Raw genomic sequence first — 44,377 nt, 5'->3', positions numbered from 1 at the left:
AAATAAACCGTGCAAGGGCTAAATAGAATTAATTTAATAAAACAGGGTTAACAGCTGAGATTTTGAACGAAACGCATAAAAAAGGGGCTAAACAGCCCCTTTTACCCATAATACCTAGGTTTAATCACCGAAGAATCTTGACTCTTGTTTGATAGAAACAGGCTTTCCATCGATATTTGCAACCACAATTAGATTAATTTTTGTCACTGTTCGCTCTAAAGCACCTGGATCAACCGCAATACTGACAGGAAGCGTTAATACTTCTCCAGCTTGTATAGAAACGTCTGTCGGACCGGTCCACTGATAGTTATCTAAACCTGTCATCGAAAGTTGATACTCTTGGGCTTGTTCAGTTTTGTTGAGCAGCTTCAATGTATACGTATTTTCTACAAGCCCGTCATTAGTAATACGATATAAAGCATTTCTATCTCTAATGACATCCATACGCACTGGCGCAATAGTCGCGCTGGCATATACAAAGACGAGTATCATGACTGTTAACGCTACGCCATAGCCAACAAGTTTTGGCCTAACAATTGTCTCTTTAATATTCTCAAGTTTATTTTCGGTGGTGTAACTTATTAGGCCTTTGTCATAGCCCATTCTTTCCATGGTCGTATCACAGGCATCAATACAAGCACCGCAATTAATGCACTCATATTGCAAGCCATTACGAATATCGATTCCGGTTGGGCACACTTGCACACATAAATCACAGTCTATGCAGTCGCCCAATCCCATTTCTACAGGGTTTGCTTTACGAGATCTTGGCCCTCGAGTTTCACCACGCTTTGCATCATAACCAACTATATAGGTATTCTTATCAAACATAGCAGCCTGAAAGCGAGCATAAGGACACATATGAATACACATAATCTCGCGCATCCAACCAGCATTACCATAAGTTGCTAAAGTAAAGAATACGACCCAGAAGTAGATACTTAGATCCGCGTTTAGGGTGAAAACATCAATGTAGACTTCACGACTCGGTACAAAGTAAGACACAAAGGTCATTGCTGTTAATAGTGAAACAAGTACCCAAGAAGTATGCTTCGCCGTTTTTCGCCAAAGTTTATTAAAGCTCCATGGCATTTGATCCAACTTGATACGCTTATTTCTGGCGCCTTCGAATTTTTCTTCAAACCAAATGAAGATGAACGTCCAAACCGTTTGTGGGCAAGTATAGCCACACCATACTCTGCCTAGATAAGTGGTCACAAAAAAGAGGCCGAATGCAGCGATAGTAAATAGTGCAGCTAGCAAAGTCAGATCTTGAGGCCAAATAGTCAAACTAAAGATATGGAATTTCTGTTCACCTAGATTAAACCAAACGGCTTGACGGTCTCCCCATGGTAACCATGGCAATATCAGAAAGAATGACATGGTTGCCCAACCAATACGTCTTCTTACTGTTGTCCAAAGTCCGGTTACAGCACGCACATAAATACTGTTACTTGGATTGAAACGATCTGCTTTATTAGCATCTGGCTGATGGATTTTAATCCGCTTTTGTTTGGAAAAATCTTTAGATGTCGATTCTTTTGTCATCTCGATGCCTTACTACTTAAAAAGGGGCAAACTCTATTGTGATTGCAGAAAAAGTTAATATTTTAAATAATAATCAACTGAAACTGCTACACACTCGTTTACAGAGTGTTAATTGAGTATATTATACTCGTATTATTCATGGTTATTCACTTTAATTGGACTAAATGATGAGAGGTTGGATCCTAATCGCACTGATTGCCGGTGTAATTTACTACTTTGCTACCGAAACCGATAAACTCGATGAGCCGATAGCTGAAATACAATCAGTTATGGACAATGCAGATGATAAAATATCTTCAATGACAGGCACAAAAATCATTAGAAAAAGTGACAAGGTCATTAAAATACCTTCAGGTGTAATAGAAAGATTGTCAGGTAAAGAGGTTAACGCGTTTAAAGACATTTTCACTGACAATGAATCGGTTGCCAATTTTAAGTCAGAATATTGTGGTTTTGGATCAAAACATCCTATTTTTGGTAAAGATAACCTTCAATTAATCTGTGACAAGATTTAATTCGAGCTTTACGACATCTGTAATTGACCTGAGATTTAAATCAGCCTAGCCTTTGGATAATCGTTTGAAAAAGGCTAGTAAACATGACTCAACAGGTTTCAGATATTTTTGACCCTTCTCTTTGGGACACAGTTAGTGGTTTCGACTTTGAAGATATCACTTATCACCGAGCAAAAGATCAAGGCACTGTTCGTATTGCGATAAACCGCCCTGATTGCCTCAATTCTTTCCGACCTAAAACAGTTGATGAGCTTTATACTGCGTTAGATCATGCTCGCCAATGGTCAGACGTTGGCTGTGTGCTCATTACCGGTAATGGTCCATCAGCAAAAGGCCAACACTCTTTCTGTGCCGGAGGAGATCAACGCATCCGCGGTAAAGACGGCTATAAGTATGAAGGGGCTGAAGAAGGTAAACCTGATGTCGCCCGTATGGGTCGCCTTCATATATTAGAAGTGCAACGCTTGATTCGTTTTATGCCGAAAGTGGTTATTGCAGTAGTTCCTGGCTGGGCTGTTGGCGGAGGTCATAGCTTACACGTTGTTTGCGATTTAACCCTTGCTTCAAAAGAACACGCCGTTTTCAAACAAACCGATCCTGATGTCGGCAGTTTCGACTCTGGATATGGAAGTGCTTACTTAGCCAAAATGATTGGTCAAAAACGTGCTCGTGAAATTTTCTTCCTTGGGTTTAATTACTCAGCCGATGAAGCATTCGATATGGGCATGGTTAACCGCTCAATTCCTCACGCAGAGTTAGAAAAAGAAGCTTTAGCTTGGGCAAAAGAAATTAACAGTAAGTCGCCAACTGCCATGCGTATGCTTAAATATGGCTTTAACCTGCCAGATGACGGTTTAGTGGGTCAGCAACTATTTGCAGGAGAAGCGACTCGCCTTGCTTATGGGACTGATGAAGCACAAGAAGGCCGTGATGCCTTTTTAGAAAAACGCGATCAAGATTTTTCTAAATTCCCTTGGCACTACTAAAACAAGCTTAATTAACTTTAAGTTATTTGTTTCGCCAATAATTGAAAAAGGCGTGGCTTACTTTATTGTTAGCCACGCCTTTTGAGTATAAATGCTTACCCTCAATCGAACCTGACTTAGTTTATGATGTCTTTTACAAACGGTTTTAATTGCAGCTCACGATCAAATAGCAATGGGTAATCTGTTCGGCCTGTCATTGGCCAATCGTTTCTCCAAGTTTGACCATCATCGACACCCCAAAATGTCACACGATCGATTTTTTGTTGGTGCTTTATAAATAAATCAATGATTTGCTTATAACGCTGCGCAAGTTGTTGCTCAACATCTGAAGGAAGTCCGTCAGCATAAGGATTAAACTGTTGCTGCAATGCCATATCTAAGCTGATATCTGCGCCTTGATTGTCTTCATCTGGAAAGGGCAATACTGATACATCAACCTCTGTAAACATAACGGTGACGCCTGTATCAGCAAATGCATTAATTGAATTTTCAACTTCATTCAAATCAGGATAATCCAATGCATAATGCCCTTGAATCCCAACACCATCAATGCGAATACCTTTTGATTGAAGCTGCTTAACTAACTTAACTACCGCTTTACGTTTTGCAGGCTTAAATAAATTGTAGTCATTGTAATAAAGCGCAATATCAGCATCAGCTTGATGTGCATATTCAAACGCTTTTTCAATATAGTCAGGGCCGATGATAGCTAACCACTTTGAATCGCGAAGTGTACCGTCCTCATTAAATACCTCATTAACAACATCCCATGCTTGCACCTTGCCTTTATATTGCCCTAACACGGTATTGATATGTGACTGTAGTCTTTCAAGTAAAGAGTCACGCTCAAGTAAATTCCCCTTCCCGTCTTCAAATACCCAATCTGGCGTCTGCTGATGCCATAACAATGTATGTCCTACCATATACATGCCATGTTTCTGACCAAAACTCACCAATTTATCAGGCGTACTAAAGTTATATTGCTGAGGGCTTGGGTGAATTTCTTCCCATTTCATAACATTTTCAGCAGTTAAACTATTAAACTGCTGAGCAACCAAATCTAATACACCTGGTTTCTTATCTAAGACTTGCGCTTCACTTAATGCTGCACCGATTTTAAATTGTTCAGCAAAATGATCTTTTAATTGTAACTCTGTCTTAGCGTCAGCGGCTTGCAGAGTTACAGGCAAAAGTAGGCAAGCAAGTAATGGTACAAACCTCTTCAAACCAGCGCAGCTTATTAGCGAATTATCAGGTACAAACATATCAATCCCTTTATGTTAATAGTAATAATGAAGTCGCATTTCGATAATCTAAGAAGTGAGGACACTATTCGCTTCATAGGGTAAAACGGACAAAATCTAACAAAACACAACTTATTGTTAAAATGACTATTACATATAATATTCCTAAAACCAAGATTCATTTCAAGTGATTTTTTGTAAACAACAGAATTCGTTGCGCCCAAAGTGCGCTTAATTTACTCTTATTGACTAAAATTTATTTTTCTTTTTATCGTGATTTCATTAGATTAAGCTAAATAACCTTTATATCTGACCGATATAGCCAACGTTTTACATATGCTAGGTACTATGATGACAGTAAAGCCGATTTTAAATGCCAATGAGTTAGCCCAAGAAGAAGCTTTGCCAGATAACACCATCACGAATGTGTCGGTGGATAATCTTATTTTCTCTATGCATGAAGGTAAGCTGAAAATTCTATTAGTGAAATACAATAGAGGATTAGCGGCAAACAAGTGGGGTCTTATTGGTCATTGGGTAATGATGGATGAAAACCTTGAAGATGCCGCATCGAGGGTTGTGAAACAAACGACAGGTGTCGATAACTTATATTTGGATCAGCTAGGCGCATTTGGTCAAGTCGATCGATACCCTACCCGTCGTATCATTACGGTTGCCTTTTATTCTTTAGTCCGTTTTGATGAAACACGTTTAGCCATGGGCAATAACGCCTATGAAATTGAATGGTTTGATGTCTATAACTTACCGCAGCTCGTTTTCGATCACGCAGAAATTATTAAAAGCTCACTAAGTAATCTTAAATATAAAGTCCACCACGAACCAATTGGCTTTAATTTATTACCAGAGAAATTTACCCTGCTGCAGTTACAAGAGATTTACGAATCAATTCTTAACAGTAAGCTCGATAAACCTAACTTTCGACGCAAGATATTAAAAATGAATCTATTGATCAATTGCAACGAAAAACAAAAAAACGTAGCTCATCGCGCTGCCGCATTATTTTGTTTTGATAAAGTGGTTTACGAACAGCTTAAACAGTATGGATTTAACTTCGAGTTTTAATTCAATCCGCTAATGAAACGTTATTAAGTCGCCTAAGATACGCTTAAGCGACTTTTTTATTCCTCTCAATCAGATAGATATACACGACCCGACGAGATACTCCTGTTTAATCGAATAAACCTTTTGACTTAATTTGTAAAAAACGCTTTAAATGGTAATGATAACTGTTATCATCGGGTAATTAAAAACAAACTTACTCGAGGTTCACATGAAAAAAACCATGACTTTCGCCATTTTGCATTTCAGTGTTGCATTCACCATTACATATTTACTAACTGGAAGTATTGTCATTGGTGGTGCTGTGGCATTAATAGAACCTGCCGTAAATACCATTGTTTTTTATTTCCATGACAAAGTTTGGAATAAAATAGAGGCAAACAGCTTAGCTAACGCTATCAGCTAGTGCCTCATATTAAGAAAACTACTTTGCAGGTTTGTCTTTTTCAAGTCCTAGCTTATTTGCCAATGGCGCTATCGCTCCACCTTGAATAAAGATAGAAAATAAGACAAAGAAAAACACCATATGCACAATATCAATTGCGCCTGGAACACCAGCTGCAGCAGGTATTAACGCAAACACAATAGGTGTTGCCCCTTTTAGGCCTATCATAGAAATGAATAGTCGCTTTTTCCAACTGGCTTTTACAAAAGGTAAATAGCACAGTTGAACAGCAAGCGGCCTTGCAACAAATATGAGTAATAAAGCTGGAAGTATAGATATCCAGAATACGGTCATCAGCGTCTGTGGGAATATTTGTAGACCTAACACAATAAACATTAGTGCCTGAGCCAACCATGATAAACTGTTAAAAAAGTGCAAGTTAACTTGCTGCCCTCTTTTAATGCCGTTGCCAATAACGACACCCGCAATGTAAGAAGCCAATAATATATTGCCCCCCAATAAATCAGCACCGTAAGTCGCAATGATAAAGCTGGCTAATACAAACACTGGTATCAAGCCATACTCTGACAAACTAATCTTATTTAGCAGTGTTACAGCAAGCTTACCAATTAAAAATCCGACGATAATTGCAATAGCGATTTGAGTAAACAAGCTCAAACTTAAAGAAGATACAGTAACCGATTGTGTTGAAGACAGTGCCATCTCGGTTAATACAATAACCATTAGCATAGCTACTGGGTCATTGGTTGCTGACTCAAACTCCAAAACGGTGTCGGTTTCTTCTTTTAACTTTAACTTTTTCGACTCTAAAATCGAAAATACTGCCGCCGCATCCGTTGAAGACACAACAGCGGCAAATAGTAGGCAAATTACAAAATTGAAGTCGAGCAGCAAATATAAAATACAAGCGAAGATGAGAGTGGTAAATATCACCCCAAAGGATGCCAAAACGCCCCCTTCTTTATACGCTATCTTAATTTTATCCGTCGAGGTATTAAGGCCACCAACAAAAACAATCACATTTAGCGCTAAGCCACCAATCCATGCTGTTTTGTCCAAATTGTCATAAACAAAATTAAACTCACCATTACCAAGTGAAAGACCCACTCCCATAAAGATGAATAGTGACGGGATCCCTAAGGTACGGGAAGGATGATGCAATAAAATGCCAATAACGATCAGAATAGACATTCCAATCATAATCATTTCTGTGGTCATAACGTCCCTTTTTATTTTGATAAGAAAATGAACTGAGAAGGCCACCAAAATCAAACTTAAGTTATAAAGACATCGCAGCTTATAACTTAATTATTGGCAGTGCTTGAGTGTAATAAAACTTTAATAAAAATTTTTACGCTAAATAGTTTGGCGGCAATATAACATCAATCCTCAAATCCACCTTAACTTAAGCTTAATCCAAGATTAACACCAAAAGCATTTTGCGCTTACTCAGTCAAATTGAACACCTTTACACTTCAATAATACTTGGCTTTGAACCCTTTAATAGCAATTTAAGGTATTCAGCGTTTTTTTTGCTGAATTATAGTTAATAAACACATCCGTCACACATAAATATAACACAAAAAAAACATAAACTTAGGTAGCTTTAGATAATCCAATTTCAACAAAGAACACTGTAACTTAACTGTCATATTGATCTGTCTTAATGCACTCGCTTCAAATTACAGCGAGAAAGAAGCACCCTAACTTTCAATATCCAAGATGGGTATTAAGTACAAATTTAAGTACAAATAATAAGTGGAATTTGTGATGAAAAAAGTGATTGGTTTATTAACTGCTGTTGGCTTAATGACGGCACCTCTTGTTCAAGCTGGTACAGTAACAGTATCTGGTTCAACATCTGTTGCACACGTTATGGAAGTGCTAGCAGAGAACTATCAAAACACTGCTAAAAAGAATGTTGAAGTACAAAGCACTGGCTCTTCTGCTGGTATTCGTGCAGCGAAAGACGGCACCAGCATGATTGGTATGTCTTCTCGTAACATTAAAGAAAATGAGTTAAACGATACAACAAAAGAAATCGTTATTGCTCGTGACGGTATTGCTGCTGCAGTAAACAAAGCAAACCCAGTTCAAGACTTAACTCAAGAGCAAATTTCAAAAATCTACCGCGGCGAAATCAAAAACTGGAGCGAAGTAGGTGGCGAAGCTCGTCCAATCGTTGTAGTAACTCGTGAAAACGGTTCTGGTACTCGTGGCGCTTTCGAAGAAATCATGGACTTACAACGTACTGTTAATGGCCACAAGGTAACGGCTATTACACCTACAGCTCAAGTAGGTAATGGTAACGGTATGATCAAAACAATCGTTGCGAATAACCCATACGCCATCGGTTATATCTCTCTTGGTTCAGTTGATGATTCTTTAGTTGCTCTAAGTGTAGGTGGCGTTGAAGCTACTGACACAAACATTGCAGCTGGCGAATACCAAATTGCTCGTCCATTCATCGTTTTAGTGAATGACCAGCCACACCCGAATGCACAAAGCTTCATCGACTTTATCATGTCAAATGACGGTCAAAGCATTGTTGCTGAAGAAGGTTACATCCGCGTTCAGTAATAACTGACCACGGTATATTAAGAGGAGCTTATGCTCCTCTTTTGTAGTTTCTATCAAATATTAAAAATGATTAATCATCAGTACGACCTCGAGGCATATGATGAATACAGCAACTAAAGTCCAATCACAAGGACTGCAACTTGCACCAAAAAAAGCCATGGACATAAAAGAAATCTTCTTTCATGGCCTTTTCCTATGTTGCGCTATGGTTGGCGTACTATCGGTTTCCACCATCGGATGGTTTGTATTTAACGAAGGTTTACCTGCATTTAAAGAAGCAGGTGTTACTGAGTTTGTAACAGGTAAAGAATGGCTGCCACCAGCACTTTATGGCATTTTACCTATGATTGTTGCCTCAATGATATCAACAGCTGGTGCTGTAATCATTGGTGTCCCTATTGCTATTTTAACCGCTGTATTTTTGGCAGAAATTGCCCCTAAATGGTTAGCAGATTTAGTTAGACCAGCAGTTGAGTTACTGGCTGGCATTCCTTCTGTTGTATACGGATTTTTTGGATTGGTGATTATTGTCCCAGCCATTGAAACGATTTTTAATATTCCTGCTGGTAACACCATTTTGGCGGGAATCATTGTGTTGGCAATTATGATTTTGCCAACCGTCATTACTATTTCAGAAACATCTATTAGAGCCTTACCTTCTGTGTATAAAGAAGGTGCACTAGCCTTGGGCGCATCGCATATATACAGTATTTTTAAAGTACTGATCCCTGCCGCTAAAAGCGGCATCTTTACAGGCGTTGCACTGGGCGTTGCTCGTGCAATTGGTGAAACCATGGCCATCATTATGGTTATGGGTAACGCACCGGCTATGCCAGGTTCGTTATTAGAACCTGCACGTACACTTACCGCTAACATCGCAATGGAAATGTCTTACGCAACAGGCATCCATTCAAGTGCACTGTATGCAACAGGTATTGTCTTATTGGCATTTATCGTTTTGCTTAACGGTTCATTGTTATACCTAAATCGCAAGAGAGCGTATTAATCATGTCTAAGTTTACTCAATCAAACTCATTAGTATCGAGACAGAATCAAGATAAATTGCTTCATGGCGCTATTTGGGCTGCTGCCGGTATCACTATCTTATTTTTGTTATGGGTGGTTTGGCACATTCTCTCAAATGGATTAAGCCATGTTAGTTGGGAGTTTATTACTGGTGCCTATACCCGCATTGGCGAAGCTTCTGGTATTTGGGCGATGATTGTATCGACCGTATATATGGTACTACTGTCATTAGCTTTCGCAGCACCAATTGGCATTATGACGGCGATATATCTAACTGAGTACGCCAAGCCTGGCAGTAAAATTGTGCAAGTTATCCGTTTTTGTACTGAGTCACTCGCAGGTATTCCATCGATTGTTTACGGCTTATTCGGTATGACATTCTTTGTCACGACCTTAGGCTTAGGCTTTTCAATCTTGTCGGGTGCATTAACGCTAGCGATGTTGATTTTACCCGTCATCATTCGTACTACGGAAGAAGCCTTAATGGCTGTCCCAATGAGCTACCGTGAAGGTGGTTATGCATTAGGCAGTAGTAAAATTTACACTATTTGGCGCTTAATATTACCAAGCGCTTTACCAGGTATTGTTACATCGGTCATTTTAAGTACTGGCCGCGTTATTGGAGAGTCAGCACCAGTATTTTTAACCGCTGGTATGGTGACTCAAATTCCTGACTCTGTATTAGATTCAGGCCGAACATTGACTGTTCATTTATATAAGTTAACCCAAGAGTTATTTACTCAGCACGAATGGGATCAAGCTTATGCCACTGCAACCATCTTAATTGTATTGGTATTAGCACTAAATTTAGCAACCAAAGTCATTGCTACCCGATTAAATAAATCTTCTTAGCATTAAACAAACGAATAGTAATAACACGTAAAACATCGTGTTAATTAAAGGCCAGATCATGAACAAACTTGAAGTAAGCAACTTAGACCTATTTTACGGCGAAAACCATGCGTTAAAAGATATCTCAATTAACATCCCATCACGCCAAGTGACGGCTTTAATTGGGCCATCAGGTTGCGGAAAGTCAACACTGCTACGCACGCTAAACCGAATGAATGACTTGGTTGCAGGAGTCAAAATTACAGGCACTGTGGCATTCGAAGGTGAAGATATTTATGCCGATGTTGATGTAAAAAACCTAAGAATGCGAGTAGGTATGGTGTTTCAAAAGCCAAACCCTTTCCCGATGAGTATTTATGAAAACATCGCTTTTGGCCTTAAAGCCCAAGGCGTTAAAGATAAAGCTGTATTAGATAAAGTTGTTGAAGACTCATTACGTGGCGCAGCTTTATGGGAAGAAGTTAAAGACAGACTAAATACACCAGCTTTTGGTTTATCAGGTGGTCAACAGCAACGTTTGTGTATTGCCCGCGCGATTGCGATGGAGCCTGAAGTTATCTTAATGGATGAGCCAACCAGTGCACTTGATCCAATCGCAACCCATAAGATTGAAGAGCTAATGGATGAATTACGTAAAAAGTTCACCATTGTTATCGTGACTCACTCAATGAACCAAGCAAAGCGCATCTCGGATAGAACAGCTTTCTTCTGGATGGGTGAATTAGTAGAGCAAGGTGAAACGCACCAAGTATTTAATAACCCACAAGACTCACGCACTCAGGGTTATGTTAGTGGTGAGTTTGGTTAAACAATTTTCTATTTACTTGCTAATGACTAAGCCTTCAATAACATATTGAAGGCTTTTTTATTCGCTTTTAATCACTATCAACTCTACTGCGTTTGATTTACCATTTACTCTTCATTGATATCAGGAGCTATTTTGGCTAAACCAAACGCTAAAGGACCAACCCGCACCGTCGATATTTTTTGTGCTAAATGTAAAACCCAGCTATTTAAATACCGCAAGGGCGGAAAAGGTGCATTAGTTAAATGCTTCAAAGAACGTATTGTAGATGACTACACTAAAACCCCTTGTGTGTGTCCACAGTGTGAAACACCTTTTGCACGAGATACCTTGGTTCGCGGCACGCCTGCTTTTAAAATAATTGGCGGCAAAGTGACGATGAAATAATCGTTCATCTTTGGTTAAAGGGAAAAGTCTTATTATAAGGAGACTTTTTCATAACGAGTCCAAGTAATAATGTTCTTAAATAGCGGGATTATCCAAACCGCAGTGCCATTGTCATGATAAAGCCGATAAAAATAGAGCTCTTTATCTTTCACATGATGTTTGCGAATACCACGATAAAAGCTCATTGCAGACTCACTCACTTGTTCAGGTAAAATAATATTTTTTTGCTTTACCTTCACCTGAAAGACATCAACTTCAATATCACCAATAGATTGCCGATACTGCTCAAAGTCGCCACGCAATTTATACTTTATCGGCGTCGTTCGACAATCTTCATCTGTTAAGCAAATCGAATAATAAAATTGTCCACTTAGTGGTGCTTCGTAGATCATCGAAAGCCCCATATCGACTCTAATCAATAACTTATCGGCAACGGGAAAATAAACATCTGAAAAGTAGTGATGTTTATCTATTTCACCATCACTATAATCGACAGGCAGTATTTCTCTATTCACACGGATACGATTTTCCATACTGTCACGCAGTTGATAAAAAAGCTCCATATTCAACCCTGCTGGAGTCTCATCTGTAGCAGCAATATTCATCGTATTGGTTTTTATGCAACTCTCTTCAAAATCTAAACACACGGCAAATGAATGAATATTATCATCAGCAAGAGCAAAGCCTTTAAACTGCTCAAAATGAGCAGATTCATTGCTCTCTGGAGCTAAATGTTTTTGCCACAATGACGCATGGGGCTGGGATTTATTCTTAGGGTATAAAACGGGAACAGATTCTTTTACCCCACCAATATTTAACGAAATACTCGAGTGAGCATTCCAGCTAGAGACTCTTTTTAAAACCTGATGGTAGTCACTGTAATACCATTGATAGGCGATGATAATAATCGCGAAGACTACGCCCGCAACCTTAATTAGCAATGACACATCAAATAAAGCAGCTTTAATGGATTGCGGATCGTTAACGGCCAACATCGTTACATGAGACTTAGCAACAATACGTATTTGATAACCACGTCGAGCAATGGTCTTTAGTTGAACTTCAGAATAGGGTTCAAGCTTTTTACGTAACGTACTAATACATTGAGTTAATGAAGAATCGGATACAACGCGACCAGGCCATCCCTGTTTTACAAGTGAGTCTTTAGTAGAAATAGCACCTGGTTCAATCAATAAATGCGCTAATACCGCAGATTCAGAAAATGTTAAATCAATAACCTGATTATTAGTACGATCAATGAGTTGCTTCGCATCTGGCGCGAGCTTTAGATAAGAGGTTATGTTTATCACTGTTCGCCTATAGTCTTATGGTTAATATGACATAGGATCAGCATAATTCAGACGGTATACGATTACTGTGACAACTTACTCAAATAACTAAGTAAAAGCAGAATAAACACTGTAAAATCAATTAACTAACTAGATTTAAATGCAACACTTGTAACACAATGCTTCAGCGCAAATAACAGTAAAACAAGCCACAAACAAAGTAAGCCGAACAAGAATGGAACCGTTAACTGTATTTGGCTTAAGGCTCCTTTATCAGCAAAACTGGCATCTATTCCTAACATATTAATCGCTCGATATATGTCAGCAGGGTTAAGCAGCATCATAAAACTAACGAAGCGCTGTGCCTGCAGGCCAAAATCAGCAACAAGTAATGCAAGCAACAACAGATCAAATACCAAAACAAAAGCAAACCACACCATAAATAAAAAACCTAACACTTTCCCCTTTTGCTGAGCATGAACACTCACGAGATAGCTCAGTAAAATAAATACTAAAGCAAGTAAACAGCTACTGATAATCAATTGGCCGTAAAAGCGAATAACTAGTGCTGTATCCGCTTGTTCACTTAACAACCAAAATAATAGTCCACTACCACCATAGGTCAGTGTAATCGCGATTATCAGTAAACCTCCGTGAGCAACAAATTTTCCCAATAAAATATCAATCTGGCTTATCGGATAGGTGAGTAAAAGGGACAAGGTACCCGCCTCCCTTTCACCGACAAAAGCATCATAACTAATTAGTATTGCTACGAGCGGAATAATAAATACCGATAAACTGGTTAAACTACTAATTGTGGAAATAAGGGTCCCACCTGCCAGTTCACCACTCACAGCGCTCCCAGCTAAAGTTACCGTAAATGATAAGCCGCCAAACAACACAAATAGTACAACGCTCCAATGGTTACGTATGCATTCTTGACGTTCTTTTCTGGCAAGAATGTTGACCATTTCAACATGCAATGACATCTTTTACCTCCTGCTGCTGAAAAGGCTGATTGGCAAAACTCAACCCGCCTGTTGTAAGTCGCTGCACCTTCATTTTGTGATGATAAATATCAGTCAAACTAGGTAACTGAATATCAAATTCATATGTGGAACATATTTCAGTAAGCAATTGAATAACTATCGATTTATCTTCAGGAAAACAACGCAAAGTTCCTTGAAAATAATATGGGGACAATACCGGTTTTTTTAACACAAGAGTCTCTATATTTGGCACTATAAACGTCACCATGCAGCCACTTTGAGCCGCCAAGGCGTTAATAGATCCATAAGCTAATTGCTCACCACGCCCTAACATCAATGCGACATCTATGTGTTCTTCAATCAAGGCTAACTCATGAGTACAAATGACCACTGAGCATCCTTGCTCTCTTAACTGATTTATTTTTTGATATAAAAATTGAGATGCTTGTGGATCTAAACCAACAGTAGGTTCATCCAATAGGAGCAATTGAGGAGAGGCAATAATTGCTTGAGCAAAGCCCAGTCTTTGCTTCATACCTTTAGAGTAATATTTGACTTGTTTATGTTGGCTTTCCAAAAGGCCAAACTCTTCAAGCGTACGAGTAACAAGTTGAGTATTCACGCCTTTTAAGTCAGCAAAAAACTGCAACACTTGTTTACCTGTCATATTGTCATAAAACTGAATATTTTCAGGTAAATAACCAATTTCCACTCCGCCACATAATTGTTTTATTGGCAAGCCTAGAATATTAACCGTTCCTTGCTGTGGTTCGATCAAGCCTAATAGAATTTTAATGAGTGTCGATTTGCCTGCCCCATTATGACCAAGCAATGCCATCAACTGACCTCTAGCGAGCGAACACTGAATGTTTTTCAAAACAGGTTTACCAGAAAATGAATGTCCTACCTTATCTAGTTCAATTGCATAGGTCATGATTAATCCTTAATTGATAAATCTAATGAAGAGACTAAAGGGTAACTATCTATCACCCCGTTATAATCACTTTTTATCAATAACTTATCTAACCACTTGAGCAATATAACTACAGGACTTTCCATCAAAAAGTGGGCCTCAGGATAAAGCCAAAAAAGCTTATCGAGTCGATCATTAGGTAAATGAAACTGCTCGCCTATTCCATTACCCGTTATATCCCATCCTTGATAATCACTCCAATAGTTCCCTTGTTGATTTTCGCTCCACTCAACGCGTATGTCGCCAACATATCTCACTTGAGTTTGATTATTGATAAAGTGATTTAAAAAAACTCGATTTAACTCTCCGCCTAACGCCATAGCGACACCGATATCGCAAGCACTTATCAGATTAGACTGCAAAATATTTCCTTGAGAGCCATAAATAAATATCCCTTTACCTGACTCAAATAAATCTGTCGGATCCCCACCTTTCCAATGTATATGGCGTACATCATTATTTTTTATCAAGGAGTCTTGGGTCAGATTAAGTAACACACCAAATTCGCTTGCATGACTGGCTTGATTGTCAATTAGCTGAATATTATTCGCACTCATTAATGCGTACCCACCTAAAACTTGGGTGGCGATATTCTGGCTAGCCATATCTCCTTGGGTATACATATAATGAATAGCGTACTGTAACCCTTTGAAGTGGTTATAATTCACTACACTATGGCCACCCGACTCGAGATAAACACCGTCTCTGACATTAATAATTTGGTTATTGAGAATTTGGGCATTTTCGCTCTTTTTCAGGTGAATACCATCACCGCGATCAAGTATTGCTAACTGATGATTACCAATAAACTGATTGTGTTGAATTAAAATATGTTCTATTTCTTCGGCATAAATGCCAAATCCATCTCCTGATAGAACAATGTGTTCGATAACAATATTTTCTTGGCCTTTATCGATAAAAACCCCTGCATTGTGTTGATATAAATCCTCCCCCCAATTCTGCAAATGCAAATGGCTCAAATGAACATTAGAAGCATAAATGCTAATCGCATTTCCTTGACTATTGGCCTCTATAATTGCCCCTTCACCAGTTAAATAAATGCTATGGTTAATCAAAAAGTTGCCGCGATAAATACCAGAAGCCAGATTAATGGTGTCACCGTGTTCCACCCGCTTCAATGTATCGGTTAATTCTGTCGCAGTCGTCACTTTATATACTGTAGACTGGCCCTTTTGTGCCGCCATGCTTGTTTGCATCATTCCTAACAAACAAATAAAGACGAATACTTTACTTATTACCGCAGCATTACCAGAGCACATTCCATTAATCCTCAGCCAGTAATGCTAAATCAATCTGCTCAAAACGAATGACCTTACCACCATAATTAGCAGCAAACTGATTCGCCCCTTGTTCAGAAGCAAAACTTGCCACAGCAGTCCCCATAACTGCTTCTTTGCTAGACCCATACACATACCAAGCAGAGTTAGCAGATATGAAATGATGATTACTTGGCTTTGCCCAATCTGTTTGCTCAATATCATGTACAGACATCTGTACTATTCGCCGAGTATTTTCTGGCTGCAAAGCATAATTAAACATATCTCTGGTAGAACAAAATTTCGGATTAACAGAACTATTGGCTAACTCAAGCGCGCCTTTAGGGCCAGGGTACTTGGTGATCATCATGCCACACATATGACAGCGATCATGTTCGCCAATATGAGGGTGGTAAGCATGAGAATTGTCATCATTAGGACTTAAACAACCCATTAGAAATATGCTCAACATGACAACAGAAACTAACATTGGAGAAAACACGTTATACATAGAATCACCGAAAATGAGAGCAACCCCTCAACCCGATAACTTATCCGCCTAACATAGAAAGGATAAAGTATTTGGCTGAGGACTTGCTTTGCGTTAAATAGCGAAGTTTTGGCCAGCGTAAAGGATGAACATTCGTAAGCACATCATACCGCTGACAACACAGATGCCAGATAGGTAGAAGGCTTTAGCCGAATGACTAAACTTTGTGCCTGTTGCAAAATTAAGTAAAAGTGGACCACCAAAACCTATTCCTACAACACCAAACCAAAAAACAGCAGCCCATGATCCTGTTATAAAAGCATCAAAGGCATATTGAGCGCCTGCATTCCCTGTCGCTAATGACATAATAATCATGAATAGAAACAAGGCTTCAGCAAACATAATTGGCCATTCAGCACCGTGAAGCACTTTCATATCTTGGCTATGTAAGTCTTCTTTAAAAACACTCACAGCCACCATTTTTGCAGCTGCAGCACCAGCGGATAAGCCAGAAGCAACAAACAGTGCCGGTAAGACTGACGTGTTAATCATAGGGAATCGCACTAAAGCCGAAATTAAAAAACCTGTGTATGCACAAACGGCTAACGCCAACGCCAAAATCGCCATTTCACAAGGACGACGAATACCACGTAGTTTTTCAATTAATGGCATCAATGGCGCTAACATTGATGATTCAGCAATTTCTTCTTCTAAGGCAAACAACAGATTTAATGCCACCAGTGGAATATACGCCATCAACGCAATCACCCCGACCGACATCACTGAGTTCAAGTTGTAATAAACCAAAATTCGCCAGAAAAACAATGGATTGGTTAAGTCCAAGACTAAACACAACATGCCTAACGCAATGGTTACAAATGACACCAAAGAAGCAGCTTTTAAAAATGGCGTATTGATAGTTTGTTTTTTATAAAAGCGAATAAACAGTGCAACAGCTAATGCGCCACCTGAAATCCCTGCAAAAAACAAATAAACAGCAATTGGCCAAGGCCATGCAACCCCTTCAGATAACCCCATTGAGAACTCAATTGTTCCATCCATGACTACACTCCTAATTTAACAATTGGGATATAACGTAAGCTGGGTTCAGTTCCTAAGTGCGACTTTATTCGCACAGAGTCCTTAACCTTCAATAACCGGCTCACATATGAAGTGGGATCATTGGCATCACCAAAGATTAATGCATCATATCGACACTGCTGCACACACGCTGGTTGTTCACCTTTGCTTAATTGGCTGTTCAAGCAAAAATCACAATTGTCGGCAACATCAGTATCTTTATTAATAAAGCGAGCATTATATGGACAGGCAGCAATGCAGTATTTACAACCCGCACACTTACTATCATCCATGGTGACAATGTCAGTGTCAGGATCGCGATGAGCAGCCCCTGTCGGACATACTGCTACACACGGGGCATTTTTACATTGCTGGCAAGATACTCGCACATATTTACGCTGACACTCACAGTTATCTTGACCACACTGAGCACATTTTTGCCCATCGATTCCGCCGTTTTGCTGCTCCGTTTTCAGCTTTGCTTCACCTTCGGGTAAATGGTTAGCTTTATTACAAGCTAACTTACAGTCACCACAGCCGACACACTTGTTTTGGTCAAAAACCATGACATAGTGAGGTTTATTCTCGGCATCACTGTCTTTGGTTGAACTACACCCCATGGGGGCAAGTATCAATGAACCCACTCCTAAGCATTTTAGGAACCTTCTTCTTTCTATATTTTCACTCACAACATCCTCCATCTGTCAGCCATATTGCTGACTTATTGCAACCTTTATTGGGTGACTCTACTCAGATGCAGTCACGGCTTGGTTAGCTATTTCTTGCTCAGCTCTAGAAATCGCATTTTTTATAGATGTTCGGTTAACGCTTAGGTTGTTGCTATCCAATAACTGATGCCAATGCTCAATTGCCTTTTGAAAGTCCTTATTCAAAAATGCATCTGTCGCAATGAGTAACAGCGATTGAACTTCATTTGGGTCAATTGCAAGCGCTTGAGATAACACAATAGTGACCTCCAAGCTCATGTCTCGACCATCACGGTAATAAAGCGCATTTGCTTTCATGCCTAACACTTCAGCATCTGTCTTTATTTCCAGTAATTCATTTAATGTTTGTACCGACTTGTCATACATACCGCCTTCTGCATATGCATTCGCCAAGTTAATTAATGCCAGGCGATTATTGGGGTCGATATTAACTGCTCGGGCATTTTTATTAATATCCGCAGCAATAAGGTAATCAATGTGCTCTGCTACGTATCCTGTATTCCAATCATTAAAACGCCCCAATTGGCTATAAATGGCGATGGGTACCAGCAGAATTATGAGACAAACAACAAACAGCACCTTGTCATCTTGCTTGGCAAGGGGAACAGATGACTCGGATGAACCTTGCATTTTTGGAGTAACGTATTGGACAGAACGCCATACGATAGTGATGAAAAAGCACAAGGTTCCAATGATGGCTATCAATAAACTATTCATATTTATCTCGACTGCTGATACCACAAACAGATAGGTAAACTCATTGAAATTAATTGCTTGAAGAGCCCATCATTCCACCCATGCCCATACCGCTAAGTCCCATACCATGAGAAGACTCGCTAGGTGACTCAACTTTTAATAATTCAACATCGAAAATCAGAACTGAATTTGGCGGGATAATGCCGACAGTATCATTGCCGTAAGCAAGTTCTGTGGGAATAGTCAGTCGATATGTTGAGCCTTCCGGCATCAACCCAATGCCTTCTTTCCAACCGTCAATAACGGTAAGTAATGGGAAACGATTAGTTTCATTACGTTCATATGAGTTATCAAATTGAGTGCCATCAATGAGCTGGCCTTTGTAATGCACAGTGACCACATCTGATTCAAGTGGGACTTTTCCCTCACCTTGCGTAATGACTTCATACTGCAAACCTGATTCTGTGACCTTTATGTTGTCATTGGTTTTATTGCTCGCTAAAAATGCACGCCCTTCTGCTAAATTTTTACTTGAAAGGGCAGCTAAACGCGCTTCTTTTTCTTTATTAAGCATTTCAGCGCGGGAATTTAAATGAGTCAAAATATCTTCATCTGACATTGAGGTTTCATCTTTTAGTGCATCCACCACACCTTTAATGACGGTATCAACGGTAATATCTCCACCTAACTCCGTTTGATCGTAAATTCGACTCGAAATATATTTACCCACTGACGCTCCCAAGGCATAAGAGACGTTTTCAGTTTCTTGTTGACTACTAGCAGCTGTAGTCATAAAAGCCACGCTACATAACAAAGCAACGCTGGTGGTTTTACATGTTTTCTTCATCATTGTTTTCATCATATTTCTCTCTGAGTTACACTTAATTGATTTCAATTTTTTAACCAACGCACTATTTTATGGCTTACGGCATCTCTACGGCTCTACCTGATAGTCGCCAACCATAAATACCATCATGCATTTGCATGACATTGCTATAGCCCAACTTCATGACTTCATGTGCTGCGATTTCACTGGCATTACATAAGCGATTAGCACAATAAAAAACCATGTAGGTTTGTTTGTTTTCAGGTAAAAGTTCTTTCCAATTACTCACATTGAAATAGGTTGCCCCAGGGATATAACCCTCAGCCCAAAGCTCTAAGGTATTCACATCAAAAAACAGTACTTCAGGTTGCTCTAGCAAAGCTTCGCCTTGCGCTAAGCTAATGGTTTGCAATGTATGTTCATATTGGTGCGCAGGACCAAAATCGCCACCACTGCCTGCATTCGCATTAAAGCCTGTTACTCCCAGCATGACTGCGATAGCAACGCCAATATATTTGACCATCTCACTCTCCTTCTAAGCGACTTAAAGAGCCTCGGTGTTGCGGTGCGCTGCAACACCGAAGCTACTGGCTAAGCCATATTGATTAAACGGGTTTTAAATACTGTTTTTATCAATAATTTTCTGTGCCTGTGTTACGTAAGTCAGTGCTGCATCAAGGCGTTTTTGGCTATAACGGAAACCATGAACACCCCAAGAACCATCGGCTTTAATTAGATCAACCGTTTCTTGTGCTTTTTCAGTCAATAACAAGACCTGAGTTTTGTCTTCGATTGATAACTTAGTGACTTCTAGTAGCTTATCGATGCGAACCAGTGCTTGTTCAACTTCAGCAAACGTTTCTTTAATTGGCTTCTGCCATTTTTGAACTTCGCCGTAGATTTGAACTTGGTCCTTGTAGTGAAGACCCGTATCGAGTTCAGACTGGAATTGACTGTGACAACCTTTATTTTCGACCACGTCGTGATCAGAGATTGCGGTACGCGCACAAGACCACATTAAGTCTAAATAAGTGCGTCCTTCTTCATTCTTAGCCACTGTCCAGCCTTTCCCACCTTCAGGGCCTTGAATGCGTGGTTCACCTTCTGGTGGATTTAATGTTTTACGTTCTGGGTCAACATCAATTTTCCACATGTGGGATTTACGCACGGCGTCAAAGCCTGCTTGATCAGGGAATTGCATCGCTTTAAAGTTTTCACAACTACCCATGTTAGGCATGTGACAACTTTGACAGGTCTGCTGCGAGTGAGTGTCGGTATTGCTAGCAATTAATGTTTGCGCAGCATGACAGTCTGTACAGTCTTTTTTGAGCTTAGGTTTGGTTACACCTGACATCCAACTGCCATCAGTCACCTCATGTGGGTCATGACATGTTGTACAACGCATACCTTGTTCATAATGCTTAGAACCAAACATTTGTGAGCCTTCGGTACCACAAGATGGACAAAGGGATTTCATTTTCACCCCAAAAGCAAGCTCTGGTTTGCCTTGCTCTGCCGCATACTCTGTCATGGTTGGGTCATACTCAAAACGTTGATGACAACGTTCACAGTTAGACTGCATTCCACCAGTACCACCATCTAAGTGACCACCAGCGCCATGACACTCTTCACAAGCAATACCTCGTGAAATCGTATGTTCTTGTAATTTTTTAGGATCACCTAATGCATCAAAGAACTCATCTTTAGATTTAAAGTCAAACTTAAAGGTATGGCAGACTTCACAATAAGAACTTGCCGGCTGGAACAGCATTTCTGTACGGTATTTTGCACCATAAGAACTCATGCCTTGTTGGTGAGATCCTGAAGCACCGAAGTCCGCCACTGTGAGCGGAAACTCAGGAATAACATCATTAATTTTTTTAGACATTTCCGGTGTAAGCCACTCAGCCCACCCACGTGAGAATTGGTTTGCACCTGCCACCATTTTACCAGTGCCATCTCGAAGTAGCCCACCTTCAATATGATAAGTACCACGCACTAACCAGCTATCAATAAAGCCATATTTTGTTCGCGGTGTTCCCACCGTGGCATAGATTGCATCAGGGGTAATACCATCAGGCAATATTGAGGTATCTTTGGTGTCATACATGGTTTTGTTTAGGTCATTATCCACTTCAGGGTGTTCACCTGGAAAACGGATGGTTTTCGCATGACGTGAACGCGACCATTTCTCATATTGCAGCGCATGACATTCAGCACATTTTTCTGGGCCAACAAAATTATTTGGGTAATCAAGAATTGATTTGGCCCCTAAACGGTATTGAATAGCGCGAGGCTTACCATCTAACTTACTGTAGTCTTGACTGTAACCGGTATCTAGATACTCTTCACCGCGGTCACTAATATGGTAATCGCCAACTAAATTCCCAGCTTGCTGATATTTAAACATAGGATGATTTTCAAAAAGAAAATCAAACAACTCAGCTTCTTGAACAATATAGTCTTGAAGTGTTTTTACACCATTAATTTGTTCTGTACCTTCATACTTTGCTAATGATTTTTTTGCAGTTTTTCCCATTTCTGGAATGCTATTGTATTTACCTGCAGCATTTACATTGGCAATGGCACCAAAACAACATAGCGCACTTAACGCCACCTTGAATTTCCATTGTTTCATCATTCACTCCTAAATTTCTTTTGGTTTTTTTATTTGTAATACCTGTCACTAACAGTTCATCCATTTCGCTATTAGTCACTTGGATTAACTAAACCTAACCGTCCATCAAACGATTCTTTACAACTGAGCAAGGCTTATTCTTCATAAAAAAACCGCTAAAAATTTGACCTAGAGCACAACAAAAAATTGATCCAATATCAAAAGTTACCAAAAACAAATAATCAATATAAAACAGATAGATAAATAACCAAGCAGTGGATTTTTGAAACGTTTAAGCATGACTTTAAACTATCAAAACTTAACAATTAGCCACTTAAGAAATAAAAAGTTGCCACCTACAAAACACCATAAAGTTAACTTGTGGCCGCTCACAAAATGATTAAGGAAATTGAATTATCGTCAGGTAGCGTAAAGCAGAAGAGTATGAAGCAGTGCTTATGACACTGTTTTTTAATAATTAATCTATTAGGTGACTTTATGGCTGCAGAGATAGGCTTACTATTACTCATCATCAGTTTAGTAATATCATTCTTAGTGGCCACACTAGGATTTATCGCCCCTCAATTTGAAAAAAGCCATCATTTATGTGCATCAGCTAACCAACTCATCCCATCGTTAGTGCATCTCAATGCGTTTGCTCTAACCATGTCGATATTGATTCTGGGGCATGCTTTTTGGGTCAATGACTTTTCTCTTACTTATGTGGCGAACCATTCAAATACGCAATTAGCCAACATATTCAAAATTGCTGCAGTATGGGGAGGACATGAAGGCTCAATGCTATTTTGGATTGTCGTAACTGCACTTTGGGGGAGTTTTACTTGTTTCAGAACCCCAAAAATGAACCACTTTGCTTATTACTTTAACGCCGTCATAGCCAGCATCTTATTTGGTTTCTTATTATTTTTACTCTTTACTTCAAATCCATTTGAACGGTTATTGCCGGAAATACCGATAGAAGGAAGAGATTTAAACCCTATTTTGCAAGACATTGGACTGGTTTTTCATCCACCCCTTCTTTTCATTGGTTATGTTGGTTTATCAATTTGCTTTTCAGGGGCTATAGCCACATTACTTTGCCATAAATCGAATATTCAAGAGCACTGTAAACGCATACAACCATGGGCAATAATCACTTGGATAGCTTTAACTGGCGGTAATGCATTTGGTTCTTGGTGGGCATATAACGAATTAGGATGGGGTGGCTGGTGGTTCTGGGATCCTGTGGAAAATGCTTCATTTATTCCTTGGATAGTTTGCACCGCATTAATCCACTCATTAAGGTTAAATCAAAAAACGAATCAAGCGTATTTGAGCAGCTTGTTCCTGTGTATTTTTGGTTTCTTTGTCTGCTTACTTGGCACATTTTTAGTGCGCTCTGGTGTTGTTCAATCAGTGCATGCATTTGCCTCAGATCCTACTCGAGGAGCTTCAATATTATCGCTAATGTTAATCTACTCAACACTTGGTTTTACGTTATTAGTTGCCAAAATCCCTGTGATTGCCAGCATAAAACCTACCCAGGGAATGACCAAGAGTACATTAATGGTCATTGGTAATTGCTTACTATTAATCACTGCGCTAACGGTGTTGCTTGGCACCTGCTATCCACTTTTATTTGAGACCGTCACCGGGCGAGTTATTTCTGTTGGCGCACCTTATTTTAATAGTGTATTCGTACCATTATTAACATTAATGAGTATTGCCATGGGCGCAGCCCCCTTTCAACCTTGGTTAAAGGAAAACAAACGCAATTCAAAAGTACTGCTCGTACTTGGCGCTATCGTATTTTTGTTATCAATATCAGTTAATCTCCATCTACTAGAGCAAATCGAGTTTAATTTTATATGTGGTGTTTTTTGTATTATTTGGATGACCACCTGTACTGGCTTATTGCTACTTCAGCGATATTTACAAACTCAAAAACTAACCCTCAATGTTGTTGCCATGTTATTAGGGCATGCAAGTGTTCTAGTCGCCATTACTGCGGGAACTATTGTTTCTTATTTTGAGCAAGATGAACTGCTACGAATGGGGCCCGGCCAAGGAAAAGAGGTTGCTGGGTATAATTTTATTTATCAACAAACTCGACATGTCGATACTCGAGCATTTACTGCTGTTGAAGCCGTTATTGCAGTTGAAGATCTTGACGGCAAACTTATCAATTACATCACCCCTCAACGTAGAACCTTCAAAAGCAATGCTGTAGAGCTTTCTGCTGCAGGCATTTATCACAGCTTTTTAAGTGACATGTACATTTCTATGGGAACCCAACTCAGTGATGATGAATACCTGATCCGTATTAGTTATAAACCTTTCGTAAATGGCTTGTGGTTAAGTGCTTTTATGATGATGTTAGCTGGTGGAGTCGCATGCGTGGTGCACCATCGGCAACAAAGACTCGTTAAAACATATAACCCGCAAAACTCCCATCCATCACTACTGGTTAATAAGGTTAAGCCATGATTAAACTTCTCATGTTTACGCTAATGCTATTTAGTGCAGCAAGTATTGCGGCAGAGCAGATTACTCCCGAACACTTTCAATCAAATAGCCAAGCAGAAATTAAAACAACTGCATTTGATATTGCTAAATCTTTACGCTGCCCAGTTTCAGCCAATCAAAGTCTGTTTGAGTCCCAAACTAAAATAGCTCATGAGCTCAAAGGCGAAATATTTTTGCAATTACAGCAAGGCAAAACGAAGCAACAAATTATCGATTTCATGGTCAACAGATACGGCGAAAAAATTCATTACATGCCGATATTTTCATGGGCTACTGCGGGGTTATTTTTACTTCCACTTTTATTGGTTTTATTCATGATGGCCTGGTTTATTCGACTTAATAAAACCTCTCGACATTCCCTGCATTATCAAAATATGGAGTCTACTAATGAATAAGTTATTTGCAACGTTCGGTGTCGTTATTGCCTGTTACTTACCTTATTCTCAAGCGACAATGCCTGAGGAGAAAATATATTCTACGGGTGAGAATATTGAAAAGCCGATGATTATGTCTCGGTTTATTGAAATGACCCATGCTCGTAAAGTCGAACATGTGCCATTTACTGATCTTTCAGGTAATGAAGTTTCACTTCAAGCTCATCAAGGTAATCTCGTTATTATGAATTTATGGGCGACGTGGTGCGCTCCCTGTATCAAAGAAATCCCCATGATGGATAAAATAAGAGTCGATAATAAACATCGAAACTTAGTTGTCTTGCCTTTATCAATTGATGAAGAGCATGAAAAAGTCGCCGCTTTTTTAACGCGTCATCAACTTGAAGGTTACCCAACTCTGATAGATCCCCAGCAACATGCCAACAAAATGCTGCCCATCAATGTGGTACCAGCGACCTATATATTTGATGGAAATGGCCATTTAGTCGGTTTTTTAAGAGGTTATTTAGATTGGGGAAATAAAGATGTGCAGCCTTTTATTGAACAGCTTATTGAAAAATACGCTGATCCCAGCCCTTTAATCGCTAAAGCGAATTAATCATCGCGTATAAAACAAGCTCAAAATATACGCATTTGCGGATTTTAATAGATAAAAAAGCCTAAAAAATATCTGCAGAAGGAGCTTGTTAACAAAATCCGTATCGTTCTTTAATTAACATTTTGCGTTATCAACATCTATTTTTATGAAAAACCAATCCAATTAATAAAGGTTTGAAATTATGAAAAAACTAATAACCGCAGCTATTGTCAGTACTTTATTTACTAGTCCTGTGTTTGCAGCCAAACAACTTTCAACAGAAGATGCAATTGGTATGGCAGGCTTAATGATATGCGATGTATTTTATAGTGATATTGATACTAAAGAGTCTGCACAACAGGCTGCCATCATCAAAAAATTGGTAACAGAACAATATAAAACGGGTATAGAAGACATGATGATGACGCAACAGACCAGCGATGAATTAGATCTTTATATTGCTCAATTTAAAGCATCAGATGAGCCCAAGAAAGTACAATTATGTCAGGATGCAATTAATTACACGCAAGACAGTACTGTCGCAAGTTTAGGAATGAGGTAATCACTTTATCACCTAAGTATTTACCTGAGTATTTACCTAAGTATTTACCTAAGTATGCACATATTATCGCGCAACCTAATCATGATGAACTTTCATATCATGACTTGCTAGGGAGTGTCTAATTCCACTACACTTTTATGATTGAACTAGTGGAGTTTAACGTTGAATATACCCGATATTGGCTTTAACCATCAGCAATCAGATGAGGAAGAACTTGAGATAATTGATCTTGCATCATTATATCAAAGAGCCAATATCGACCACGACCCGCGGCTCCCTCATAAAGTGAACTTCTTTATGCTCATTTATATTGAGCAAGGCGAAGGCGTTCACATGATTGATTTCAATGATTACCCTTTCTGTGCAGGCTCTGTCTTACTAGTTCAGCGAGAACAGGTTCATGCATTTGATTTTTCTACTAAGCCGCAAGGTAAAGTACTTATTTTCACACAGGCATTTTTAGATCAAGTCCATGCTAATATGCGCTTACCTAAATACACCCCAACACACCTTAATCAACAGCACTCACCACTATTAAAACTTGATAAACAAACTTACCAGCGAACCCGTTTATTGATTGAGCAAATCACTGTTGAGTTTAATCATCAACAAACTGATCATCTCATCGTTATGTATCTGTTCTCAGCGCTGGCATTGATATTACATCGATTAAGGCCTGCAGCGAAACATGACAACATGTCATTAGAGCAAAATGTAAAACTTGCACGCTTTTTTGAGTTAATGCAGCAACACTTCCGGAAAACTCGAGATGCAAGCTGGTATGCCAACCAAGTTAATACCACTTATAAAACCTTAAATCACATTTGTAAGCTGGCAACAGGATTAACCGCCAAACAAATGATTGATGCTTTTACTGTTATAGAGATAAAACGACATATAGTCATCAGTAAAAAGCCTTCTCAGCAAGTTGCTTATGATTTTGGTTTTGACGATGCCAGCAATTTTGTTAAGTACTTTAAAAATCAAACTAATATCACACCAAGTCAGTTTTTAAAGCAGGTTGGATAATAATAAATATCCTGCTTTAGGTTCGATATTCACCATTTTTACACTCAAATACACTCTGCCAAGTGACCCCAGCGATCGCTAATATTGTTCTCAAGCAAATTGAGGACAACACAATGACAACACCTAATCTTGTTAAACATTCACTTTTAGCGGCCAGCCTTTTTAGCCTTATCGCATGCACATCAAATCAGGAAGTAATCACTATGACAGACTCAAGCGCACAAACATTATCTAATAAGCAAAAAGCTGTAGCGGTTATATCAAGTATCGAAACGGGCGAGCAAACAGCAATTGGTTACATCAATCCAGAAAAGTATATCCAACATAACTTAGCTGTTGCCGACGGATTAGCAGGGTTTGGGGCTGTACTGCAGCAACTCCCTGAAGGAAGTGCAAAAGCCAAAGTTAAACGTGCATTTCAAAATGGTGATTACACCTTCACTCACACAGAATATAACTTTTTTGGTCCTAAAGTAGGTTTTGATGTATTTCGCTTTGAAGAAGGTAAAATTGTTGAGCACTGGGACAACCTGCAAGCAATCGCCCCCGCTAATCCAAGTGGTAGAACGCAGCTCGACGGTGCGACTGAAGTAACCGATTTAGATAAAACTGATTCGAATAAAGCGATTGTTGCTGATTTTGTCGCAACCATATTAATGAAAGGTGATATGAGCAAGATTAATCAATTTATTGATAATGATGACAATGCTTATATTCAACACAACCCAGCAATTGCAGACGGCCTTAGTGGCTTAGGTAAAGCGTTAGGTGAACTTGCTGCTGCGAATATGCCTATGGTGGTCAGTAAAAACCATAAAATACTCGGAGAAGGTAACTTTGTATTATCGATTAGTGAAGGAACCTTTATGAATCAACACGTTGCTTTTTACGATTTATTTCGCTTAGATAATGGTAAAATCGTTGAACATTGGGACACCATTGAAACCATTCCCGCTCAAACAGAGTGGCAAAACAATAACGGTAAATTCGGCTTTTAATATTCAGCTTAATCACAGATAAAACAACAATGCCGAACTTATTTCGTGACAGAAGTAAGTTCGGCATACTTATGTTCAAGCAGAATGAACTCGGTTATTCGATATGACTAACTGCCTCTAAAGTCAGTTTAATCATTTCATTTAACGTTTGTTGACGTTCTTCCGCTGTTAAGTGAAGACCTTGTCTAATATGATCGGTCACCGTCATCATAGCAAGTGCTCGTGCGCCATATTCTGTTGCGACGCCATAAAGACCTGCCGCTTCCATTTCAACACCTAAAATGCCGTATTTTTCCATCAAGTCATATCGGCTTTCATCTTCACAATAGAATAAATCCGAAGAATATAGATTACCTACGTGATAACTTGCACCTTGTTTTTCTGCTGCATCAGTTGCTAAGCGCAATAAACCAAAGTCAGCAATCATGGCAAAATCAGTATTAGCAAAGCGAGTGCGGTTAACGGTAGAGTCGGTACTCGCGCCCATTGCCATTACCACATCCATTAGTTTGATTTTGTCACTAACGGCGCCGCAAGAACCAATACGGATAATGTTTTCTACGCCGTATTCGGTAATAAGCTCTTTGGCATAAATAGAAATCGAAGGGATCCCCATACCTGAACCCATTACAGAGATAGTTTTACCATTATATTCGCCAGTGTAACCCAGCATATTACGTACATCTGTCACAAGTCTTGGGTTATCTAAAAAGTTTTCTGCAATGTACTTTGCACGTAACGGATCGCCAGGCATTAATACTGTTTTAGCGAAGGCGCCCTCTGGGGCATTAATGTGTGGGGTCATGCTCTTACTCCAATGTTGCCAACTAAGACCTTAGCTGGCATAAAAATATTAGTGTTCTAGTTAGCTAAACTAAATAATAAGCCTGCAATGGTTCCGCTCATTAAGTTAGCTAATGCTGCAGCAATCAATGCTTTCATACCAATTTCACTTAAATCATGGCGGCGCTCAGGGCACAGAGCGGCCAGTCCACCAATCACCATGGCTAATGAACCAAGGTTAGCGAAACCACATAAAGCAAAACTGATGATAATTTGAGTTTTAGGCGTCAAATCTTCGGCGACTTTTAAGAAATCAATATAAGCAACAAACTCATTGATCACCATTTTCTGGCCAATAAATGAGGCTGCTTGAGTCGCCTCACTCCACGGTACTCCCATTAACCAAGCTAATGGTGCTAACAAATAACCTAAAATTGCTTGCATGGTGATATCACCATGACCAAACCAACCACCAACACCGCCAATTAAGCCATTAACCATGGCTATTAAGCCAACAAAGGCAATGAGCAGAGCTGATACCGCAAGCACTTGTTGCATCCCCATAGCTGCGCCGCTTGCTGCTGCATCCAAGACATTGGTAGGCTTGTCTTCTTGTTCATCCATGACTTGCTTAATATCATTGCGTGGCGTTTCTGTTTCAGGCCACATTAACTTGGCGAAGACTAATCCTGCTGGAGCCGTCATAAAGGCTGCGGTAAGAACGTATTTAATGTCCACGCCCATTTGTATGTAACCAATCATAGTGCCACCAGCAACAGAAGCTAAGCCACCAGTCATCACAGCAAACAACTCTGAACGGGTCATATGTTTAACAAATGGTCTCACCATTGATGGCGCTTCAATTGGGCCGACAAAAATATTGGCGGTTGCCGATAATGATTCAGCACGGCTAGTGCCTAATAGTTTAGAAAGTCCACCACCAATAACGCCGATAATCAGTTGCATAATGCCGAGGTAATATAGCACTGCAATCAAGGCACTAATAAACACCACAACAAACAGAACGTTAATAACAAAGATAAAACCAACACTGAATTTAGCTAAATCACCAAATACAAACGCTAAGCCTTCATTACCATAGTTGATCACATGCATTACTGCGCTAGATGCGCCATCCAACATGCTTTGCCCCATCGGTAAATACATGACAAATGCACCAAATGCGATTTGAAATGCCAGTGCACCGATTACCGTTCTTGGCTTAATTGCACTGCGTTTTTCTGACAATAAAATAGCTAAACCAATCAAGGCACACATGCCTAGTAAACTGATGAAAACTTCCATACATTTTTGACTCGTGAAACGATTTGATACATGCAGTTTATCGAGCAAATAAACGGACTCAAGCCTTGTTTGTCGTCAAAAATAACTATTTTAGTAAAAGATAAGAATGTGGAGAAAATGCCGAAATAGCACCTAAAAAACCAAAACAAATACTGCATTTAACAAATATGAAAAACACATAAAAATCACAAAAAAAACATTTCCAAACCAATCCATAAGATGTGTAAACATTCACTTTTCACTCTGTAGAGAAGCCATATTTAATAAAGCAAAATTTCGCTCTATTAATTGTGTTATTGGCATATCAATTCTGAAATTAAACTACTTTAAATTGAGTAAAAATAGCGCATTTTTGCGCTTAATAAATACAAATAAAAAACCTCCACGTAAGTAAGACTTACGTGGAGGTTTAAAGGCTGCACTAATCACAGTTATGATGCGCGAGTTTTACTTTAACTGTGCACGAGTGTTTTGCTAACACGCCAAAATATTATTCTACCGTGACTGATTTCGCTAAGTTACGTGGCTGATCCACATCAGTGCCTTTAATTAATGCCACATGATATGACAATAACTGTAATGGAATAGTATAGATAAGCGGCGCCATAAACTCATCGCAATGTGGAACCGGAATCACCTTCATGGTGTCATCAGATTCGAACTCTGCATCTTTATCAGCAAAGACGTACATTAAGCCACCACGGGCACGGACTTCTTCAACATTTGATTTAAGCTTTTCAAGCAATTCATTATTTGGCGCAACAACAATAACCGGCATATCGGCATCAATCAGTGCTAATGGGCCGTGCTTTAGCTCACCCGATGCATAAGCTTCAGCATGAATGTAAGAAATCTCTTTTAGCTTAAGCGCACCTTCCATCGCGATTGGATATTGATCGCCACGACCTAAGAATAAAGCATGGTGCTTGTCAGCAAAGTCTTCTGCAAGTTCAGCAATCGCATCATCTAAACTTAACGCTTGCTCTACTTTAGCTGGCATAGATTGTAAGCTTTGAGTGATCTCAGCTTCCATCTCTTCGGTCATGCCGTTATGACGACCAATTGCAGTGGTTAGCATTAATAAACCAGCAAGTTGTACTGTAAAGGCTTTCGTCGATGCCACACCAATTTCAACACCGGCTTTCATCATATAAGCCATATCAGACTCACGAACTAATGAAGAACCCGGCGCATTACAGATAGTTAAGGTCGCTTTATAGCCCATCTCTTTTGCTAAACGCATCGCCGCTAAGGTATCTGCAGTCTCACCAGACTGAGAGATAGTCACTAACAGGCTGTTAGGGAACATATGTGATTTGCGGTAACGGAACTCAGACGCAATTTCAACATTACACGATACGCCAGCCCAGTCTTCTAACCAATAACGGGCTGCCATACCAGCATGATAACTGGTACCACATGCTATGATTTGCACATGCTTTATGTCTTTTAAAAATTCTGCCGCATTCTCACCAAATGCTGAATCTAACACTTTACCAGCAGCTATTCGGCCTTCAAGAGTATGGGCAATTGCTGTTGGTTGCTCATAAATTTCTTTAAGCATGTAATGACGATACTCGCCTTTATCGCCAGCATCATGAGTCACTTCAGATTCTTTTACCTCACGCTCAACCGGATTACCATCAACATCAAAAATACTGACTTCACGACGAGTAATTTCAGCGACATCACCTTCTTCTAAAAAAGCAAATGAACGTGTTACAGGTAATAGGGCTAACTGATCAGAAGCAACAAAGTTTTCGCCTAGACCATAACCGACAACCAATGGGCTACCACTGCGAGCAACAACCATACGCTCGCTATCACGACGATCTACAACGACTGTTCCGTATGCGCCTTCAAGCTGTTTTACTGTGGCCTGTACTGCAGCCAGTAACGTGTCATGGCTTTTTAATTCATGGTGAACTAAATGACAAATCACTTCTGTGTCAGTATCAGATGCGAAGGTATAACCTAAGCCTTTTAACATCTCACGCAGTTTGTTGTGGTTTTCAATAATACCATTGTGCACGACCGCAATATCACCTTCCGATAAATGAGGGTGTGCATTACGTTCACTCGGTTCACCGTGAGTTGCCCAGCGAGTATGAGCGATACCCGTTCCACCTGCTAACGGAGAAGTTGCTAGTGCATCATCTAGTTCTTGTACCTTACCGACTCGACGAGTCCGTCCTAATTCACCTTGATTGATGATGGCAACACCAGCGGAATCATAACCTCGATACTCAAGACGCTTTAAGCCTTCTACTAAAATTTCTGCCACATCCCTTTGCGCTACTGCACCTACAATTCCACACATAATTTAATACCTAATTTATAAAACTGATTTATTTGTTTTTATATGGCGCTAATAAGACTTTAACGCCATATTGAGTAATTTTGTTGACCATATCCGCAGGTAATCTGTCATCAGTCACTAAAACACTGATGTTTTCCCAGGCAAGTTCGAGATTAGGAATTCTGCGACCAAACTTATCTGATTCAAGCATCACAATAACCTCTCGTGATACTTCAGCCATCACTTTACTGAGACCAGTTAATTCATTAAACGTAGTTGTTCCACGCTCAAGGTCAATACCATCAGCACCAATGAAGAGTTGATCAAAGTTATAAGAGCGCAGTACTTGTTCGGCAATTTGTCCTTGGAAAGACTCAGAATGCGGATCCCAAGTACCACCGGTCATCAATAAAGTCGGTTCATTTTCTAATTCATGAATAGCATTCGCTAATTGCAGGGAATTGGTCATGACTAATAAGCCCCGCAAATTATCTAGCTGCTGAATAAGACCTGATGTTGTACTGCCACTATCAATAATAATGCGATTATGATCTTTAATAAGTTGTGCAGCTTTTTTAGCAATTGACAACTTATTTGGGGCAATTTTGGAGCTAAACTGTTGAGTAACCTCATCAGGAACCGCAACAGCGCCACCATAACGACGCAGCAATAATCCTGCTTCTTCTAATGTAGCTAAGTCCTTTCGGATTGTGACTTCAGAAGTTTCAAACCGTAACGCCAACTCATCAACACTCACCTCACCTTGCTGAGATAAAATACTGATAATATTATGTCTGCGTTGTTGTGTATTACGTTTGTTCATAATAACCATAAGTTTCGATTCGAAAGATAATTATAAACAAACGAAACTTTTTAGACAATATTTCAAACAATTAATATCCAGTTTCATTAGGCATAAAAAAACGGCCTGTTTTAACAGACCGTTTATAAATTTGATTAATAAACTGACTTTATGTCAGTTTTTAAAGCTCAACTTTATGATTTAGGCTTTTTGACTGGTCTTGCCCAACCACTAATGTGACGCTGCTTAACACGAGTAATAACCAACTCACCCTCGCCGACATCTTTAGCAATCGTAGAACCAGCACCTAATGTGGCGCCTTTCCCAATAGTCACTGGCGCAATAAGTTGCGAGTCGCTACCGACAAACACATCATCTTCAATAGTCGTTTGGAATTTATTTGCACCATCGTAATTACACGTAATAGTACCAGCACCAATATTTACACCGCGACCAATACTCGCATCACCTAGGTAAGCTAAATGACCCGCTTTAGACCCCTCACCCAATACCGCTTTTTTCATTTCAACAAAGTTACCAATATGGGCATCTTCTTTGAGTTCTGCACCTGTACGTAAACGAGCAAACGGCCCAGCACTAGCAGCTTTACCTAGCTTGGCGCCTTCGACTATTGAATAAGGTTTAATTTCAGCGTTATCAGCAATCTCACAGTCAATAAGAATGGCACCAGCACCAATCGTCACGTTATTACCAATCGTCACTTTTCCTTGGAAAATGACATTGATATCAATCATTACATCCATGCCAACGCTGACATCACCGCGAATATCAAGTCGAGCAGGATCACGAAGGTTTGCACCTTCAAGCATTAACTTTTCAGCCGCTCTTGCCTGATAAGCTCTTTCAAGTTGTGCAAGTTGAATGCGATTATTCGCCCCTTCAACTTCTACAGCTGATTCAGGTTGGGCTGTATCGATGGCCACACCATCTTCTTTTGCCATGGCAACAATATCCGTTAGATAGTATTCACCTTGAGCATTAGCATTTGATAAGCGACCTAACCAAGATTTAAGTTGTTTACCAGGAACCGCCATGATACCGGTGTTTACTTCTTGAATCAGTAATTGCTCAGCATTAGCGTCTTTTTGCTCAACAATACCAACCACGTTACCCGCTTCGCGAACAATTCGACCATAACCTGTTGGGTTAACTAAATTGACCGTTAAAATAGCCATACCGTTTTCTGGTCTTGCTGCTAATAACTTTTCTAAGGTCGACTGCTGTATTAGAGGCACATCACCATAAAGAATTAACACGGTGTCGTCGTCATTAATGTTTGGATTAGCTTGAGCCACAGCATGGCCAGTACCTAATTGCTCAGCTTGTAGAACCCAATTTACAGCTTGTTCACCTAAAACAGTTTGAAGTTTATCTGCGCCATAACCATAAACCAGCTGAATAGCATTACTACCAAGCGAATTAGCGGTATCAATAACATGTTGTACCATGCTTTTATGAGCAATGGGGTGTAGTACTTTTGGCAAGTCTGAACGCATCCGTGTTCCTTTACCAGCAGCGAGAATGACAACATTTAATGACATCAGGATTCCTTGAGCAACAATTGAGTTAGTAGCCGTTTATTTTATCGCAGATATTGAATGTTAGAAATGGAAATGTGCAGTTCTCTGCTTATTCTGGTTCATTAGCTATGATTAGTGACACACCTGGTGAGGGACATTTAAATAACAGACACAAAAAAGGCGACCCTTGGGTCGCCTTTTTAAAACAATAACCTTTATCTGGCAATGTTCTTTTTGATGGTTTCAACAACACGAAGTTGAGCTAAAGATTTAGCTAATTCGATTGTTGCAGCTTCGTAATCAAAGTCAGCGCCTGCATTAGCGATACTCGCTTCTGCGCGTTGCTTAGCTTCAAGTGCAGCTTGCTCATCAATATCATCGGCACGCATAGCGACGTCAGCAAGTACAGAAATTGAAGTTGGTTGTACTTCCAGGATACCACCTGATAAATACAATACATCTTCACTTCCATCTTCCTTAATCATGCGCGCCATGCCAGGTTTGATTTTAGTTAGCAAAGGAGCATGGTTAGGCATAATACCTAACTCACCTTCAGTACCGCTCACTTCTAAGAAGGTCACGTCACCGCTGTACATGCTGTTCTCTGCACTTACTATATCAAGTTTGACTGTCATGGCTGCCATCAAGATCTCCTAAAATACTAAGCTAATGCTCAGTTATTTCTTTTTGTTAGCTTTCTCGACAGCTTCGTCGATTGAACCAACCATGTAGAACGCTTGCTCTGGAATGTGATCAAACTCACCATTCAAGATACCCTTGAAGCCACGGATAGTGTCTTTAAGAGAAACGTACTTACCAGGAGAACCTGTAAAGACTTCTGCTACGAAGAAAGGTTGAGATAAGTATTTCTCAATCTTACGTGCGCGGAATACAGTTGTTTTATCTTCATCAGATAATTCATCCATACCCAAGATAGCAATAATGTCTTTTAGCTCTTTGTAGCGTTGAAGTACAGTTTGTACGCCGTTTGCTACATCGTAATGCTCTTGACCAACAACTAATGGATCTAATTGACGAGAAGTCGAATCCAATGGGTCAACCGCTGGGTAAATACCTAGCGAAGCAATGTTACGAGACAGTACAACAGTCGCGTCTAAGTGAGCGAAGGTTGTTGCTGGTGACGGATCGGTTAAGTCATCCGCAGGTACATATACCGCTTGTACAGAGGTAATAGAACCAGACTTAGTTGAAGTAATACGTTCTTGTAGAACACCCATTTCTTCAGCTAGTGTTGGTTGGTAACCTACTGCAGAAGGCATACGGCCTAATAGTGCAGATACTTCAGTACCGGCCAAAGTGTAACGGTAGATGTTATCAACGAATAACAGTACGTCACGACCTTCGTCACGGAATTTTTCAGCCATTGTCAAACCAGACAATGCTACACGTAAACGGTTTCCTGGAGGCTCGTTCATTTGACCATATACCATGGCTACTTTGTCGAGAACGCCAGAATCTTTCATTTCGTAGTAGAAGTCGTTACCCTCACGAGTACGCTCACCAACACCAGCGAATACAGAAAGACCTGAGTGTGCTTTTGCGATGTTGTTGATTAATTCCATCATGTTGACGGTTTTACCAACACCAGCACCACCAAATAAACCAACTTTACCACCCTTAGCGAATGGACAAACAAGGTCGATAACCTTGATACCAGTCTCTAAAAGTTCAGTTGTGTTTGACTGATCTTCGTATGAAGGTGCTTCACGGTGAATTTCATAACGCTCTTCTTCACCAATGTCACCCGCTTCATCGATAGGCTCACCCAATACGTTCATGATACGGCCAAGGGTTGCAACCCCAACCGGAACAGAAATTGGTGAACCTGAGTTTGCTACCTCTAGACCACGACGCAGACCATCAGAAGAACCCATAGCGATGGCACGAACTACACCACCACCTAGCTGTTGCTGAACTTCCAGCACCAAGCCATTACAGTCGCCTTCACCTGTGATCTTCAGAGCGTCATATACCTGAGGTACAGAATCTTGTGGAAACTCTACGTCCACAACCGCGCCAATTACTTGGACAACAGTACCTGTGCTCATGATTAATCCTCTAAACTTTATTAGTTACCTAACCTAAACCGCTGCAGCGCCTGAAACAATCTCCGACAATTCTTGCGTAATCGCAGCTTGTCGTGCCTTGTTATAGACTAATTGCAGATCATCGATCAGCTCACCAGCGTTATCAGTTGCAGCCTTCATTGCTACCATACGGGCAGCCTGTTCAGACGCAATATTCTCAACAACACCTTGATAAACTTGAGACTCAACATAACGAGTCAACAATACTTCCAAAATATCTTTTGGATCTGGCTCGTAAATGTAATCCCAAGGATACTTAGCTACTTCTTCTTCCGATTTAGGTAAAGGTAGCAGCTGTTCGATCACAGGAGTCTGAGTCATAGTATTCACAAATTTGTTGAATACGATAAACAGACGATCCAGTTTGCCTTCGTTGTAAGCTTGTAGCATAACTCTCACGGTACCGATTAAATCGGCTAACTTAGGCGCATCGCCTAAACCTGAGGCATGGGCAGAGATTTCTCCACCAAAGCTATTGAAGAATTGCACACTTCGTGCACCAATTGGACAAAATTCAACTTCTGCCCCTTGGTCTTTCCAATCCTTCACATCTGACACAACCTTTTTGAAAAGGTTAACGTTCAGACCACCACAAAGGCCACGGTCGGTTGACACAACAATGTAACCAACCCGCTTGGCATCTCGAACTTCCAAATATGGATGTTTATATTCAAGAGTACCTTGCGCTACGTGACCGATCACCTTACGCATATGCTCTGCATATGGACGGCTCGACTCCATGCGATCCTGCGCTTTGCGCATTTTGCTGGCAGCCACCATTTCCATTGCAGAAGTGATCTTTTGAGTGTTTTTAACACTCGCGATCTTGGTTTTAATCTCTTTAGCGCCGGCCATTTCTACTCTCCAATCTGGGACCTGAGGCGCCTTACGACACCTCGATAATTATTACCAGGTTTGGGTTTCAATGAACTTGTCCAGGCCAGCTTTTAATTGACTTTCAATGTCTGCGTTGTAATCGCCAGTTTCATTAATAGTATTAACAAGCTCAGCATGTTCGCTGTTCATGAATGAAAGCAGAGCAGCTTCGAAGCTACCGATTTTACTTAATTCAACAGTCTTCAAGTAGCCTTTTTCAGCTGCGAAGATTGAGATAGCTTGGGCAGCGATGCTCATTGGAGCATATTGCTTTTGCTTCATAAGTTCGGTAACACGCTCACCATGCTCAAGTTGAGCACGAGTTGCATCATCTAAGTCAGATGCAAATTGTGAGAACGCAGCAAGCTCTCGATACTGTGCTAACGCGGTACGAATACCACCAGACAGTTTCTTGATGATCTTAGTCTGAGCCGCACCACCAACACGAGAAACAGAAATACCAGGGTTAACAGCTGGACGTAAGCCAGAGTTAAATAAGTCAGTCTCAAGGAAGATCTGACCATCTGTAATAGAAATTACGTTGGTCGGTACGAATGCAGATACATCACCTGCTTGGGTTTCAATAATCGGTAACGCAGTTAAAGAACCGGTTTTACCTTTTACTTCACCGTTAGTGAATTTATCTACGTAGATTTCGTTTACACGTGAAGCACGTTCTAATAAACGAGAATGTAGATAGAATACATCACCTGGGTATGCTTCACGTCCTGGTGGACGCTTCAATAGTAGAGAGATCTGACGGTAAGCAACTGCTTGCTTAGATAGATCATCATATACGATTAAAGAATCTTCACCGCGGTCACGGAAGTATTCACCCATTGAACAACCTGAGTAAGGTGCTAAGTATTGTAATGCTGCAGCTTCAGAAGCTGTTGCTACTACAACGATAGTGTTAGCTAGTGCACCGTGCTCTTCAAGCTTGCGTACTACGTTAGCAATTGTAGAAGCCTTTTGGCCTACAGCTACGTATACACATTTAATGCCTGAATCTTTCTGGTTGATAATTGCATCGATAGCCATCGCTGTTTTACCAGTCTGACGGTCACCAATGATCAATTCACGTTGTCCACGACCAATTGGGATCATAGAGTCAACGGCTTTATAACCAGTTTGGATTGGTTGATCTACTGATTGGCGCTCAATTACACCAGGAGCAATTACTTCAACAGGAGAGAAACCATCGTTATCGATTGGTCCTTTACCGTCAATTGGCTCACCAAGGGTGTTAACTACGCGGCCTAATAAACCACGACCTACTGGTACTTCAAGAATACGACCAGTGGTCTTAACTTTTGCGCCTTCTGCTAAATTAGCATAAGGACCCATTACTACGGCACCGACAGAATCACGTTCTAAGTTCAACGCGATTGCAAAACGGCCACCAGGCAGTTCGATCATTTCACCTTGCATTACATCGGCAAGGCCGTGAATGCGAATGATGCCGTCACTTACTGCAACGATTGTACCTTCGTTGCGAGCTTCACTAACGACGTCGAACTGCTCGATCCGCTGCTTAATCAGATCGCTGATTTCAGTGGAATTCAGTTGCATGCTCAAACTCCCAATTACGATTGTAGCTTATCAGACAAGCGCGATAAATTACCGCTAACCGAGCCATCGATGACTAGGTCGCCTGATTTAATAATTACACCGCCAATAAGCGATGCATCTACACTACAATTCAGCTTAACTTTGCGTGCGAGACGTTTCTCAAGAGAAACACTAATTTGCTCTTGTTGCTCAGAGCTCAGCTCAGTCGCTGAAACAACAGTTGCTTCAACTTCTTTAGCCCACTCATTGCGGTATTCAGCAAAAAGTAAAGATACTGTTGGTAGTATCTCTAAACGACCGTTTTCAGCCATCACCTTAATAAGGTTCTGACCTTGCGCATTCATTTGCTCACCACATACTTCGATAAATAGTGAGGCAAGTTGTGCACTAGCCAATGAACCACCAAGCAACGGTTTAATTGATTCGTTTTCACTTACCAATGCCGCGAAGTTAAGCATTTCTGCCCAATCTTCAATTGCTTTGTGTTCAACAGCAAAATCAAAAGCTGCCTTTGCATAAGGACGAGCAATGGTGCTTATTTCAGCCATAACTCCGATTCCTTAATTAAATTTCAGCAACAAGTTTATTAACTATGTCACTGTGAGCTTCTGGATCAATCGAACGTTGAAGAATTTTCTCTGCACCAGTTACGGCAAGAGTAGCAACTTGCTTACGCAAGTCATCTTTAACGCGATTACGTTCGTTTTCAATTTCAGCTTGACCTTGAGCGATAATTTTCGCACGTTCGGTATCAGCTTCAATTTTAGCTTCTTCAACTATTTGAGCTTTGCGCTTATTAGCTTGCTCAATAATTTCATTAGCAGTCGCCTTCGCTTCTTTTAGTTGCTCATTAGCTTTCGCTTGAGCCAACTCTAGATCTTTTGCAGCACGTCCTGCATCAGCTAGCCCATCGGCAATTTTCTTCTGGCGTTCTTCGATAGCGTTCATCAATGGCGGCCATACAAACTTCATGCAAAACCACACGAAGAGTGCAAAAGAAATCGCTTGGCCTAGCAGGGTAGCGTTAATACTCATAACGACAACTCCTTCTAAGGGGGGCGATTAGCCAGCTAATTGACCTAAGAATGGGTTAGCGAATACGAAGAATAATGCAACACCAACTGCAATCATTGAGATCGCATCAAGTAGACCAGCTACGATGAACATCTTAGTTTGTAATGCTGGAGCAAGTTCTGGTTGACGAGCTGAAGCTTCTAAGAACTTACCACCTAAGATAGCAAAGCCAATACCAGTACCTAGCGCTGCTAAGCCAATCATGATTGCAACAGCTATTGCTGTAAAGCTAATTACAGTTTCCATTTTATCTCCGATAAATAACTAATTTTATTAAATTAATGTTCTTCATGTGCCATGCTTAGATATACAATCGTAAGCATCATGAAGATAAACGCCTGCAGCACAATAACCAAAATATGGAAAATAGCCCAAGGCACTGATAATGCGAACTGAGCCCACCAAGGCATCAGTGCTATCAGAATAAAGATCAACTCACCTGCATACAGGTTACCAAACAGACGAAGCGACAATGAAATCGGCTTCGCAACCAAAGTAACTGTTTCCAAAATCAAGTTAACTGGAATCAGTGACCAATGGTTGAAAGGTTGTAAGGTCATTTCTTTTGTGAAACCACCAAATCCTTTAACTTTAATACTGTAAAAAACAATCAACGCAAACACACTCAAGGCCATACCTAGAGTTACATTTAAGTCAGTTGTTGGTACAATTTTAAGGTAAGGAACACCTAAAAATCTGTTTGCGGCTTCAGGTACAAAGTCAACCGGAATTAAGTCCATTAAATTCATCAGGAAAACCCAGACAAAAATAGTCAGACCTAATGGTGCGATAACCGCGTTACGACCATGAAATGAGTCTTTAACGATTTTATCTACACCTTCCACGCACATTTCAACGAAACATTGAAATTTACCTGGAACGCCAGTTGTTGCTTTTTGTCCTACTTTGAAGAATGCCCACAAAAATAGAACCCCAAGACCTACTGAAAACAAAAGTGAGTCAATGTGCCAAGTCCAAAACCCGGCATCTTGACATGCATAGTTAAAAGCAATTCCGCCATCAGCAGAACACATTTTCGCATTAGTCAGGTGATGCTGGATATACTCGGAAGCATTTAATGCTTCACCAGTTGTCGCCATGATTAATCTCACTTAATTTTGCTTGAAGTATAAAGGGGCTGTCCAAGGTATTAATAGCGCCAACAAATAACAGCTAAATAACGGCATAAATGGCGTTTTCAGCATGCCAAATGCAATGGCGAATAACACAATGGTTAGCAGCAACTTTACCGCTTCCCCCAAGAAAAACATCCAAACGACTTTTCCTGACGCTTTAGCTCCCGCATGAGAGAAAGCAAGGGTTGCGAATACAAAATTAGGGAGTACAGCAATGAGACCACCTGCTAAAGCAGATAAGCCATACTGAGCTCCCCACAGAGCGAAAAATAAAATTGAAGTTCCCCCAGCTACCGCCGCCTGCAACAACACTATTCTATAGGCTGACCACCGGCCACGACGCGCTAAAACCTTACTCAATTTTTAATCTCCGCATTAATGCTTATTTCTCTTCTGGGCGGTTAATGTGATCATTAACAACTCAGACAGGAAAAAAAGCATGCAAAGTATACCTTTTCACACCTTGTTTGCAACTTTGATGAGAGGTTAAACAGTGATATTAGGCGTGATTTGAGACTAAATTTCTAAAATCTCAAATTTACGCCTTGTTACAAAGTTACTATTGAAATGACTTTGTTGGAGGATTTAGTGGATTTTGCTAAGTATTCCATCTAATTCAGCAAGATCTTGGTAGTTTATTACAATTTTACCTTTACCTTTACTGCCATGATTTATAGCCACTTTAGCACCTAATTTTTCAATTAACTGTTGCTCCAAGCGGGTTACATCATGATCTTTAGCTGGCTTTTCGGCTTCTTTGGTAGGATTTAGGGCTTTATTCACTAATCGTTCAGTTTCACGAACTGTCATTTCTTTAGAAGCGACTAATCGAGCAAGGTTTGTTTGTTCATCACCTTCAATAGCCAATAATGCTCGAGCGTGACCCATATCAATATCGCCATACTCTAATAAACGTTTTACAGGCTCATTTAAACTGTTTAATCGTAATAAGTTAGAAACACTTGCTCTAGATTTTCCGACCGCATCAGCCGTTTGTTGATGGGTTAATTCAAATTCTTCAAGTAAACGTTGTAATGCAATGGCTTCTTCCATTGCGTTAAGGTCTTCACGCTGGATATTTTCAATCAAGGCAATTGCTACGGCGGATTCATCAGGTACTTGCTTAACAATACAAGGAACTTGCTCTAATTGAGCAATTTGCGATGCTCTCCAACGACGTTCGCCAGCAATGATTTCGTATCTTTCAGCATCAACTTTCCGAACAACAATGGGTTGAATGATACCTTGTGACTTAATAGATTCAGCTAATTCATCCAGTGCTTCTGGTGACATGTCTTTACGCGGCTGATATTTACCAGATTGCAATAAATCCACATCTAGCATTAATAAACCATCTTCTTTCGGCGCTTGGTCGATATTGATGTTAGGTTGAGTCTGTTCTGTTTTTCTATTCGCAGCGCTACTGTTGCTTAGTAATGCATCCAAACCTTTACCTAAACCACGTTTTTTTAACGTCATTTTATTCCCTTACGCTTACTTTGATTCTGTTTGTTGCTCTGCACGGCGAATAATTTCACCCGCTAAAGCTAAATAGGCTTTGGCGCCAGCACTTGATTTATCATAATACATCGCAGGAGCACCAAAACTAGGCGCTTCAGCTAAACGGATATTTCTTGGAATAACGGTGCGATATACTTTTTCGCCAAAATGTTGTTTAAGCTGATCGGACACATCATTAGATAAACGGTTTCGAGGATCATACATGGTTCGTAAGATCCCTTCGATGCTCAAATTAGGGTTAACCATCGCACCTAATTTGGTGATGGTATCGATCAATGCAGTTAAACCTTCTAATGCATAGTATTCACACTGCATTGGCACTAATACAGAATCAGCGGCAGACATCGCATTGACCGTTAACATGTTGAGCGATGGCGGACAGTCAATAAAAATAAAATCATAATCATCTTTTACTGCTGCCAAAGCATTTTTTAATCGAATTTCTCTTGCAAAAAACTCCATCAGCTTAATTTCTGCTGCAGTTACATCACCATTACCCGCAATAAGGTCATATTTACCGGTCGTATCTTTGATCACTATCTCTTCGAACGGCTTTTCTTCAACAAGCAATTCGTATGCGGTATTTTCAACTTCATATTTATCGACACCGCTGCCCATAGTGGCATTACCTTGCGGATCAAGATCGATTAACAGCACTTTGCGTTTTGTGGCTGCAAGTGATGCTGCTAAATTAACACAAGTTGTTGTTTTTCCAACGCCACCTTTCTGGTTGGCTACGGCAATGATTTTACCCACGTGTTCACCCTAAGGACTTATTTACGATGTCCGATAATATTTATTTTTTCGTGACTATTATTTCTTGGTCAGTTTTAACAGATGTCTTTGCTCATCGAGCTTTGGCACTGTTAATGAAATGGT

At 40.1% G+C, this 44,377-nt stretch carries 46 protein-coding genes (1 of these 46 running past the window's edge); 15 read left to right on the top strand and 31 right to left on the bottom strand.

Translation table 11 applies throughout. The annotated features are described in order from the left end of the window. Positions 1 to 120 precede the first annotated feature (120 nt). Entirely contained in the window at positions 121 to 1,548 is a 1,428-nt protein-coding gene (gene ccoG, locus J8L86_RS19670) for a cytochrome c oxidase accessory protein CcoG (RefSeq protein ID WP_055025417.1), read from the bottom strand. 167 nt (positions 1,549 to 1,715) lie between these two features. On the opposite strand from ccoG, the gene J8L86_RS19665 reads away from it, so the two are divergent. Next, a complete protein-coding gene (locus J8L86_RS19665; RefSeq protein WP_065108836.1) occupies positions 1,716 to 2,063 on the top strand; it encodes a hypothetical protein in 348 nt (115 codons plus the stop codon). Between the two features lie 83 nt (positions 2,064 to 2,146). After that, positions 2,147 to 3,049 (top strand): 1,4-dihydroxy-2-naphthoyl-CoA synthase, encoded by a 903-nt coding sequence (locus J8L86_RS19660; protein WP_211031331.1) that lies wholly within the window; start codon positions 2,147 to 2,149, stop codon positions 3,047 to 3,049. A gap of 116 nt (positions 3,050 to 3,165) precedes the next feature. Here J8L86_RS19660 and J8L86_RS19655 read toward each other — a convergent pair whose 3' ends face one another. After that, a complete protein-coding gene (locus J8L86_RS19655; protein WP_247663558.1) occupies positions 3,166 to 4,314 on the bottom strand; it encodes an endo-1,4-beta-xylanase in 1,149 nt (382 codons plus the stop codon). A 330-nt stretch (positions 4,315 to 4,644) separates the two neighbouring features. Between J8L86_RS19655 and J8L86_RS19650 the strand changes: the two genes are divergently transcribed. Continuing rightward, on the top strand, positions 4,645 to 5,376 hold the full coding sequence (locus tag J8L86_RS19650; RefSeq protein ID WP_055025421.1) for an NUDIX domain-containing protein: 732 nt from the start codon (positions 4,645 to 4,647) through the stop codon (positions 5,374 to 5,376). Positions 5,377 to 5,584: 208 nt separating this feature from the next. Next, complete coding sequence (locus J8L86_RS19645; protein ID WP_055025422.1) at positions 5,585 to 5,779, top strand: DUF2061 domain-containing protein; 195 nt, start codon at positions 5,585 to 5,587, stop codon at positions 5,777 to 5,779. Between the two features lie 18 nt (positions 5,780 to 5,797). Here the strand turns inward: J8L86_RS19645 and J8L86_RS19640 are convergent, their stop codons facing one another. Then, positions 5,798 to 6,997 carry a potassium/proton antiporter gene (locus J8L86_RS19640; protein ID WP_211031330.1) on the bottom strand — a complete coding sequence of 400 codons (1,200 nt, stop codon included), beginning with the start codon at positions 6,995 to 6,997 and terminating at the stop codon, positions 5,798 to 5,800. Between the two features lie 552 nt (positions 6,998 to 7,549). Between J8L86_RS19640 and J8L86_RS19635 the strand changes: the two genes are divergently transcribed. The 5 genes from J8L86_RS19635 (at position 7,550) to J8L86_RS19615 (ending at position 11,429) form a co-directional block, all read left to right on the top strand. Beyond that, positions 7,550 to 8,359, top strand: coding sequence for a phosphate ABC transporter substrate-binding protein (locus J8L86_RS19635; protein WP_055025424.1), 810 nt, complete (start codon positions 7,550 to 7,552; stop codon positions 8,357 to 8,359). A gap of 100 nt (positions 8,360 to 8,459) precedes the next feature. Further along, on the top strand, positions 8,460 to 9,365 hold the full coding sequence (gene pstC / locus J8L86_RS19630; RefSeq protein ID WP_055025425.1) for a phosphate ABC transporter permease subunit PstC: 906 nt from the start codon (positions 8,460 to 8,462) through the stop codon (positions 9,363 to 9,365). A gap of 2 nt (positions 9,366 to 9,367) precedes the next feature. Continuing rightward, entirely contained in the window at positions 9,368 to 10,237 is an 870-nt protein-coding gene (pstA, locus tag J8L86_RS19625) for a phosphate ABC transporter permease PstA (protein ID WP_055025426.1), read from the top strand. A 58-nt stretch (positions 10,238 to 10,295) separates the two neighbouring features. Beyond that, positions 10,296 to 11,045 (top strand): phosphate ABC transporter ATP-binding protein PstB, encoded by a 750-nt coding sequence (gene pstB / locus J8L86_RS19620; RefSeq protein ID WP_055025427.1) that lies wholly within the window; start codon positions 10,296 to 10,298, stop codon positions 11,043 to 11,045. Between the two features lie 132 nt (positions 11,046 to 11,177). Further along, on the top strand, positions 11,178 to 11,429 hold the full coding sequence (locus tag J8L86_RS19615; RefSeq protein WP_055025429.1) for a hypothetical protein: 252 nt from the start codon (positions 11,178 to 11,180) through the stop codon (positions 11,427 to 11,429). A gap of 32 nt (positions 11,430 to 11,461) precedes the next feature. Here the strand turns inward: J8L86_RS19615 and J8L86_RS19610 are convergent, their stop codons facing one another. The 11 genes from J8L86_RS19610 to J8L86_RS19560 form a co-directional block, all read right to left on the bottom strand. Then, the gene (locus J8L86_RS19610; protein ID WP_211031329.1) at positions 11,462 to 12,739 is read right to left on the bottom strand and encodes a winged helix-turn-helix domain-containing protein; all 1,278 of its coding nucleotides are present in this window, start codon (positions 12,737 to 12,739) and stop codon (positions 11,462 to 11,464) included. Positions 12,740 to 12,864: 125 nt separating this feature from the next. Next, positions 12,865 to 13,707: an ABC transporter permease subunit gene (locus tag J8L86_RS19605; protein WP_065108831.1), complete on the bottom strand. Its 843-nt coding sequence runs from the start codon at positions 13,705 to 13,707 to the stop codon at positions 12,865 to 12,867. Beyond that, a complete protein-coding gene (locus J8L86_RS19600) occupies positions 13,691 to 14,641 on the bottom strand; it encodes an ABC transporter ATP-binding protein (RefSeq protein ID WP_065108830.1) in 951 nt (316 codons plus the stop codon). Before J8L86_RS19600 ends, J8L86_RS19605 begins: the two co-directional genes overlap by 17 nt. A 2-nt stretch (positions 14,642 to 14,643) precedes the next feature. After that, complete coding sequence (gene nosD / locus J8L86_RS19595) at positions 14,644 to 15,960, bottom strand: nitrous oxide reductase family maturation protein NosD (protein ID WP_211031328.1); 1,317 nt, start codon at positions 15,958 to 15,960, stop codon at positions 14,644 to 14,646. A gap of 4 nt (positions 15,961 to 15,964) precedes the next feature. Continuing rightward, entirely contained in the window at positions 15,965 to 16,468 is a 504-nt protein-coding gene (locus J8L86_RS19590; RefSeq protein ID WP_247663556.1) for a nitrous oxide reductase accessory protein NosL, read from the bottom strand. 93 nt (positions 16,469 to 16,561) lie between these two features. Beyond that, the gene (nrfD, locus tag J8L86_RS19585; RefSeq protein WP_055025434.1) at positions 16,562 to 17,509 is read right to left on the bottom strand and encodes an NrfD/PsrC family molybdoenzyme membrane anchor subunit; all 948 of its coding nucleotides are present in this window, start codon (positions 17,507 to 17,509) and stop codon (positions 16,562 to 16,564) included. Between the two features lie 2 nt (positions 17,510 to 17,511). After that, positions 17,512 to 18,216 (bottom strand): 4Fe-4S dicluster domain-containing protein, encoded by a 705-nt coding sequence (locus J8L86_RS19580; protein WP_055025512.1) that lies wholly within the window; start codon positions 18,214 to 18,216, stop codon positions 17,512 to 17,514. A 57-nt stretch (positions 18,217 to 18,273) separates the two neighbouring features. Continuing rightward, positions 18,274 to 18,972 carry a tetratricopeptide repeat protein gene (locus J8L86_RS19575; protein WP_192021820.1) on the bottom strand — a complete coding sequence of 233 codons (699 nt, stop codon included), beginning with the start codon at positions 18,970 to 18,972 and terminating at the stop codon, positions 18,274 to 18,276. 49 nt (positions 18,973 to 19,021) lie between these two features. After that, complete coding sequence (locus tag J8L86_RS19570) at positions 19,022 to 19,810, bottom strand: FKBP-type peptidyl-prolyl cis-trans isomerase (RefSeq protein ID WP_065108827.1); 789 nt, start codon at positions 19,808 to 19,810, stop codon at positions 19,022 to 19,024. A gap of 64 nt (positions 19,811 to 19,874) precedes the next feature. Further along, positions 19,875 to 20,300, bottom strand: a complete 426-nt coding sequence (locus tag J8L86_RS19565) for a rhodanese-like domain-containing protein (protein WP_065108826.1) — start codon at positions 20,298 to 20,300, stop codon at positions 19,875 to 19,877. 93 nt (positions 20,301 to 20,393) lie between these two features. Beyond that, complete coding sequence (locus J8L86_RS19560; protein ID WP_055025438.1) at positions 20,394 to 22,415, bottom strand: cytochrome c3 family protein; 2,022 nt, start codon at positions 22,413 to 22,415, stop codon at positions 20,394 to 20,396. Between the two features lie 477 nt (positions 22,416 to 22,892). Here J8L86_RS19560 and J8L86_RS19555 point away from each other — a divergent pair, with 477 nt between their 5' ends. The 6 genes from J8L86_RS19555 (at position 22,893) to J8L86_RS19530 (ending at position 28,481) form a co-directional block, all read left to right on the top strand. Beyond that, positions 22,893 to 24,881, top strand: a complete 1,989-nt coding sequence (locus J8L86_RS19555) for a cytochrome c-type biogenesis CcmF C-terminal domain-containing protein (RefSeq protein ID WP_211031327.1) — start codon at positions 22,893 to 22,895, stop codon at positions 24,879 to 24,881. Continuing rightward, entirely contained in the window at positions 24,878 to 25,315 is a 438-nt protein-coding gene (locus J8L86_RS19550) for a cytochrome c-type biogenesis protein CcmH (RefSeq protein ID WP_211031326.1), read from the top strand. The genes J8L86_RS19555 and J8L86_RS19550 overlap by 4 nt, the downstream gene beginning before the upstream one ends. Further along, a complete protein-coding gene (locus tag J8L86_RS19545) occupies positions 25,308 to 25,913 on the top strand; it encodes a TlpA disulfide reductase family protein (protein WP_065108824.1) in 606 nt (201 codons plus the stop codon). Before J8L86_RS19550 ends, J8L86_RS19545 begins: the two co-directional genes overlap by 8 nt. Positions 25,914 to 26,094: 181 nt before the next feature. Next, the gene (locus J8L86_RS19540) at positions 26,095 to 26,454 is read left to right on the top strand and encodes a hypothetical protein (RefSeq protein ID WP_065108823.1); all 360 of its coding nucleotides are present in this window, start codon (positions 26,095 to 26,097) and stop codon (positions 26,452 to 26,454) included. Between the two features lie 162 nt (positions 26,455 to 26,616). Next, positions 26,617 to 27,483: a helix-turn-helix transcriptional regulator gene (locus J8L86_RS19535; RefSeq protein ID WP_211031325.1), complete on the top strand. Its 867-nt coding sequence runs from the start codon at positions 26,617 to 26,619 to the stop codon at positions 27,481 to 27,483. A 113-nt stretch (positions 27,484 to 27,596) separates the two neighbouring features. Further along, positions 27,597 to 28,481: a nuclear transport factor 2 family protein gene (locus tag J8L86_RS19530; RefSeq protein ID WP_211031324.1), complete on the top strand. Its 885-nt coding sequence runs from the start codon at positions 27,597 to 27,599 to the stop codon at positions 28,479 to 28,481. Positions 28,482 to 28,575: 94 nt separating this feature from the next. Here J8L86_RS19530 and deoD read toward each other — a convergent pair whose 3' ends face one another. From deoD to rsmG, 17 genes are all read right to left on the bottom strand, one after another. Continuing rightward, entirely contained in the window at positions 28,576 to 29,286 is a 711-nt protein-coding gene (deoD, locus tag J8L86_RS19525) for a purine-nucleoside phosphorylase (RefSeq protein WP_065108820.1), read from the bottom strand. A 56-nt stretch (positions 29,287 to 29,342) separates the two neighbouring features. Continuing rightward, the gene (locus tag J8L86_RS19520; RefSeq protein ID WP_211031323.1) at positions 29,343 to 30,569 is read right to left on the bottom strand and encodes a NupC/NupG family nucleoside CNT transporter; all 1,227 of its coding nucleotides are present in this window, start codon (positions 30,567 to 30,569) and stop codon (positions 29,343 to 29,345) included. Between the two features lie 490 nt (positions 30,570 to 31,059). Next, positions 31,060 to 32,889, bottom strand: a complete 1,830-nt coding sequence (gene glmS / locus J8L86_RS19515) for a glutamine--fructose-6-phosphate transaminase (isomerizing) (RefSeq protein WP_080917299.1) — start codon at positions 32,887 to 32,889, stop codon at positions 31,060 to 31,062. Between the two features lie 28 nt (positions 32,890 to 32,917). Further along, positions 32,918 to 33,691: a DeoR family transcriptional regulator gene (locus tag J8L86_RS19510; RefSeq protein ID WP_080917547.1), complete on the bottom strand. Its 774-nt coding sequence runs from the start codon at positions 33,689 to 33,691 to the stop codon at positions 32,918 to 32,920. Positions 33,692 to 33,864: 173 nt separating this feature from the next. Further along, a complete protein-coding gene (glmU, locus tag J8L86_RS19505) occupies positions 33,865 to 35,232 on the bottom strand; it encodes a bifunctional UDP-N-acetylglucosamine diphosphorylase/glucosamine-1-phosphate N-acetyltransferase GlmU (RefSeq protein ID WP_055025448.1) in 1,368 nt (455 codons plus the stop codon). A 194-nt stretch (positions 35,233 to 35,426) separates the two neighbouring features. Continuing rightward, the gene (locus J8L86_RS19500) at positions 35,427 to 35,855 is read right to left on the bottom strand and encodes a F0F1 ATP synthase subunit epsilon (RefSeq protein WP_055025449.1); all 429 of its coding nucleotides are present in this window, start codon (positions 35,853 to 35,855) and stop codon (positions 35,427 to 35,429) included. A gap of 33 nt (positions 35,856 to 35,888) precedes the next feature. Beyond that, positions 35,889 to 37,280 (bottom strand): F0F1 ATP synthase subunit beta, encoded by a 1,392-nt coding sequence (atpD, locus tag J8L86_RS19495; protein ID WP_055025450.1) that lies wholly within the window; start codon positions 37,278 to 37,280, stop codon positions 35,889 to 35,891. A gap of 33 nt (positions 37,281 to 37,313) precedes the next feature. Then, positions 37,314 to 38,174, bottom strand: a complete 861-nt coding sequence (gene atpG, locus J8L86_RS19490) for a F0F1 ATP synthase subunit gamma (protein WP_055025451.1) — start codon at positions 38,172 to 38,174, stop codon at positions 37,314 to 37,316. Between the two features lie 51 nt (positions 38,175 to 38,225). Then, the gene (gene atpA / locus J8L86_RS19485) at positions 38,226 to 39,767 is read right to left on the bottom strand and encodes a F0F1 ATP synthase subunit alpha (protein ID WP_055025452.1); all 1,542 of its coding nucleotides are present in this window, start codon (positions 39,765 to 39,767) and stop codon (positions 38,226 to 38,228) included. Between the two features lie 14 nt (positions 39,768 to 39,781). Further along, on the bottom strand, positions 39,782 to 40,315 hold the full coding sequence (atpH, locus tag J8L86_RS19480) for a F0F1 ATP synthase subunit delta (RefSeq protein WP_055025453.1): 534 nt from the start codon (positions 40,313 to 40,315) through the stop codon (positions 39,782 to 39,784). A gap of 16 nt (positions 40,316 to 40,331) precedes the next feature. Further along, positions 40,332 to 40,802, bottom strand: a complete 471-nt coding sequence (gene atpF, locus J8L86_RS19475) for a F0F1 ATP synthase subunit B (protein ID WP_055025454.1) — start codon at positions 40,800 to 40,802, stop codon at positions 40,332 to 40,334. 27 nt (positions 40,803 to 40,829) lie between these two features. Further along, complete coding sequence (gene atpE, locus J8L86_RS19470) at positions 40,830 to 41,087, bottom strand: F0F1 ATP synthase subunit C (protein ID WP_012157432.1); 258 nt, start codon at positions 41,085 to 41,087, stop codon at positions 40,830 to 40,832. Positions 41,088 to 41,119: 32 nt separating this feature from the next. Beyond that, positions 41,120 to 41,941 carry a F0F1 ATP synthase subunit A gene (atpB, locus tag J8L86_RS19465; RefSeq protein ID WP_055025455.1) on the bottom strand — a complete coding sequence of 274 codons (822 nt, stop codon included), beginning with the start codon at positions 41,939 to 41,941 and terminating at the stop codon, positions 41,120 to 41,122. 12 nt (positions 41,942 to 41,953) lie between these two features. Further along, a complete protein-coding gene (locus tag J8L86_RS19460) occupies positions 41,954 to 42,337 on the bottom strand; it encodes an ATP synthase subunit I (protein WP_055025456.1) in 384 nt (127 codons plus the stop codon). Positions 42,338 to 42,562: 225 nt separating this feature from the next. Continuing rightward, positions 42,563 to 43,456 carry a ParB/RepB/Spo0J family partition protein gene (locus J8L86_RS19455; RefSeq protein ID WP_055025457.1) on the bottom strand — a complete coding sequence of 298 codons (894 nt, stop codon included), beginning with the start codon at positions 43,454 to 43,456 and terminating at the stop codon, positions 42,563 to 42,565. A gap of 15 nt (positions 43,457 to 43,471) precedes the next feature. After that, complete coding sequence (locus tag J8L86_RS19450) at positions 43,472 to 44,254, bottom strand: ParA family protein (RefSeq protein ID WP_055025458.1); 783 nt, start codon at positions 44,252 to 44,254, stop codon at positions 43,472 to 43,474. Positions 44,255 to 44,311: 57 nt separating this feature from the next. Beyond that, on the bottom strand, positions 44,312 to 44,377 hold the 3' portion of the coding sequence (rsmG, locus tag J8L86_RS19445; RefSeq protein WP_055025459.1) for a 16S rRNA (guanine(527)-N(7))-methyltransferase RsmG. Its footprint extends 555 nt past the window's final position; only the last 66 of its 621 coding nucleotides appear in the window; the start codon falls outside the window, past its right edge; the stop codon is at positions 44,312 to 44,314.

The organism is Shewanella sp. MMG014, assembly GCF_018100775.1.
Lineage (GTDB): Bacteria > Pseudomonadota > Gammaproteobacteria > Enterobacterales > Shewanellaceae > Shewanella > Shewanella japonica.
This window is presented reverse-complemented; position numbering and strand designations above follow the sequence as displayed.

Coding starts and splice junctions, on each gene's coding strand:
- J8L86_RS19605 (WP_065108831.1), bottom strand. CDS start 13,707: ATGTCATTGCATGTTGAAATGGTCAACATTCTTGCCAGAAAAGAACGT.
- glmU (WP_055025448.1), bottom strand. CDS start 35,232: ATGTCATTAAATGTTGTCATTCTCGCTGCTGGTAAAGGAACACGGATG.
- J8L86_RS19560 (WP_055025438.1), bottom strand. CDS start 22,415: ATGAAACAATGGAAATTCAAGGTGGCGTTAAGTGCGCTATGTTGTTTT.
- glmS (WP_080917299.1), bottom strand. CDS start 32,889: ATGTGTGGAATTGTAGGTGCAGTAGCGCAAAGGGATGTGGCAGAAATT.
- pstC (WP_055025425.1), top strand. CDS start 8,460: ATGAATACAGCAACTAAAGTCCAATCACAAGGACTGCAACTTGCACCA.
- atpF (WP_055025454.1), bottom strand. CDS start 40,802: ATGAGTATTAACGCTACCCTGCTAGGCCAAGCGATTTCTTTTGCACTC.
- deoD (WP_065108820.1), bottom strand. CDS start 29,286: ATGACCCCACACATTAATGCCCCAGAGGGCGCCTTCGCTAAAACAGTA.
- pstA (WP_055025426.1), top strand. CDS start 9,368: ATGTCTAAGTTTACTCAATCAAACTCATTAGTATCGAGACAGAATCAA.
- J8L86_RS19510 (WP_080917547.1), bottom strand. CDS start 33,691: ATGAACAAACGTAATACACAACAACGCAGACATAATATTATCAGTATT.
- nosD (WP_211031328.1), bottom strand. CDS start 15,960: ATGTGCTCTGGTAATGCTGCGGTAATAAGTAAAGTATTCGTCTTTATT.
- J8L86_RS19635 (WP_055025424.1), top strand. CDS start 7,550: ATGAAAAAAGTGATTGGTTTATTAACTGCTGTTGGCTTAATGACGGCA.
- atpD (WP_055025450.1), bottom strand. CDS start 37,280: ATGAGCACAGGTACTGTTGTCCAAGTAATTGGCGCGGTTGTGGACGTA.
- J8L86_RS19665 (WP_065108836.1), top strand. CDS start 1,716: ATGAGAGGTTGGATCCTAATCGCACTGATTGCCGGTGTAATTTACTAC.
- pstB (WP_055025427.1), top strand. CDS start 10,296: ATGAACAAACTTGAAGTAAGCAACTTAGACCTATTTTACGGCGAAAAC.
- J8L86_RS19500 (WP_055025449.1), bottom strand. CDS start 35,855: ATGGCAGCCATGACAGTCAAACTTGATATAGTAAGTGCAGAGAACAGC.
- J8L86_RS19590 (WP_247663556.1), bottom strand. CDS start 16,468: ATGTATAACGTGTTTTCTCCAATGTTAGTTTCTGTTGTCATGTTGAGC.
- atpA (WP_055025452.1), bottom strand. CDS start 39,767: ATGCAACTGAATTCCACTGAAATCAGCGATCTGATTAAGCAGCGGATC.
- J8L86_RS19600 (WP_065108830.1), bottom strand. CDS start 14,641: ATGACCTATGCAATTGAACTAGATAAGGTAGGACATTCATTTTCTGGT.
- J8L86_RS19555 (WP_211031327.1), top strand. CDS start 22,893: ATGGCTGCAGAGATAGGCTTACTATTACTCATCATCAGTTTAGTAATA.
- nrfD (WP_055025434.1), bottom strand. CDS start 17,509: ATGGATGGAACAATTGAGTTCTCAATGGGGTTATCTGAAGGGGTTGCA.
- J8L86_RS19575 (WP_192021820.1), bottom strand. CDS start 18,972: ATGAATAGTTTATTGATAGCCATCATTGGAACCTTGTGCTTTTTCATC.
- J8L86_RS19645 (WP_055025422.1), top strand. CDS start 5,585: ATGAAAAAAACCATGACTTTCGCCATTTTGCATTTCAGTGTTGCATTC.
- J8L86_RS19550 (WP_211031326.1), top strand. CDS start 24,878: ATGATTAAACTTCTCATGTTTACGCTAATGCTATTTAGTGCAGCAAGT.
- ccoG (WP_055025417.1), bottom strand. CDS start 1,548: ATGACAAAAGAATCGACATCTAAAGATTTTTCCAAACAAAAGCGGATT.
- atpG (WP_055025451.1), bottom strand. CDS start 38,174: ATGGCCGGCGCTAAAGAGATTAAAACCAAGATCGCGAGTGTTAAAAAC.
- J8L86_RS19655 (WP_247663558.1), bottom strand. CDS start 4,314: ATGTTTGTACCTGATAATTCGCTAATAAGCTGCGCTGGTTTGAAGAGG.
- J8L86_RS19540 (WP_065108823.1), top strand. CDS start 26,095: ATGAAAAAACTAATAACCGCAGCTATTGTCAGTACTTTATTTACTAGT.
- J8L86_RS19455 (WP_055025457.1), bottom strand. CDS start 43,456: ATGACGTTAAAAAAACGTGGTTTAGGTAAAGGTTTGGATGCATTACTA.
- J8L86_RS19545 (WP_065108824.1), top strand. CDS start 25,308: ATGAATAAGTTATTTGCAACGTTCGGTGTCGTTATTGCCTGTTACTTA.
- J8L86_RS19660 (WP_211031331.1), top strand. CDS start 2,147: ATGACTCAACAGGTTTCAGATATTTTTGACCCTTCTCTTTGGGACACA.
- atpH (WP_055025453.1), bottom strand. CDS start 40,315: ATGGCTGAAATAAGCACCATTGCTCGTCCTTATGCAAAGGCAGCTTTT.
- atpB (WP_055025455.1), bottom strand. CDS start 41,941: ATGGCGACAACTGGTGAAGCATTAAATGCTTCCGAGTATATCCAGCAT.
- J8L86_RS19530 (WP_211031324.1), top strand. CDS start 27,597: ATGACAACACCTAATCTTGTTAAACATTCACTTTTAGCGGCCAGCCTT.
- J8L86_RS19640 (WP_211031330.1), bottom strand. CDS start 6,997: ATGACCACAGAAATGATTATGATTGGAATGTCTATTCTGATCGTTATT.
- J8L86_RS19650 (WP_055025421.1), top strand. CDS start 4,645: ATGACAGTAAAGCCGATTTTAAATGCCAATGAGTTAGCCCAAGAAGAA.
- atpE (WP_012157432.1), bottom strand. CDS start 41,087: ATGGAAACTGTAATTAGCTTTACAGCAATAGCTGTTGCAATCATGATT.
- J8L86_RS19565 (WP_065108826.1), bottom strand. CDS start 20,300: ATGGTCAAATATATTGGCGTTGCTATCGCAGTCATGCTGGGAGTAACA.
- J8L86_RS19570 (WP_065108827.1), bottom strand. CDS start 19,810: ATGAAAACAATGATGAAGAAAACATGTAAAACCACCAGCGTTGCTTTG.
- J8L86_RS19520 (WP_211031323.1), bottom strand. CDS start 30,569: ATGGAAGTTTTCATCAGTTTACTAGGCATGTGTGCCTTGATTGGTTTA.